The 56111-nt window shown below is 66.7% G+C and carries 58 protein-coding genes; 29 read left to right on the top strand and 29 right to left on the bottom strand.

The features are described 5' to 3' along the window. Positions 1–78 precede the first annotated feature (78 nt). From M1248_RS12290 to M1248_RS12280, 3 genes are read left to right on the top strand one after another with little or no spacing between them, the layout of a single operon-like run. Positions 79–2349 (top strand): MMPL family transporter, encoded by a 2271-nt coding sequence (locus M1248_RS12290; RefSeq protein WP_163730237.1) that lies wholly within the window; start codon positions 79–81, stop codon positions 2347–2349. Next, positions 2346–3026, top strand: coding sequence for a TetR/AcrR family transcriptional regulator (locus tag M1248_RS12285; protein WP_163730236.1), 681 nt, complete (start codon positions 2346–2348; stop codon positions 3024–3026). The genes M1248_RS12290 and M1248_RS12285 overlap by 4 nt, the downstream gene beginning before the upstream one ends. Next, positions 3007–3645: a class I SAM-dependent methyltransferase gene (locus M1248_RS12280; RefSeq protein ID WP_163730235.1), complete on the top strand. Its 639-nt coding sequence runs from the start codon at positions 3007–3009 to the stop codon at positions 3643–3645. The genes M1248_RS12285 and M1248_RS12280 overlap by 20 nt, the downstream gene beginning before the upstream one ends. Here M1248_RS12280 and M1248_RS12275 read toward each other — a convergent pair. Further along, positions 3642–4355 carry an NAD-dependent deacylase gene (locus M1248_RS12275; RefSeq protein WP_163730234.1) on the bottom strand — a complete coding sequence of 238 codons (714 nt, stop codon included), beginning with the start codon at positions 4353–4355 and terminating at the stop codon, positions 3642–3644. The two genes, M1248_RS12280 and M1248_RS12275, sit on opposite strands and share 4 nt — an antisense overlap. A gap of 35 nt (positions 4356–4390) precedes the next feature. Between M1248_RS12275 and M1248_RS12270 the strand changes: the two genes are divergently transcribed. Then, the gene (locus M1248_RS12270; protein WP_163730233.1) at positions 4391–4756 is read left to right on the top strand and encodes a GntR family transcriptional regulator; all 366 of its coding nucleotides are present in this window, start codon (positions 4391–4393) and stop codon (positions 4754–4756) included. On the opposite strand, the gene M1248_RS12265 is transcribed toward M1248_RS12270, so the two are convergent. From M1248_RS12265 to M1248_RS12255, 3 genes are read right to left on the bottom strand one after another with little or no spacing between them, the layout of a single operon-like run. Further along, positions 4753–5595, bottom strand: coding sequence for a class I SAM-dependent methyltransferase (locus M1248_RS12265; protein WP_317148489.1), 843 nt, complete (start codon positions 5593–5595; stop codon positions 4753–4755). The two genes, M1248_RS12270 and M1248_RS12265, sit on opposite strands and share 4 nt — an antisense overlap. A gap of 14 nt (positions 5596–5609) precedes the next feature. Beyond that, on the bottom strand, positions 5610–6131 hold the full coding sequence (locus M1248_RS12260) for a DUF1697 domain-containing protein (RefSeq protein ID WP_163730231.1): 522 nt from the start codon (positions 6129–6131) through the stop codon (positions 5610–5612). A 9-nt stretch (positions 6132–6140) separates the two neighbouring features. After that, the gene (locus tag M1248_RS12255) at positions 6141–6959 is read right to left on the bottom strand and encodes a class I SAM-dependent methyltransferase (RefSeq protein ID WP_232076137.1); all 819 of its coding nucleotides are present in this window, start codon (positions 6957–6959) and stop codon (positions 6141–6143) included. A gap of 60 nt (positions 6960–7019) precedes the next feature. Between M1248_RS12255 and M1248_RS12250 the strand changes: the two genes are divergently transcribed. Together M1248_RS12250 and M1248_RS12245 are read left to right on the top strand one after the other, a co-directional pair. Further along, positions 7020–7463, top strand: a complete 444-nt coding sequence (locus M1248_RS12250; protein WP_163730229.1) for a PPOX class F420-dependent oxidoreductase — start codon at positions 7020–7022, stop codon at positions 7461–7463. Positions 7464–7503: 40 nt separating this feature from the next. Continuing rightward, a complete protein-coding gene (locus M1248_RS12245; RefSeq protein ID WP_163730228.1) occupies positions 7504–7671 on the top strand; it encodes a DUF5302 domain-containing protein in 168 nt (55 codons plus the stop codon). On the opposite strand, the gene M1248_RS12240 is transcribed toward M1248_RS12245, so the two are convergent. From M1248_RS12240 to M1248_RS12205, 8 genes are all read right to left on the bottom strand, one after another. Continuing rightward, entirely contained in the window at positions 7668–8810 is a 1143-nt protein-coding gene (locus M1248_RS12240; protein WP_163737544.1) for an MFS transporter, read from the bottom strand. The two genes, M1248_RS12245 and M1248_RS12240, sit on opposite strands and share 4 nt — an antisense overlap. Before the next feature lie 160 nt (positions 8811–8970). Next, positions 8971–10617, bottom strand: a complete 1647-nt coding sequence (locus M1248_RS12235; protein WP_174262080.1) for a cation acetate symporter — start codon at positions 10615–10617, stop codon at positions 8971–8973. Next, the gene (locus M1248_RS12230; protein WP_163737538.1) at positions 10614–10949 is read right to left on the bottom strand and encodes a DUF485 domain-containing protein; all 336 of its coding nucleotides are present in this window, start codon (positions 10947–10949) and stop codon (positions 10614–10616) included. The genes M1248_RS12235 and M1248_RS12230 overlap by 4 nt, the downstream gene beginning before the upstream one ends. A 181-nt stretch (positions 10950–11130) precedes the next feature. Beyond that, positions 11131–12870 (bottom strand): cation acetate symporter, encoded by a 1740-nt coding sequence (locus M1248_RS12225; RefSeq protein WP_163730227.1) that lies wholly within the window; start codon positions 12868–12870, stop codon positions 11131–11133. Next, the gene (locus tag M1248_RS12220; protein WP_083123969.1) at positions 12867–13241 is read right to left on the bottom strand and encodes a hypothetical protein; all 375 of its coding nucleotides are present in this window, start codon (positions 13239–13241) and stop codon (positions 12867–12869) included. The genes M1248_RS12225 and M1248_RS12220 overlap by 4 nt, the downstream gene beginning before the upstream one ends. Next, complete coding sequence (locus tag M1248_RS12215) at positions 13234–13998, bottom strand: LytR/AlgR family response regulator transcription factor (RefSeq protein WP_163730226.1); 765 nt, start codon at positions 13996–13998, stop codon at positions 13234–13236. The genes M1248_RS12220 and M1248_RS12215 overlap by 8 nt, the downstream gene beginning before the upstream one ends. Continuing rightward, a complete protein-coding gene (locus M1248_RS12210) occupies positions 13995–15197 on the bottom strand; it encodes a sensor histidine kinase (protein ID WP_163730225.1) in 1203 nt (400 codons plus the stop codon). The genes M1248_RS12215 and M1248_RS12210 overlap by 4 nt, the downstream gene beginning before the upstream one ends. A 219-nt stretch (positions 15198–15416) precedes the next feature. Continuing rightward, positions 15417–16103 (bottom strand): ANTAR domain-containing protein, encoded by a 687-nt coding sequence (locus M1248_RS12205; protein ID WP_163730224.1) that lies wholly within the window; start codon positions 16101–16103, stop codon positions 15417–15419. A 144-nt stretch (positions 16104–16247) separates the two neighbouring features. Between M1248_RS12205 and M1248_RS12200 the strand changes: the two genes are divergently transcribed. Beyond that, complete coding sequence (locus M1248_RS12200) at positions 16248–16829, top strand: HhH-GPD-type base excision DNA repair protein (protein WP_163730223.1); 582 nt, start codon at positions 16248–16250, stop codon at positions 16827–16829. Here the strand turns inward: M1248_RS12200 and M1248_RS12195 are convergent. Beyond that, on the bottom strand, positions 16826–17212 hold the full coding sequence (locus M1248_RS12195) for a recombinase family protein (protein WP_163730222.1): 387 nt from the start codon (positions 17210–17212) through the stop codon (positions 16826–16828). The genes M1248_RS12200 and M1248_RS12195 overlap by 4 nt on opposite strands. Positions 17213–17321: 109 nt before the next feature. After that, positions 17322–17981 (bottom strand): nitroreductase family protein, encoded by a 660-nt coding sequence (locus M1248_RS12190; RefSeq protein WP_163730221.1) that lies wholly within the window; start codon positions 17979–17981, stop codon positions 17322–17324. A gap of 33 nt (positions 17982–18014) precedes the next feature. On the opposite strand from M1248_RS12190, the gene M1248_RS12185 reads away from it, so the two are divergent. Next, on the top strand, positions 18015–18161 hold the full coding sequence (locus tag M1248_RS12185) for a DUF1059 domain-containing protein (RefSeq protein ID WP_083123951.1): 147 nt from the start codon (positions 18015–18017) through the stop codon (positions 18159–18161). Between the two features lie 10 nt (positions 18162–18171). On the opposite strand, the gene M1248_RS12180 is transcribed toward M1248_RS12185, so the two are convergent. After that, positions 18172–19152, bottom strand: coding sequence for a hypothetical protein (locus M1248_RS12180; protein ID WP_163730220.1), 981 nt, complete (start codon positions 19150–19152; stop codon positions 18172–18174). Positions 19153–19206: 54 nt separating this feature from the next. Then, positions 19207–19752, bottom strand: coding sequence for a hypothetical protein (locus tag M1248_RS12175; RefSeq protein ID WP_317148488.1), 546 nt, complete (start codon positions 19750–19752; stop codon positions 19207–19209). A 139-nt stretch (positions 19753–19891) separates the two neighbouring features. On the opposite strand from M1248_RS12175, the gene M1248_RS12170 reads away from it, so the two are divergent. Further along, on the top strand, positions 19892–21121 hold the full coding sequence (locus M1248_RS12170; protein WP_317148659.1) for a mannosyltransferase: 1230 nt from the start codon (positions 19892–19894) through the stop codon (positions 21119–21121). Here the strand turns inward: M1248_RS12170 and M1248_RS12165 are convergent. Next, on the bottom strand, positions 21099–21383 hold the full coding sequence (locus tag M1248_RS12165) for a 4a-hydroxytetrahydrobiopterin dehydratase (protein ID WP_163730218.1): 285 nt from the start codon (positions 21381–21383) through the stop codon (positions 21099–21101). The genes M1248_RS12170 and M1248_RS12165 overlap by 23 nt on opposite strands. 26 nt (positions 21384–21409) lie before the next feature. On the opposite strand from M1248_RS12165, the gene M1248_RS12160 reads away from it, so the two are divergent. Together M1248_RS12160 and M1248_RS12155 are read left to right on the top strand one after the other, a co-directional pair. Further along, positions 21410–21811 carry a (deoxy)nucleoside triphosphate pyrophosphohydrolase gene (locus M1248_RS12160; RefSeq protein ID WP_163730217.1) on the top strand — a complete coding sequence of 134 codons (402 nt, stop codon included), beginning with the start codon at positions 21410–21412 and terminating at the stop codon, positions 21809–21811. 36 nt (positions 21812–21847) lie between these two features. Beyond that, positions 21848–22948 carry a hypothetical protein gene (locus tag M1248_RS12155; protein WP_317148487.1) on the top strand — a complete coding sequence of 367 codons (1101 nt, stop codon included), beginning with the start codon at positions 21848–21850 and terminating at the stop codon, positions 22946–22948. A 3-nt stretch (positions 22949–22951) separates the two neighbouring features. On the opposite strand, the gene M1248_RS12150 is transcribed toward M1248_RS12155, so the two are convergent. Together M1248_RS12150 and M1248_RS12145 are read right to left on the bottom strand one after the other, a co-directional pair. Continuing rightward, positions 22952–23218 (bottom strand): hypothetical protein, encoded by a 267-nt coding sequence (locus M1248_RS12150; protein WP_317148486.1) that lies wholly within the window; start codon positions 23216–23218, stop codon positions 22952–22954. 63 nt (positions 23219–23281) lie between these two features. Further along, positions 23282–23449, bottom strand: a complete 168-nt coding sequence (locus M1248_RS12145) for a hypothetical protein (protein WP_174262079.1) — start codon at positions 23447–23449, stop codon at positions 23282–23284. Positions 23450–23505: 56 nt separating this feature from the next. On the opposite strand from M1248_RS12145, the gene typA reads away from it, so the two are divergent. Both typA and M1248_RS12135 read left to right on the top strand, forming a co-directional pair. Beyond that, entirely contained in the window at positions 23506–25395 is a 1890-nt protein-coding gene (gene typA / locus M1248_RS12140) for a translational GTPase TypA (RefSeq protein ID WP_163730213.1), read from the top strand. Between the two features lie 85 nt (positions 25396–25480). Then, positions 25481–27349: an ABC transporter family substrate-binding protein gene (locus tag M1248_RS12135; protein ID WP_163737528.1), complete on the top strand. Its 1869-nt coding sequence runs from the start codon at positions 25481–25483 to the stop codon at positions 27347–27349. On the opposite strand, the gene M1248_RS12130 is transcribed toward M1248_RS12135, so the two are convergent. Further along, positions 27343–28581 (bottom strand): chloride channel protein, encoded by a 1239-nt coding sequence (locus tag M1248_RS12130; protein WP_317148485.1) that lies wholly within the window; start codon positions 28579–28581, stop codon positions 27343–27345. The genes M1248_RS12135 and M1248_RS12130 overlap by 7 nt on opposite strands. A 39-nt stretch (positions 28582–28620) precedes the next feature. Between M1248_RS12130 and mshB the strand changes: the two genes are divergently transcribed. Genes mshB through M1248_RS12115 form a run of 3 tightly spaced genes read left to right on the top strand, consistent with a single transcriptional unit; the run spans position 28621 to position 30039 of the window. Further along, positions 28621–29496 (top strand): N-acetyl-1-D-myo-inositol-2-amino-2-deoxy-alpha-D-glucopyranoside deacetylase, encoded by an 876-nt coding sequence (mshB, locus tag M1248_RS12125; RefSeq protein ID WP_317148484.1) that lies wholly within the window; start codon positions 28621–28623, stop codon positions 29494–29496. A 40-nt stretch (positions 29497–29536) separates the two neighbouring features. Then, on the top strand, positions 29537–29659 hold the full coding sequence (locus M1248_RS12120; RefSeq protein WP_286201668.1) for a hypothetical protein: 123 nt from the start codon (positions 29537–29539) through the stop codon (positions 29657–29659). After that, positions 29611–30039 (top strand): hypothetical protein, encoded by a 429-nt coding sequence (locus tag M1248_RS12115; protein WP_317148483.1) that lies wholly within the window; start codon positions 29611–29613, stop codon positions 30037–30039. Before M1248_RS12120 ends, M1248_RS12115 begins: the two co-directional genes overlap by 49 nt. A gap of 3 nt (positions 30040–30042) precedes the next feature. On the opposite strand, the gene M1248_RS12110 is transcribed toward M1248_RS12115, so the two are convergent. Beyond that, positions 30043–31218: a hypothetical protein gene (locus M1248_RS12110; protein ID WP_317148482.1), complete on the bottom strand. Its 1176-nt coding sequence runs from the start codon at positions 31216–31218 to the stop codon at positions 30043–30045. A gap of 214 nt (positions 31219–31432) precedes the next feature. Here M1248_RS12110 and M1248_RS12105 point away from each other — a divergent pair, with 214 nt between their 5' ends. From M1248_RS12105 to M1248_RS12095, 3 genes are all read left to right on the top strand, one after another. After that, a complete protein-coding gene (locus tag M1248_RS12105; RefSeq protein ID WP_317148481.1) occupies positions 31433–34012 on the top strand; it encodes a bifunctional FO biosynthesis protein CofGH in 2580 nt (859 codons plus the stop codon). Between the two features lie 132 nt (positions 34013–34144). After that, a complete protein-coding gene (locus M1248_RS12100; protein WP_163730208.1) occupies positions 34145–34606 on the top strand; it encodes a DUF2231 domain-containing protein in 462 nt (153 codons plus the stop codon). Between the two features lie 111 nt (positions 34607–34717). After that, entirely contained in the window at positions 34718–35278 is a 561-nt protein-coding gene (locus M1248_RS12095; protein ID WP_317148480.1) for a YceI family protein, read from the top strand. Between the two features lie 69 nt (positions 35279–35347). Here M1248_RS12095 and M1248_RS12090 read toward each other — a convergent pair whose 3' ends face one another. The 3 genes from M1248_RS12090 to M1248_RS12080 form a co-directional block, all read right to left on the bottom strand. Further along, the gene (locus M1248_RS12090) at positions 35348–36394 is read right to left on the bottom strand and encodes an LmeA family phospholipid-binding protein (protein WP_317148479.1); all 1047 of its coding nucleotides are present in this window, start codon (positions 36392–36394) and stop codon (positions 35348–35350) included. 107 nt (positions 36395–36501) lie between these two features. Next, a complete protein-coding gene (locus tag M1248_RS12085) occupies positions 36502–38535 on the bottom strand; it encodes an NADPH-dependent 2,4-dienoyl-CoA reductase (protein WP_317148478.1) in 2034 nt (677 codons plus the stop codon). After that, positions 38532–39101: a PadR family transcriptional regulator gene (locus tag M1248_RS12080; protein WP_317148477.1), complete on the bottom strand. Its 570-nt coding sequence runs from the start codon at positions 39099–39101 to the stop codon at positions 38532–38534. Before M1248_RS12080 ends, M1248_RS12085 begins: the two co-directional genes overlap by 4 nt. Before the next feature lie 312 nt (positions 39102–39413). Here M1248_RS12080 and fdxA point away from each other — a divergent pair, with 312 nt between their 5' ends. Together fdxA and dapC are read left to right on the top strand one after the other, a co-directional pair. Continuing rightward, entirely contained in the window at positions 39414–39737 is a 324-nt protein-coding gene (fdxA, locus tag M1248_RS12075) for a ferredoxin (protein ID WP_083123932.1), read from the top strand. Further along, positions 39737–40846 carry a succinyldiaminopimelate transaminase gene (gene dapC / locus M1248_RS12070; protein ID WP_317148658.1) on the top strand — a complete coding sequence of 370 codons (1110 nt, stop codon included), beginning with the start codon at positions 39737–39739 and terminating at the stop codon, positions 40844–40846. Before fdxA ends, dapC begins: the two co-directional genes overlap by 1 nt. Before the next feature lie 3 nt (positions 40847–40849). Here the strand turns inward: dapC and M1248_RS12065 are convergent, their stop codons facing one another. The 3 genes from M1248_RS12065 to M1248_RS12055 are packed head-to-tail and all read right to left on the bottom strand — an operon-like array spanning position 40850 to position 44174. Continuing rightward, the gene (locus M1248_RS12065; protein ID WP_163737518.1) at positions 40850–41470 is read right to left on the bottom strand and encodes a response regulator; all 621 of its coding nucleotides are present in this window, start codon (positions 41468–41470) and stop codon (positions 40850–40852) included. Positions 41471–41478: 8 nt separating this feature from the next. Next, positions 41479–42648, bottom strand: coding sequence for a sensor histidine kinase (locus M1248_RS12060; RefSeq protein ID WP_317148476.1), 1170 nt, complete (start codon positions 42646–42648; stop codon positions 41479–41481). Between the two features lie 14 nt (positions 42649–42662). Next, positions 42663–44174, bottom strand: coding sequence for a carotenoid oxygenase family protein (locus M1248_RS12055; RefSeq protein ID WP_163730202.1), 1512 nt, complete (start codon positions 44172–44174; stop codon positions 42663–42665). Positions 44175–44401: 227 nt separating this feature from the next. Here M1248_RS12055 and M1248_RS12050 point away from each other — a divergent pair, with 227 nt between their 5' ends. From M1248_RS12050 to M1248_RS12025, 6 genes are read left to right on the top strand one after another with little or no spacing between them, the layout of a single operon-like run. Further along, positions 44402–45514, top strand: coding sequence for a polyprenyl synthetase family protein (locus M1248_RS12050; protein WP_163737515.1), 1113 nt, complete (start codon positions 44402–44404; stop codon positions 45512–45514). Between the two features lie 2 nt (positions 45515–45516). Then, on the top strand, positions 45517–47025 hold the full coding sequence (gene crtI, locus M1248_RS12045; RefSeq protein WP_317148475.1) for a phytoene desaturase family protein: 1509 nt from the start codon (positions 45517–45519) through the stop codon (positions 47023–47025). Further along, positions 47022–47969, top strand: coding sequence for a phytoene/squalene synthase family protein (locus tag M1248_RS12040; protein ID WP_317148474.1), 948 nt, complete (start codon positions 47022–47024; stop codon positions 47967–47969). Before crtI ends, M1248_RS12040 begins: the two co-directional genes overlap by 4 nt. 37 nt (positions 47970–48006) lie before the next feature. Further along, on the top strand, positions 48007–48720 hold the full coding sequence (locus M1248_RS12035; protein ID WP_163730199.1) for a class I SAM-dependent methyltransferase: 714 nt from the start codon (positions 48007–48009) through the stop codon (positions 48718–48720). Beyond that, a complete protein-coding gene (locus M1248_RS12030; RefSeq protein WP_163730198.1) occupies positions 48717–50243 on the top strand; it encodes an FAD-dependent oxidoreductase in 1527 nt (508 codons plus the stop codon). The genes M1248_RS12035 and M1248_RS12030 overlap by 4 nt, the downstream gene beginning before the upstream one ends. Then, positions 50240–51244 (top strand): DUF5914 domain-containing protein, encoded by a 1005-nt coding sequence (locus M1248_RS12025; protein ID WP_317148473.1) that lies wholly within the window; start codon positions 50240–50242, stop codon positions 51242–51244. The genes M1248_RS12030 and M1248_RS12025 overlap by 4 nt, the downstream gene beginning before the upstream one ends. Here the strand turns inward: M1248_RS12025 and M1248_RS12020 are convergent, their stop codons facing one another. After that, complete coding sequence (locus tag M1248_RS12020) at positions 51245–52831, bottom strand: helix-turn-helix domain-containing protein (RefSeq protein ID WP_317148472.1); 1587 nt, start codon at positions 52829–52831, stop codon at positions 51245–51247. Positions 52832–52925: 94 nt separating this feature from the next. On the opposite strand from M1248_RS12020, the gene pruA reads away from it, so the two are divergent. Together pruA and M1248_RS12010 are read left to right on the top strand one after the other, a co-directional pair. Then, positions 52926–54554 carry an L-glutamate gamma-semialdehyde dehydrogenase gene (pruA, locus tag M1248_RS12015; protein ID WP_317148471.1) on the top strand — a complete coding sequence of 543 codons (1629 nt, stop codon included), beginning with the start codon at positions 52926–52928 and terminating at the stop codon, positions 54552–54554. 1 nt (position 54555) lies between these two features. Further along, positions 54556–55518 (top strand): proline dehydrogenase family protein, encoded by a 963-nt coding sequence (locus M1248_RS12010; RefSeq protein WP_317148470.1) that lies wholly within the window; start codon positions 54556–54558, stop codon positions 55516–55518. On the opposite strand, the gene M1248_RS12005 is transcribed toward M1248_RS12010, so the two are convergent. Next, positions 55512–55958 carry a hypothetical protein gene (locus tag M1248_RS12005; RefSeq protein ID WP_163737512.1) on the bottom strand — a complete coding sequence of 149 codons (447 nt, stop codon included), beginning with the start codon at positions 55956–55958 and terminating at the stop codon, positions 55512–55514. The two genes, M1248_RS12010 and M1248_RS12005, sit on opposite strands and share 7 nt — an antisense overlap. Between the last annotated feature and the right edge of the window lie 153 nt (positions 55959–56111).

Raw genomic sequence — 56111 nt, 5'->3', positions numbered from 1 at the left:
AAGGGCAAGGGACACCTTGCAGCTGTAACTTATCATTGATAAGTTATCGACGGTATCCAACTAGCGGGAGGTCGCGACGTGCTTGAACGCATCGCAGGGCTGGCGATCAGGGCACCACGGCGCATCGTGGCGATTGCGGCGCTCGTCATGCTGGCGTGCGGGATTTTCGGCATCCCCGTCGCCAAGAGCCTGTCCGCCGGGGGCATGCAGGATCCCACCTCGGAGTCGGCGCAGGCGACGCAACTGCTGGTCGACAAGTTCGGCCAGGGCGACATGGAACTCGTCATCAGCCTCACCGACGACAGCGCGAGCGCCCAGAGTCCGGCGACGCGCGCGGTAGCCGCGGACATCGTCACGCAGCTGGAGGAATCCCCCAGCGTTGCGCAAGTGACGTCCGCGTGGACCGCACCGCCGTCGGCCGTCCCCGCGCTCATCAGCAAGGACGGGAAGACGGGTCTGATCGTCGCCGGCATCACCGGCGGGGAGAGCGGCGCGCAGAAGCACGCCAAGGATCTCACCGACAGGCTGGTCCACGACCGCGACGGGGTGACGGTGCGCGCAGGCGGTGTGGCGATGACCTACGTCCAGATCAACGCGCAGAGCGAAAAAGACCTGCTGATGATGGAAGCCATCGCGATTCCGCTGAGCTTCATCGTGCTGGTCTGGGTGTTCGGGGGGCTACTGGCCGCGGCGCTGCCCCTGGCCGTCGGCGGGTTCGCGATCCTCGGATCGATGGCCGTGCTCCGTGCAACCACCTATGTCACCGATGTGTCCATCTTCGCCATGAACCTCACCATCGCCATGGGTTTGGCGCTCGCCATCGACTACACACTGCTCATCATCAGCCGATACCGCGACGAGCTCGCCGGCGGCGCCGATCGGGACCGAGCGCTGGTCCGCACCATGACGACCGCCGGTCGCACAGTGCTGTTCTCGGCGCTGACGGTCGCGCTGTCGATGGTCGCGATGGTGCTTTTCCCGATGTACTTCCTAAAGTCGTTCGCCTACGCGGGGATCGCCGTGGTGACTTTCGCGGCGGTGGCGGCGATCGTGGTGGCGCCCGCGGCGATAGTCCTGCTCGGGGACCGGCTCGATGCATTGGACACCCGTCGGCTGTTCCGCCGGCTCCTCGGCAGGCCTGATCCGGTGCGCAAGCCCGTCGAGCAGATGTTCTGGTACCGCAGCACGAAATTCGTCATGCGCCGCTCGATTCCGGTCGCTTTCATCATCGTCACCGTGCTGCTCTTGCTCGGTGCGCCCTTCCTGGGTATCAAGTGGGGCTTCCCAGACGATCGCGTGCTACCGCAATCTGCCTCGGCGCGCGAGGTCGGTGATGAGTTGCGAACTGACTTCGCGGTGGACTCGTCGACCAACGTCACCGTCGTGATACCCGACGCCGCGGGGGCGACCCCGGCCGAACTCGATCGGTATGCGAGCGCACTGTCCCAGGTGGTCGACGTGTCGTCGGTGTCTGCACCCGGTGGTTCGTTCATCGACGGCCGGCTGTCCGGGCCGCCCGCCGCGGCGACCGGCATGAAGGACGGCAGCGCCTTCTTCACCATCGGCAGTACGGCGCCACTGTTCTCCGACGCCTCCGAAGCTCAGCTCGACGCGGTGCACGCCGTCAGCACACCGGATGGAAAGCCGGTGCTCGTCACCGGTCTTGCCCAGATCAACCACGACAGCTCACAGGCGATCACGTCGCGGCTGCCGCTGGTTCTCGGTGTCATCGCGGTCATCACCTTCGTGCTGCTGTTCCTACTCACCGGCAGCGTGGTACTTCCGCTGAAGGCGTTGGTGCTCAACGTGTTATCGCTGACGGCCGCGTTCGGCGCGTTGGTGTGGATCTTCCAGGACGGCCACTTGGGTGCGCTGGGCACCACGCCCACCGGGACGCTGGTCGCGAACCTGCCGGTGTTGTTGTTCTGCCTCGCATTCGGGTTGTCGATGGACTACGAAGTGTTCCTGATATCGCGGATCCGCGAATACTGGCTGAGGTCCGGCAAGACACGTGCGGACAACGACGAAAGCGTCGCACTGGGCCTGGCCAAGACCGGCCGGGTGGTCACCGCGGCCGCATTGCTGATGTCGATCTCGTTCGCCGCGCTGATCGCCGCCGAGGTGTCGTTCATGAGGATGATGGGCGTCGGGATGACGCTGGCGATCATCGCCGATGCCACACTGGTTCGTATGGCGCTGGTGCCCGCATTCATGCACATGCTCGGCCGATGGAACTGGTGGTCGCCCAAGCCCCTGGTCAAGTTGCACGAACGGATCGGGATCAGCGAGTCCGCAGACGATCCGACGCCGGTCCCGGAAACGCCACCGACGGCCGTGCCCGCGCGATGAAACGGCGACGCGCGCCACGTGGGTCAGGTGAGCAACTTCGCGACGAGATTCTCGACGCGACCACCGATCTGCTGCTGGAGACCGGGCACGCCAAAGAGGTGTCCATCCGGTCGGTGTCCAAGCGCGTCGGAGTGACACCGCCATCGATCTATCTGCACTTCACCGACAAGGACGCACTGCTGGACGCGGTGTGCGCACGGTATTTCGAGAAGCTCGACGAGGAGATGCAGGCGGCCGCCGCCGGTGAGGCCGCAGCCATTGACGCGCTGCGCGCGCAAGGTCTGGCGTATGTGCGCTTCGCGGTGAAAACCCCTGAGCTTTACCGGATTGCCACCATGGGCGAGGGGCGGCCGGGCAGCGACGTGGACACGATGCTGAACACCTCGGCGTTCGTGCACATCTGCAACACGGTCGAGGCCCTGATGACCGAGGGCATCCTGCCCCAAGACGACCCGACCACCGTCGCGCTGGAACTGTGGACGACGGCGCACGGGGTGGCGGCGATGCTGATCTCGCGGCCATACCTGCCGTGGGGTGAGACCGAGGCGTTCGCCGACCGGGTACTCAGAGCCGTCGTCGTCGGAGAGATCGTGTCGGGGGCAATCGGGCCGATGACCGCGCCGCAGGATGCCATGGCCAAGTTGAAGGGACTGCTGGATGCAGAACAACGTCGATAACCCGTTCTTCGCCCGCTTGTGGAAGGTGATGTCCACCCACGAGACCGATGCGATCAAGCGACTGCGGCGGGAGAACCTCGCCGGCCTGTCGGGTCGCGTGCTGGAGGTGGGTGCGGGCACGGGGACGAACTTCGAGTTCTATCCCGACACCGTGACCGAGGTGGTCGCCGTCGAGCCCGAACGTACGCTTGCCGAGGTGGCGCAGCAGGCGGCCGCCGCGGCCCCGGTACCGGTCACGGTCAGCACCGACACGGTGGAGCAGTACATGGCAGCCGGGGGTGAACCGTTCGACGCCGTGGTGTGCTCGCTTGTGCTGTGCTCGGTCGAGGATCCCGAAAGTGTTCTGCGAGAGTTACATTCGTTGTTGAGGCCGGGAGGTGAGCTGCGGTATCTCGAGCACATCGCCAGCAGCGGGGCGCGCGCCGGTCTGCAGAAGTTCGCAGACGCCACGCTCTGGCCGCGGCTGCTCGGCAACTGCCATACCCATCGGCACACCGAGCAGAGCATCGCCGGCGCCGGGTTCACCGTGTCGAGGGCGCGCCGCGAATGGACGATGCCGAGGTGGGTGCCGTTGCCGGTCGCGGAATTCGCGATCGGCCGCGCGGTGAGAGCGGCCTAGCCGAGCAGCGCGGGCAGTCGCTGCAGCAGGCTCGGCAGCGCGCCCGCTGCGGTCTCTCGCAGCGACACCGTCGCAGCCGCCGACAATGGAGTGGGTTCGGGGTTGACCTCGATGACCACTTTGCCGTTGGCCAGAGCCATCTCCGGCAGCCCCGCCGCGGGATAGACGATCGACGAGGTGCCGACCACGATCACGATGTCGGCCCCCGCAACGGCCTCGACCGAGCGTTGCCACTCGACGTCGGGCAGCGCTTCCCCGAACCACACCACGTTGGGCCGGATCATGCCGCCGCAGACGCACCGCGGCGGGTCTACGGTCTCGGCCGGTTCGGGCATCGAGGGCAACTCGCCGGTGTACGCCGATCGACAGCGATCACAACGGAATTCGAACAGGCTGCCGTGCAGGTGGTAGACGTTCTTGCTGCCCGCCCGCTCGTGCAGATTGTCGACGTTCTGGGTGACGACGTGCACTTCGGCGTAGTCCTGCCAGGCCGCCACGGCCCGGTGGCCGTCGTTGGGGTCGACTGAGCCCATCATGTAATGCCGCCACAGGTACCACGCCCACACCCGCTCGGGGTTGGCCTGCCAGCCCTCTGAGCTCGAAATTTCGTAGGGATCCACCTTGGCCCACAGCCCGGTCTCGGCATCCCGGAACGTCGGCACACCGCTTTCGGCCGAGATGCCCGCACCGCTGAGGACCGTCACTTGCACATGACCAAACTAGCGGCTTAGGCGATACTGAGCACGTGACCAAGTTGGGGGATTGGGTTTGCATCGACCACCGCGCTTCGAGCCCCCTGTTTGACCAGCTCAGAACGCAGATCATCGAAGGCGTGCGCGACGGCAGGTTGCCGCCGGGCACCCGTTTGCCGACGGTGCGCGAACTGGCCGGTCAACTCGGCCTGGCCGTCAATACGGTGGCCCGCGCCTATCGCGAGCTGGAGTCGGCGGGCGTTCTCGAAACCCGGGGCCGCTTCGGCACTTTCGTCGCGCGCGTAGACCCCGCCGATGCCGCGATGGCCACCGCCGCCCACACCTACGTGACGGCGGCCAAGGCGCTGGGAATCGAAAAGGCCGATGCGCTCCGCTACATCGAAATCGCCTTCGGCTAGCCGAATTCCAGCAGCGTGTTCACGGGGCGCACGGGGTCGAACAGACGAACCCGCTGACCGATCGAGACGACGGCGTTGAAGGCTTTGCCGCGTCCGGGCGGCATCGGCAAATCGTGCACCGCGCGGATGCCGGGCACGTCGTTGACCAGGTTTGCCAGCTGCGACGGCGTCATACTGAACGGCATCGGCGGCACCCGGTAGCGCAGCGTGGGCCGAAGCATCCCGCGGGTGATCGCCTTGGCGAACCAGGCCGGCGCCAGATCGAACATCATCCGGCCTCCAGGAAAGCGTTGCGCGCATGCGGCGATCAAACCGAGGGCCTCGTCGGGCTGCAGGTACATCAGCAGCCCCTCGGCGGTGATGAACACACCGTCATCGACGGGCACATCGTCCATCCAGCTGAAGTCAAGGGCCGACTGTGCGCGCATCTCGATACGCTCCGACGCTGGGAGCAGTTTGCGGCGTAATTCGATCATCGGCGGTAGGTCGACAGTGAGCCAACGGAATTCATCACCGACGGCGCCATCGTTGAGGCGATAGAAGCTGGTCTGCAGGCCCTCGGCCAGTGCCACCACGGTGGCCCGCGGGTGGTCGGTGAGGTAGCGACGCGCCTGGATGTCGAAGCCCAGCGCGCGCACCGCCATGTCCTGCCGCCGGCTCAGGCCGAACTTGGCCCAGTCGAAATCGATGGAATCCACCAGCAGGATCGCCATTGGGTCGTCGATGATCGAATCCGGCCTGCGCGCCTCGTTGGCGCGGACCTGCAGTGTCATCAGCGCCGTTTCGGAGACACCGGTCAAGACGGCGCCGTCGGCCTTCGCGGTCGATTCGGAAGTCACACGGCCGAATGTACCTATCGCAGAACTTTCTCGACTGTGCGCAGGTTGCGAGTGGTGGTCGACGACTTGTAGCGCTTCTTACCCATGGTCTTGCCGATCGTGGTGTCCAGGGTCGCCTTGCTGGGAACCTGCCAGTAGATGACCCCCTCGCCGCGCGCGATCTTCTCGTCGGGACCCGCGTCCTCGCCGAGGGCCGCGAGTTCGTCGAGGATGTCGGAATCGGTCACGAACGTGACGTAGGAGTGGTAGCCGTCGACCTCACGCTCGAAAGGGAACTTCTCGGAGATCTCTTGCACTGTTTTCAGATCGTAGGCCAGCACCCACGCGTCGTAGCCGAACGCGTCGCGCAGCGCCTTCTCGGCCTTCTTTCTGACCGCGGCCACCCCGGAACGGCTGTCCAGCAACACGTTTCCACTCGCGAGGATGGTCTTCACATTGGTGAATCCGGCGTCCTCGAATGCCTTGGCCACCTCGGCCATCTTGAGGTTCACTCCGCCGACGTTCACCCCGCGGAGAAATCCGGCATATCTGGTCATAGGCCGAGATTAGAACTGCAGCAGCGTGTAGCTCGGGCGATTGCGCCGGTAGAAGCCGAAGCGATCCAGGAATGGCCAGGCCGCCAGCTTCCACGCGAGGCCCCGCCCCGTGGGCTGTGCCCTGTCATGCGCGGCGCGCACACCCGGAATGCGGCCGGCCAGTGCGAGCGCCTCGTCTGGGGACAGGGAGAACGGCATCGGCGGGGTGGTGTAGCGGTCGGACAGCTTGAGCCCTTTGAGTGTGCGCCGGGAAAGCCAGTGCGGGATCGAGTCGAACATCATTTGACCGCCGGGGAACCGGGCCGCGCAGGCGCGGATGAGGCCCAGCGCGTCGTCCGGCTCGAGATACATCAGCAGCCCCTCGGCGGTGATGAACACCCCGTGCGAGTCGTCGATGCGGTCCATCCAGCTCAGGTCCAGCGCCGACTGGGGCAGTGGCACGATCCGCTCGTCGGTGGGCAGCAGCTTCTCCCGAAGCGCCATGACGGGCGGAAGATCCACTGAGTACCAGGTCAATTGGTCGGCAACGCCAGCGCGTTGCAGCCGCCAGAAGCTGGTCTGCAGACCTTCGGCGAGCGCCACCACCGACGCTTTTGGATGCGTGCGCAGATAGTCGCTCGCGGCGGCGTCGAAGGCGACCGCCCGTAACCCATGCGACTGGTTGGGTTTGCCGAACTTGCGGTAGTCATAGGAGATCGCGTCGATCAGCGTGACCGCCCACGGGTCGCGGATCACCCCGTCGGAGCGCTTGGCTTCGGTGCCGCGGTTGTGCAGGGTCCACAGCGTGGTGGCCGAAACCCCGTCGAGAACTTCTCCACTGACCGTCATGATCTGCTTCATGCTAGATATGTCGCAATCCACGCAGGGATTCCGACGTAGGCTCGCACAATGGGACGTCATGTTCTCGACGACAAGCTGTTGGCGTTGATCGGTGGGAACTCACTGGGTGTCCTGGCCACGATCAAACGCGATGGCCGTCCGCAGTTGTCGAACGTGTCCTACCACTTCGACCCGCGCAGTCTGACGATCCAGGTGTCGATCACCGAACCGCGCGCGAAAACCCGCAATCTGCGGCGCGACCCGCGCGCCTCGATCCATGTCAGCTCCGACGACGGGTGGTCCTATGCCGTCGCCGAGGGCGACGCGACCCTCACCCCGCCGGCCGCTTCACCCGACGATGAGACCGTCGAGGCGCTGATTGCCTTGTACCGCAGTATCGCCGGTGAGCATCCCGACTGGGACGACTACCGGCGGGCGATGGTCGACGACAGGCGGGTCGTCATGACACTGCCGGTCTCGCACGTCTACGGCATGCCGCCCGGCAAGCGGTAAACCAGACGACGGGTGCGGTGGGGCGGGATAGGCTGCGGACATGCCTGATGCACCGGAAGACGACACCAAACGCAAGTTCCGGGAAGCTCTGGAGCGGAAAAAGGCCAAGTCAGCCGGTGGTTCCGACCACAAAGACAAGGGCGCGAAGCAACCGCGGGCCCATGGGCCCCTCGAGAGTCGCCGCGAGTTCCGGCGCAAGAGCGGCTAGCTCACGACGTCGACGCTGGCCCGCCGGGACTCTCGGGCCTCCTGGGCCAGGATCGCGGCCAGACAGACGCCGGCCAGGATGGCGACGGCGACGGCGAAACTCACCCCGGCGGTGCGCAGTCCCCAGGCCTCAGCGGCCAGACCCTCGCCGACGACCGGCAAGGAGATGGCCACGTACGCGACGACGAAATAAGTGGAGCTCACCTCGGCCCGGCGCGCCGCCGGTGTGCGTTCGACGACGGCTGCCAGCCCCCGGCTGAACGTCATACCGTGTCCGACGCCTGCGACGAGGCCGGCCGCGACCAGTCCCGTCAGCGAGGACAAATAGAGCGCGACAACGACAATCGCCATCGCTACGACCAGCACTGCGCAGCCGATCGCGACCGCGCGCTGCGGCGCGACGCCCCTGGCGCCGATTTGCGCGACCGCCGATGCGGCGAAGATCGAAGCCGCGACGAGCCCGGCCAGCGCGTCGTTGTCGATGCCGACGACGTCGGCCACGAAGGACGGCGCGACGGCCATGAAGAGGCCGGTGACCGAGAATCCCGCGAACGCGGCAAGTCCGGCGATGACGAACACCGAACGCACCTCCGCTGGAACGGAGAGCCGCTGGAAACCGATGCTTCCCACGCGCTGAGAAGTCTCGGGGACGACCAGCACCGCGATGCCCGCGAGCAGTGCGAGCGCCATATGCAGGATGAAGCTCAGCTGCAATGGGTGCGGTGCGTATTGCACCAGCACGCCGGCGACCACCGGTCCGGCGCCCAGACCGCCGACATTGGCGATCGTCGCGACGGCGGCGGCTCTGGTGTGCCAGTTGGGTGGGGCGGCTTCGATGACGGCGGCGGTCGCCGTCCCCGTGAAGACACCCGCCGACAAACCGGACAGCACCCGGCCGACCAAGAGCAGCGACACGTCGTCCGCGCAGAGGAACACCGCCGCACTGGTAAGCGCGAAGATCACTCCCGCCAGCAGCACGGGCCGTCTGCCGATGGCATCGGACCAGCGGCCGAACACCAGGAGTGCGATAAGCACACCGCCCGCGTAGGTCGCGTACACCACCGTGGTCGTCAGCACCGAGAAGTGCATCTGCTCGGCGTAGAGCGAGTACATCGGCGTCGGCAGCGTGGTGCCGACCATGATCGCGGCGAACGCGTACGCCAGCAGCGGGAAAGCGAAGCGTTGCGGGCTCACGGGTGAAGTCAACCCCGATCGCGGGTCAACTAATCCCGCGACGTTGCGAATTCGGCGCGCTAACCGACCGTTGAGGGACCGCTAGCGCGCCGAAATCGCGGCCTGATCAGTGGGCGACGGCCTTCTCGGCGCCGACGCCCGTCAGGCACCGCACCTCGAACTCCGCGTTGATCTCCGGGTCGCCGCGATCCGGCGAACTCAGGGTGCCGACGATGCCGAGGATGAACGCCAGCGGAATCGACACGATGCCGGGGTTCGCCAACGGGAACCAGGCGAAGTCGACGTTTGGCAGCATCGCGGTCTTCGCGCCGGACACCGCAGGCGAGAAGATGATCAGCACAATCGTCGAGATGAGTCCGCCGTACATGCTCCACAGCGCGCCGCGCGTATTGAACCGCGGCCAGTACAGCGAGTAGATGATCGTCGGCAGGTTCGCCGCCGCGGCCACCGCGAACGCCAGCGCCACCAGGAACGCGATGTTCTGCTCCGCGGCGAGGATGCCGAGGCCGATCGACAGAATGCCGATCACCACCACTGTGATGCGGGAGACCCGAACCTGCTCGCTCTCGCTCACCTCATGGCTCTTCATCACGCTCGCGTAGATGTCGTGTGCGAATGACGTTGCGGCCGTGATGGTCAGGCCGGCGACCACCGCGAGGATCGTCGCGAACGCGACGGCCGAGATGATGCCGAGCAGCACCACGCCGCCGAGTTGGAAGGCCAACAGCGGTGCGGCGGCGTTCTGCCCGCCGGGCGCCTCCAGGATCGCGTCGGGTCCGACGAGGGCCGCGGCCCCGTAACCCAGTGCGAGGGTGAACAGGTAGAACGCGCCGATGAGCACGATCGCCCACACCACCGAGCGGCGCGCCTCCTTGGCGGTCGGCACGGTGTAGAAGCGCATCAGCACATGGGGAAGACCGGCCGTGCCGAGCACCAGCGCCAGCGCCAGCGAGATGAAGTTGATCTGCGACGTCAGCGAGGCACCGTATTGGGCGCCCGGTGCCAGCACGTCGCGACCGGCGACGGCTTCGCTCGTGGAGCCCGAGACCGCGGACTGGGCGGCGCCGAGCATCTCGGAGAAGTTCAGGCCGAACTTGGCCAGCACCCAAACCGTCATCATGGCCGCACCGCCGATCAGCAGGACCGCCTTGATGATCTGCACCCAGGTCGTGCCCTTCATGCCACCGATGAGCACGTACGCGATCATCAGCAGACCCACGACGGCAATGACCAGCGCCTGACCGATGTCACTGGTGATGTTGAGCAACAGGGCCACCAGACCGCCCGCACCCGCCATCTGGGCGAGCAGGTAGAACAGGCACACGGCCAACGTGGTCGTCGCGGCTGCCATCCGGACCGGGCGCTGCTTGAGCCGGAAGCTCAGCACGTCAGCCATCGTGAATTTGCCTGCGTTGCGCAGCAACTCGGCGACCAACAGCAGAGCGACCAGCCATGCCACCAGGAAGCCGATGGAGTACAGGAAGCCGTCGTAACCGTAGACGGCGATAGCTCCCGCGATTCCGAGGAAGCTGGCGGCGGACAGGTAATCACCGGAAATCGCGATGCCGTTCTGCGGGCCGGTGAAAGACCTTCCCGCGGTGAAGAATTCGGCGGCGGTGGCGTTCTTCTTGCTCGCGCGGATGACGATGAACAGCGTGATCGCTACGAAGAGACCGAAGATGCCGATATTTGCAACGGGACTGCCGACGGTCGTGCCCTCGGCGGCGAGGATGGTCAGGGTGTCGTGGTTCATGCCACACCGCCCTCGAGCTCGTCGCGGATCGCCTTGGCGCGCGGGTCGAGTTCCCGGTTGGCGAACCGGACATAGATCGCGGTGATGACGAAGGTCGATACGAACTGGCCGAGCCCGACGATGATGCCAACGTTGATGTTTCCCCACACCTTGATGGCCATGAAGTCATTGGCGAAAGCGCCGAGGATCACGTACGCGGTGTACCAGAGCAGGAAAAGCGCGCTCATCGGGAACACGAAGCGGCGCAATCGGCTTCGAAGTTCCTGAAACTCCGGGCTGGCCTGAACGGCCAGATACTGCTCACCGCTGATGGCGGTGTCTGTTGTCGGCATCGTGTGCTCCTGAACGTCGAATGTGAACCGGCTCAACTGGAGAAACTAGATGAGATGCAGGTCACATACCCAGTGCATACGACGTTGACACGGCGAAACCCGTCGACGATGCGGTAAGCGGTCGGTCGGCGACGACGAACGGTGGCGGCTCAACCGCACCGTCTGGTCTTCGCGCGAGCGCTCATCCCCGGGGCACGCGCTCGACACCCATGCCAAGCCGTTCCGGTACATGCATCCGGGCGAAGATCTGTGCGACATCAGCGGGTGGATCGGTGCGTCCGAACCGGCTGACCAGGATCATTGTTGCGAATGCCAGCGGAACGGTGACCGCGGCGGGGTAGCCGATCATCACCGCGGGCCAGCCGCCCAGAACGTCGTCGTCGATCCCACCCGCCACCGCCACCGTGACCGCGGTGCCCGACAGCACGCCGCCGACCACCAGACCGCACGCGGCACCCCACGCGGTCAGGCCCCGCCACCAGATGCCGAGCACCAGCAGCGGACACAGCGTCGACGCGGCGACGGCGAACGCCAGGCCGACGCTGCGGGACAACTCCAGCTCGCCGGTCGTGGCCAGTGACAGCGGGATCGGGATCAGCCCGCCCACCATCGCGGCCACCCGGAAGTCCCGCACCCGGCCGCGCATCACGTCGGTGGCCAACGCGCCCGCGATGCTGACCAGCAGCCCCGACGACGTCGCAAGGAACGCCGCGATGGCACCGGCGGCGACGAGAGCGGCAAGTAACTGCCCCGCCGCCCCGCCGATAGCGGTCGACGGCGCGAGAAGGACCGCGGCGTCGGCGTTGCCGGTGATCAGGATCCGCGGAACGTAGAGGCGTGAGAACACCCCGAGCAGCGTCGGAAACAGATAGAACAGCGACAGCAGAGCTATGACCGCCAGCGCTGTACGCCGGGCCGCGCGACCGTCGGGATTGGTGTAGAACCGCACGAGCACATGCGGTAAACCCATGGTGCCCAAAAACGTTGCGACGATGATCGACAGCACCTGATAGAGCGGATGGTCACCGCCGAGCCCGCCGCCGGACGCGATCCACTCGGTGCCGCTGCTGGGTGTGCCTGCCACCACAGGTGTCGCCGCGCCCGCGGCAAGAATCAGCGTGGTGCCCGCGTCGAGGGTGTGATCGCCGGGCGCCGGGATCGGCTGGGCGTCAACGGGTGTGCCGTCGAGCATGCCCGTCACCGTGATGCCCGCTGGATCGGGGACTCGAACCACCACATCGGTTTCGATCGCGACCGTGGTGTCCGCGGTGACCGTCGGGGGCATCGGGCCGCCGAGGTCGCCGCGGTCGGCGACGAACAGGCCGAGCAGCGCGAGCGCGGGTATCGCGATCGCGGTCAGTTTCAACCAGTATTGGAACGCCTGGACAAACGTGATCGACCGCATACCGCCGGCCACAACGTTCGAGATGACGATGGCGCCCACCACCACTGGGCCCACCCAAACCGGTAGACCCAGAAGGGCTTTCAACGCGAGGCCGGCACCTTGATACTGCGGCACCAGGTAGTAGATGCACACCACCACGACGACGATCATGGCGACCTTGCGCAGCCTCGCCGAGCCCAGTCGGAACTCGGCGAAGTCGGGCACCGTATAGGCGCCGGTGCGACGCAGCGGCGCGGCGACGAACAGCAGCAGGCCGAGATATCCCGCGGTGAAGCCGACCGGATACCACAGCGCGTCGGCGCCGTATTTGGCGATCAGCCCGGCGACGCCGAGGAACGATGCGGCCGAGAGGTATTCGCCGGAGATCGCGGCGGCGTTCCATTGCGGGCCGACGGTGCGTGAGGCGACCAGGAAGTCGGATGTGGTGCGGGAGAACCGCACTCCGTAGATGCCGATGGCGACGGTCGCGATGACCGCCGCGAGTAGGGCGGCCGCCGTCAGGGGCGAGCCGGTCATGGTTCGCTGTCGACGACGCCGACGAAGTCGCGCTCGGCCTGTTCGGCCAGGCGCACGTAGAGCCGTCCGACGCCGTAGAAGAAGGGATACACCAGGACCGCGAGCACGAGCCAGTTGAGCCGGATGCCGGCGACGCTGATGGCCGCGAGATCCGGAAACGCCGCATTGAGCAATGGAATTGCGACGACGGCACACACGACCACGGCGGCCAGGCGCAGCGCCAGCCCGAGCTGGGCGCGAACGAGGCCGCGCACCAACGCGTCGCCGACCTGCGTCTGTTCCTGCACCTCGACACGGGTGCGCACCATGCGGGCACCGCGCCGCTGGGACAGCACGACGCGTTCGCGTTGGGGCCGTTCGCCACTAGTCATCGGGTTTGAGATTCCGCATCGGGTCGCGGACGACGCGGTCGCGCAGTTCGCGGGCCTGTCGCCGGCTGACGGGCAGCTCGACCGCCGGTGACGCACCGTTGGCGCGCAGGCGTACCAGCACGCCGCCGTCGCTGTTGCGCAGCCCGGTGACCAGTCGTAGCGCCACCAGATAGGAACGGTGCACTCGGTGGAAACCCTTGTCGCGCCAACGACTTTCGAGGGTGCTCAGCGGAATGCGAACCAGGTGGGACCCCGATACCGAGTGCAGCCGTGCGTAGTCCCCCTCGGCCTCCACCCAACCGATGGTGTCCCGTGGGACCAGGTGCGTGACGCCGCCCAGTTCGGCGGGAATCACGTCGTCGTCAGGCAGAGCGGTGGGTTCGGTGACCCGCGCCGTCAGCACGCGTCGCACCGCCTCGTCGAGGCGGTCCTGACGGATCGGCTTGAGCAGGTAATCCAGCGCGCCGACGTCGAATGCCGCGACGGCCTTGTCGTCGTGGGCCGTGACGAACACGATGGACGGCCGGTGCGAGAAATTGGCGAGCACACCGGCGAGCTCGATGCCGGACAGTCCGGGCATGTTGATGTCGAGGAAGATCGCGTCGACGTTGCAGCGGTTGAGTTCACGCAAAGCCGACGTGGCGTCCCCGGCGCGCAGCACTTTGCCGATGTCGCCGTGCTGGTCGAGGAGATAGGCGAGCTCGTCGAGCGCAGGTGCCTCGTCGTCGACCGCGAGCACCGTAAGGGGCTTGTTCATACGCGCACGCCCGCGCGGAATTTGGGAACTCGCATCACGACCTTTGTGCCCGCGTCGATTGCTGTTTCGACCACCAGACCGTAGTCGTTGCCGAACGCCGCGCGCAGGCGGTGATCGACATTGGTCAGCCCGACGTGTGCCGAGTCCTTCTTCTCGTCGGCCGGGGCCCCCTCGGTGCTCAGGACGTCGCCGTGTCCGGCGCGCAATATGTCGGGGTCCATGCCGACGCCGTTGTCCTCGATCGTGATGACACAGTCCGATCCTTCGTCGCGGGCGATGATCTCGATCTCGCCACCGCCCTGCCCGGCGAAGCCGTGCCGGACCGCGTTCTCGACCAGCGGCTGCAGCGCGAGAAACGGTACGACGACGTTGAGCACCTCCGGCGCGACCTGAAGCCTGACCTTGAGCGCGTCACCGAATCGTGCACGCTCCAGCGTGAGATAGCGGTCGATGTTGCGCAGCTCGTCGGCGAGCGTCGTGTACTGCCCCGCGGCCCGGAACGAATAGCGGGTGAAATCGGCGAACTCGAGGATGAGCTCGCGGGCGCGGTCGGGGTCGGTCCGCACGAACGACGCGATCGTGTTGAGCGCGTTGTAGATGAAGTGCGGGCTGATCTGCGCGCGCAGGGCGAGCACCTCGGCGCGGTCGAGCCGGGCGCGGGAGGCGTCGAGTTCGGCGAGCTCGATCTGGCTCGTCGCGTACCGGGCAACCTCACCGACGGCGCCGAGCAGGCCCGGCGCGGGGGCGCGGGCGGTCACGACGACGAGGACGCCGAGTGCGTCGCCACTCTCGGCGAGCATCGGCTGCGCGACGACCGTCGACGTCCGTGCGTGGGTGAGCACCCGTCGTCCACCGGCGATCGACTCGTGCGCCGCGCGCTCGCACGCGTCGAACACATCGGGCGTCCACAGTGTGCCCTCGGCGGGATCCTGCGCGAGCAGTCGGCCGTCGGCGGAAAAGATGGCGACACCCTCGGTGCCGGTGAGCCCGCGCAGGAACGGGGCGGCGGTGTCGGCGGATTCGGTGTCCAGGCCCTGGCGCAGGGCCCGGGCGGCCAGTGACGCGGTGTGTAGGGCGGCGTGGACGGCGCGCTCGGTGGGGGTCGCGACGACCCGGCGCGTGCGCACCGTGATGACCGCGGCGGCCACCGCGGCAAGGAGCAGCACCGCCGCCAGGATTATTGCGAGCTCGCCGGACATCTCACCTCATCGGATCGAGGTCACTTTAAACCGACGAGGTGGCGAAACTGCAGCTGATTCTGTTCCCGCGTAACGGTGATAACCGGGCCGCTGTTTGCTCAACGTGGGCTGCCTGCGGCTCACCTCACGGAAAGACGGCGCGACCCTCGCCGATGTCGTCTCCGCTGGTATGTGGGGTGCCCGGGCTGGAGGTGTCTAAACGTCTCGGGGGGCGCCCCCTCAGAAGTTATCGATTATCTGCTGAGCGATGGATCGCACGGGAGTGTTGTCGTTCTGGGACAGATGTTTGAGCATTTCGAAGGCGCGGTCGGCATCAACCCGGTAGTGATTCATGAGTATTCCTTTGGCCTGTCCGATGAGATCCCGGCTTGCCAGCGCAGTCTCGAACTGCTCCTCGCGAACGGCGGTCATCATTGCGACCGTGGCCATGGTCGCCAGAAGCGCGCCCATTGTCTTGCCTGAGTCGTCAAACGAGTCCGGCTTTTGGCTGAACAGGTTCAGTGCTCCAGTGGCCTGGTGTTGGGGAATGAGCCGGTACGACAAGATGCCGTGAACCCCGGCAGCCACTGCGGCGGAAGCGAATTCCGGCCACCGGCGTTCTTCGCGCATGTCGGTGCTGCTGATGATCACCACCGCGTCCTGTGCGGCGTCCAGGCAGGGGCCTTTCTGGTGGCGCAGCTGGATCGAATCGAGTTCGACGGCCAGCGGCGCAGTGGGCGCGACTGACCGCGCTTCGTCCTCGTACATGACCAACATGTCGGCGAAGTCCACCCCCTCGATCAGCTCCACGGCACTAGTCGTGATGCTGAGCAAGGCCTGCTCCAGGGCGGTGTCCTTCGCATGACCACGGATTAGCTGAACCATCGCAGCGCGAACCTTCTCGTCAACACTGTTGGCGCTGCTCATAGGACTTCTTTCCGGAGGGAGTTGGATCGACAGCCGCGCGCCCTCTGGTCTCAGTATGCGCCATGCCAGGCCCTGGGATTCCCCGCCGATCAATTACTCAGCTCGGCCACCTCCGCGTCTCGGCGGTCGTCGTAGGCTGCTGAGATGACTTCGAAGCTCTGCCTGGTTCAAGATCCCGCGGCCGACGAGTTGCTGGAGTCGAATCCATTCGCGTTGCTGGTGGGCATGCTGCTCGATCAGCAGTATCCGATGGAGGCGGCGTTCGCGGGACCGAAGAAGATCGCCGACCGCATCGGTGGCGTGGACGCTCGCGAGATCGCCGATTACGACCCCGACGAGTTCGCCGCGCTGTGTTCGAAAACCCCTGCGATACATCGCTTCCCGGGCTCGATGGCCAAGCGGATTCAGGCGTTGGCGCAACTCATCGTCGACGACTACGGCGGTGACGCGTCCGCGCTGTGGACGTCCGGCGATCCGGACGGGGCCGAGGTGCTTCGTCGCATCAAGGCGCTGCCCGGGTTCGGCGAGCAGAAGGCCAAGATCTTCCTCGCACTGCTCGGCAAGCAATACGGCGTAACGCCCGACGGGTGGCGCAAGGCCGCCGGAGATTACGGCAAGGCCGGCTCGTTCCTGTCGGTGGCCGACGTGGTCGATCCCGGCTCGCTGGAAAAGGTGCGGAACTACAAGAAGCAGGCCAAGGCAGCCGCGAAGGCCGCCAAGGGTTAGCTCGGCTCGCGGTGGGGTTGCAGGTCGAGTTCGGCCAGGCTGCGCAGGATCCCCGCGACGACACGACCGGTCGACGTGCCGGTGTCCAGACCCTCACGCAACGCCCGCAGTCGCAGTCCGCGATCGGTCAGGTCGGCGATGGTTCGGGTGACCTCGGTGGTCGAGCGGCCGAGGCGGTCGAGCGCGACGACGATGACCGTGTCACCGGAGCGGGCGTAGCTCAGCATCGCGTACAGCCCGGCGCGGGCCCGGTCGGCCGTTTCGGACACCCTGTCGGTGAACACCCGCCTGGGGTCCACGCCCTCGGCGCTGAGCGCGGCGAGCTGAGCCTCGAGGTTCTGCCCGACGGCGCTCGCGGCGGCGTAACCCAAAATGCAGGTCATGCATTCAAGGTCCCACGGCACTCACGAGTGGGGAAGAGGCGCGGCGCCTTCGAGGCTGGCTAACTGCCGAACTGTTATCGAATGTCGACCTAGCGGCCGAAACCGCGCGCTAAGCGCGGAACGGCTCACCGTCGAAGCGCTCGCGGGTCGCGATCTCGGCAACCGGCTTACGGGTTAGCTTGCGGACCTGCTTCACCGGTTTGCCGATCGGCAGCAGCGCGGCGATCGCGTAGTCCTCGGGGATACCGAGCAGGTCCTTGGCTCGGGGTTCCTCGGCCACGGTCACGGTCGCCAGCACGCCGCCAAAGCCCTCGTCACGCGCGGCGAGCAGGATGTTCCACACGAACGGATACACCGACGCGCCCGCGATCAGACCGATGCGGTCGAGGTACTGGTCGAACGCCGCGCACACATTCAGGTCCACGCACACCACAAGGACGGCACCGCAGTAGACGAACGGTAGGTAGGGGCCCGCCTCGGTGGCGGCGACTTCCTCCGCCGTGACCTTCATGGGCTTCACCGGATTCCACGGGAACTCACCGTTCCTGACCTGAGCCGTATAGCGGCGCGCACCCGTCACGCTGAGGTCGGCCAGCGCCTTCCGGGTCTCGTGGTCGCGGATCACGATGACATGGGTGCCTTGGCGGTTGCCGCCGGTGGGGGCGAACCGCGCGTTGTCGAGGATGCGCTCGAGCACCTCGTCGGGCACCGGGTCGTCGGTGAATCGACGGACAGCACCGGTTGTTCGCATGACGTCGGAAAGCTCCATGCCCAACATCATCGGCTGTGGGAAGCTACACGTATGAAGACACACCTGAATTGCCCGTGTGGCGAGGCGATCCGCGGTGAGAACGAGGACGATCTCGTCGAGAAGGCTCAGGCTCACTTGTCAGAGGTGCATCCCGGCCGCGATTACGACCGAGACGCCATCCTCTTCATGGCTTACTGAGCCGCCCGCGTCAGGGAACGACCGTCGAACCGATGGTCGGCATGAACTGGCATTGCTTCTCGGTCGTGGTGACCTGACCGAAGATCGTCGAGATGATGCTGCCCGAACCGGTGTCGGCGATCGCCGTCAGCGTGGTCGGCCCCTGGGGGTTGATGTCTGATCGTGGCACCAGTGTGGCTCCACCGGACTTGCCGGTCGTCAGGTTCACCCAGGTGACGTTCAGCGGCAGCTTCTGCTCCGCGGCCGGACCCGGGGTGCCGATCGCGGTGAACACGTAGGCCGTCTGGCCCGGTCCCGGTCCCGGCGTCGGGATCTTCGCGGGACCCGCCACCGAAATCGCTGTGGCGAGCACGTTTCCACCATCTTTGAGGCATCCGTTGCTGATCGACGGATACAGGAAGTCCTGCGTTGTCGGGGCGTCCGGACCGAACTCGGGGCCGCCGGGTGCGGCGGCGGGTGCGGCGGCAGCGGGATCCGGGCCTGGCGCAGGCGCCGGGGCGGGGACCGGAACTGCGACCTCCGGTGCGGGACCGGGGGCAGGCGCAGCGGCTTCGGGCGCGGGCAGTACCGCGGCGGCCTCAGGGGCAGGCATTTCCTCCGGCGCGGGACCGACGGCATGGGCGGGGTTGACCCCCGCGGGCAGGTGCGCCACCGTGCCCGGCGCCGCGCCGGGGGCCGGGGTGTGGGCGACGAACTGGTTGACGGCCGACGCGACATTGCGTGAGTCGGGCGGTGCGGTGGCGTCGCCGGCGAACACCGCGGCGGCGGCCATCAACGTCGACGCCGCGCTCGTGGGATCGGCGGCGGCCTGCTGAATGATCGGTCCGAGACTCTGCACCGCAGGGAGACCAGGGGCCTGCAGCGCGTCGATGGGTTGTGCCGGAGCGGGTGCCGGCTGTGCGCCGGCCACACCGGTCACGCCGCCGAACAGCAGCGTGACCGATGAGCCGAACGCAACGGCAGCGGTGGCGAACATCGTCCTTGTTGACATGACTCCCCCTGAGAGTGGTTGTGGTGGTCTTCTCGGTCGACGTCGCCGCTGCCGTCAGGGCAGTGCCGACAACGGCAGCATCAGCGGTGCGGCACCGGCGGCGGGAAGCGCCGCGGGAGCGGCGGCCGCAGGAGCGGCCAGCGCGGGTGCGGCAGCCGTCGACGCCGCAGGCAGCAGCCCGGCCAACGGCGTTCCGGCGGGCAACAGCGATGCGAGACCGGTCAGCGGTGCCGCGGCTTCCGTCAGCAGGTTGGCCGGGTTGGCCGCAGGGGCAGCCGCCGTGGCGACCGGCGCTGCGGCGGGCAGTGCCGGAGCCTGCGGCAGGGTGACCGACGCGGTCGCGGTCTGCGGCGCCGCGGCGGGCGCGGCCGGGGTGGAGGCGGTGTTCAGCATCGACGTGAAGCCCTGCATGAGTTGCGTCGCTGCGGCCGGATTGGATGCGAGCTGCTGGATGAACGGCAGGCCCGGAACGCCGGGGGTGGGTGCAGGGGCAGGTGCTGCGGGCTGAGCGGAAGCGGTTCCGCTCAAGGCCAGTGCAGCCGTGACGGCTCCCGCGGCCGCAATCATCGTGGTCGCGAAGAGTTTTCTGGTGCTGTGCATGGTTCTCCCATTCAGGTTGGTCGGCACGCCTCGACCCGAAGCTACGGAGTTACTGGTGTTACTCAAGTGACACGTGTGGCATTTATTCAACCGTTACGGATGCGAGGGCTAACGGTTACCGGTCGATAGAGTCGTACGGATAGACACGCCGACCACCGCCTCGACCGCGTCGCGATTGCCTGCCCGACTGGCCGCCGCGGCGCCGATTCTGTTGGTGATCAGCATCGTCGTGCGCCTGGCGTGGACATACCTGGTGCCCAACGGGGCCAACTTCGTCGATCTGCACGTGTATGTCGGCGGCGCGGGCATGCTCGACCATCCGGGGACGCTCTACGACTACGTCTACGCCGACCAGACGCCGGACTTCCCGCTGCCGTTCACCTATCCGCCGTTCGCGGCCATCGTGTTCTACCCGCTGCACCTGCTGCCGTTCGGACTCGTCGCCTTCGCCTGGCAACTCGGGCTTTTCGCGGCGTTGTATGGAGTCGTACGGATGAGTCAGCGGCTGCTGGCCGCCGGAGCCGCCCCGGCGGCGACATCGGGCGCCGGAGGCGACCATCGAACGGCGATGCTGTGGACGGCCGTCGGCATCTGGATCGAACCCCTGCGCAGCACGTTCGACTACGGCCAGATCAACGTGCTGCTGGTGCTCGCGGTGCTGTACGCGGTGTACAGCACGCGATGGTGGGTGTCGGGGCTACTGGTCGGCCTCGCGGCCGGGGTGAAGCTGACACCCGCGGTGGCGGGGCTGTACTTCCTCGGCGCCCGCCGGTGGGCCGCTGTCGTGTTCTCGGCGGTCGTCTTCTTCGCGACGGTGGGGATTTCGTGGCTGATCATCGGCGGCGAAACCCGTTACTACTTCACCGAATTGCTCGGCGACGCGTCCCGGGTGGGACCAATCGGGACGTCGTTCAACCAGTCATGGCGCGGCGGGATATCCCGGATACTCGGACACGACGCGGGTTACGGGCCGTTGGTGCTGGCCGGCATCGCGGTGACGGCCGTACTGGCGGTGCTGGCATGGCGCGCGATCGGCGGGGCGTCCGACCGACTCGGGGCGATTGTCGTCGTACAGCTGTTCGGCCTCCTGCTGTCGCCGATCTCATGGACGCATCACTGGGTGTGGCTCATCCCGTTGATGATCTGGCTGCTGCACGGTCCATTGCGGGACCGGCTCGGCGCGAAGGTGCTGGGGTGGGGCTGGCTGGTGCTGACCCTGATCGGGGTGCCGTGGCTGCTGAGCTTTGCGCAGCCGACGATCTGGGTCATCTCCCGTCCGTGGTACCTGGCCTGGGCGGGGCTGATCTACATCGTCGCCACGCTGGTAACGCTGGCGTGGATCGCCGCTACTGGCCGACGATCGCGTTGATCTCCTTCGCCATCTCGACGTCCTTGTCGGTGATACCGCCCTCGGAGTGTGTCACCAACACAAAAGTGACTGTCCGCCAACGGATGTCGATGTCGGGATGATGATCTTTCTCTTCGGCCTTCTCGCCGACGCGCCGCACCGCGTCGATACCGTCCAGAAAGGCTCCGAATTTGATCGACCGGCGCAGGGCGCCGTCGGCGCGTTCCCAGCCGTCGAGATCGGGCAGTGCGGCGTCCACTTGGTCGTCCGTCAATACAGCCATGCTTGTTAGGTATACCGTCAGCCGCAGTGTCAAACCAGAAGCCGAATCAGATCGTCGTCGCCGGAGCTCTAATCGCGGCTAACGCACTGCTGGTCGCTCAACGTGACAGGCCGCCGGCCCTGGCCGGCCTATGGGAACTGCCCGGCGGCAAGGTGGCCGCGGGTGAGACGGACGAGGCCGCGCTCGTCCGTGAACTCAAGGAGGAACTGGGCGTCGATGTGACTGTGGGCGCCCGCCTCGGAGTCGACGTCGCGCTCACTCCGGCGACCGCGCTGCGCGCCTACCGGGTCACCCAGACCGGTGGCGCCTTGCATCCGAACGACCACCGCGCGCTGCGCTGGATCACCGTCGACGAACTCGACGACCTGGACTGGGTGCCCGCCGACCGAACGTGGCTTGCCGAACTGCGCGCCGCGCTGACGAGTTGATCCGCAGCTCGTCGACGCACATTATTCTTCCGGTCCATGCGCGTGCTGCGTTTCATCTGGCAAGGGGTGCTGGCCTTTGACCGGGCCGGCAGCCGGATACCGCAACTCACCCAGATCTGGCTCATCGAGTTCTTCTTCGCGGTGCCGCTGATGTTCTTCATCGGCAAGGTCATCGACATCCGCGGTGCATTCGGTGTGCCGGGAACCGGTGAGTCGTCCCCCGCAAGCGGGTGGTACCCCCAGCCCGGCGTCTTCTGGGGCGCGCTCGTGGTCTCGCTTGTCTTCGGGTTCTTCTTCTTTCGCAGTTTGGTTCGGCCGCGCGTGGTGCGCGGGTCGTGGACCCCGATGGTCAGTGCCGACATCGGCGACGTCACCGTCTACGGCGGAAATCGCCAGTGGACGACGAGCTACGACTATCTGACCAGCCACCCGTCGTACGCGCTTCTCCTGCTCATCACCGCCCCGATCCCGGCCACGATGGTGTTGATGACCCTCAACCACGGGGACAGCACGTTCTACTGGCGGGTGTCGGGAATCGTCGGGCTGATCATCCTCGCGCTGATGGCGCTGGCACGCGTATTGGCTTGGTATGTCTTTCGATTCGGCCGCAGACAACTCGACAACCAGGCCCAGTCCAAGGGTGTGTCCGAGCGTCGATTGGGGTGGGAGATCGCCTGGAAGCCCGTGCTGATGTTGATGGTCATGATGTACGCGATCGTCTGCATCCCGTTGGGAATCATGTTCTGGCAGCAGGACCGTGAGATCGCCGCACTTCCCGTGGTCACGGTCAACGACTCCGTCGACGCCGGCAAGTACTTTCGCGTGGAGGGGGCGCTCGCTTCTGAACCGGTCTACTGGGCGCCGCGGGGGACCGGCCGTGGCGGCAACAACTACTCCGGCGCGGGGGTCCTTGTCGAATTACCCTCCGGCGGTGAGGCATTGGTTCTCGCCGAATCATTGTCGGTGCCTGACTTCAAAGGCGCCATGGACGACGTGAAGAACGGTGAGATCCAGACCCAGGGCAAGGTGATCGATTCCATCACCGAGGACCAGGGGGAGTACTACGGATTCGACGCAAACGACTTCGGCGATCCGCCGTCCGACGGACGCGTGATGCTGCTGCTGTCGTACCCCTAGCGCTCAGTAACGCAGCGAGTCGGTGAGCACCCGCACCCGCGCATTCGGGTGAGTCACCGCATGCAGCGGATGTAGCAGCAACGGGTGGCGGCAATGCGGGCAGGACGCCTGTGGCTCTCTCGTCGACGCTGTGGTCAGGTGATGGCACGCGGAGCAATGCACCACGTGAAATCTGCCGATCCAGTTGAGCAAGCCGAGGTAGATCGCCAGCGTCGCGGCCGAAGCCACCACGAAGATCAGCGCAATGGTCGCAACCTCGTAAACCGTCACATCGGCACCTCCAAACCGCACCTGAACACGCCTGACGGATGCCTTTAAAGGTACTCCGGGGGCTCAGTTCTTGCGGGCGCGCTGGTAGATCTTTTCGAGCTCCTTGCCGCGGGTGCCCATTAGTTCGGCCTTACGCACTTTGTGCAGTACCAGCGGGCATTTCTTGCACCTGGGCTTGCTGCGGCAGCACTTTTTCTTCGGTTTTATGTCGAGCAGCTTGCTGGCCTTCACGTGAGCTGTCTCTCTCGTTTTCGCGATTGACTACCCGCACTGCGACACTTACCGGCGTGGATTTCAGGAATGTCGCCATTGTTGCGCACGTCGATCATGGGAAGACGACCCTGGTCGATGCGATGCTGCGGCAATCCGGCGCCCTGACCCACCGCGGTGACGATGCCATCGAGCGGTTGATGGACTCCGGCGACCTGGAGAAGGAAAAGGGCATCACCATCCTGGCGAAGAACACCGCCGTCCACCGTCGCCACCCCGACGGCAGCATGACCGTCATCAACGTCATCGACACCCCCGGGCACGCGGATTTCGGTGGGGAGGTCGAACGTGGGCTGTCCATGGTCGACGGGGTCTTGCTGCTGGTCGACGCGTCCGAGGGCCCCCTACCGCAGACCCGCTTCGTGCTGCGCAAGGCGCTGGCCGCGCATCTGCCGGTGATCCTGGTGGTCAACAAGACCGATCGGCCCGATGCCCGCATCGCCGAAGTGGTGTCCGACAGCCACGATCTGCTGCTCGACGTCGCCTCCGACCTCGACGAGGAGGCCCAGAAGGCCGCCGAGGACGCGCTCGGGCTGCCCACGCTGTACGCCTCGGGCCGTGCCGGTATCGCCAGCACCGTCGAACCCGCCAACGGCGAGAACCCCGACGGCGAGAACCTGGACCCGCTGTTCGACGTGCTTCTCGAACACATCCCGCCGCCCAAGGGCGACCCGGAGGCCCCCCTGCAGGCCCTGGTGACCAACCTCGACGCGTCGGCGTTTCTCGGTCGCCTCGCGCTGATCCGCATCTACAAGGGGCGGATTCGCAAGGGGCAGCAGGTCGCCTGGATGCGTGAGGTCGACGGTCATCCCGTCATCACGAACGCGAAGATCACCGAGCTTCTGGTGACCGAGGGCGTGGAACGTACCTCCACCGACGAGGCCATCGCGGGCGACATCGTCGCGGTGGCGGGCATCCCGGAGATCATGATCGGCGACACGCTGGCCGACACCGAGCACGCACACGCGCTGCCGCGCATCACCGTCGACGAGCCCGCGATCTCGGTGACCATCGGCACCAACACCTCACCGCTGGCGGGCAAGGTCTCCGGGCACAAGCTCACCGCGCGCATGGTGAAGTCACGACTGGACACCGAACTCGTCGGCAACGTGTCGATCAAGGTCGTCGACATCGACCGGCCCGACGCGTGGGAGGTGCAGGGCCGAGGTGAACTCGCACTGGCCGTGCTCGTCGAGCAGATGCGCCGCGAAGGCTTCGAGCTGACCGTGGGCAAGCCGCAGGTGGTCACCCGCACCATCGACGGCAAGTTGCACGAGCCGTTCGAGGCGATGACGATCGACTGTCCCGACGAGTTCGTCGGAGCGATCACCCAGTTGATGGCGGCTCGCAAGGGCCGCATGGAAGAGATGACCAACCACGCCGCGGGGTGGGTGCGGATGGACTTCATCGTGCCGAGCCGCGGCCTGATCGGCTTCCGCACCGACTTCCTGACGTTGACCCGCGGCACCGGGATCGCGAACGCCGTATTCGACGGCTACCGCCCGTGGGCGGGTGAGATCCGCGCCCGCCACACCGGATCGTTGGTGTCGGACCGGTCGGGCTCGATCACGCCGTTCGCGATGATTCAGCTGGCCGACCGCGGCCAATTCTTCGTCGAACCGGGCCAGGACACCTACGAGGGCCAGGTGGTCGGGATCAACCCGCGCGCCGAGGATCTCGACGTGAACGTGACGCGCGAGAAGAAGCTGACCAACATGCGGTCGTCGACGGCCGATGTCATGGAGACGCTGGCCCGTCCGCTCGAGTTGACGCTTGAACAGGCGATGGAGTTCTGCGCCGAGGACGAGTGCGTCGAGGTCACGCCCGAGGTGGTTCGCGTTCGCAAGGTCGAACTGGATGCCACCTTGCGTGCCCGCGCGAAGTCCCGCGCCAAAGCCCGGGGCTAGCGCTGGCCGAGACGGCCGAGCGGCTGCCGATACCCTGAACACCGTGCCGAGGCCAGTACGCGTCATAGTCGCGATATCCGCGCTGATGACGCTCATCTCCGGCTGCACCGTGAGCCCGCCGCCGGCTCCGCAGAGCACCGACACCACAGAGACGACGGCTCCGCCTCCGCCGAAGGCGTCGCAGATCATCATGGCCATCGACTGGATCGGTCCGGGCTTCAATCCGCACCTGCTGGCCGACCAGTCACCGGTGAACGCCGCCATCAGTTCACTGGTACTGCCCAGCTCGTTCCGGCCGGTGCCGGATCCCAACACCCCGACCGGATCGCGATGGGAACTCGACACCACGCTGCTGGAGTCGGCGGAAGTCACCAGTCGGGATCCGTTCACCGTCACCTACACGATCCGGCCCGAGGCGTCATGGACCGACAACGCCCCGATCGGCGCCGACGATTTCTGGTACCTGTGGCAGCAGATGGTGAGCCAGCCCGGGGTCGTCGACCCCGCAGGCTATGACCTCATCACCGGCGTGCAGTCGATCGAGGGTGGCAAGACCGCGGTGGTGACCTTCTCGCAGCCCTATCCGGCCTGGCGCGAGTTGTTCAACAACATCCTGCCCGCCCACATCGTCAAGGACATCCCGGGCGGATTCGCGGCGGGCCTGGCTCGCGCGCTGCCGGTCACCGGCGGTCAGTTCCGGGTCGAGAACATCGACCCTCAGCGCGACGAGATCCTGCTGGCACGCAATGACCGCTTCTGGAGCGCGCCCGCCAAACCCGATCTGATCCTGTTGAGGCGCGGCGGGGACGCGGCCGCCCTCGCCGATTCGATCCGCAATGGAGACACACAGGTGGCCCAGGTCCACGGCGGTGCGGCCACCTTCGCGCAACTCTCGGCGATTCCGGACGTCCGGACGGCGCGGATCGTCACGCCGCGCGTCATGCAGTTGTCGCTGCGGGCACAACAGCCCGCGCTCGCGGATTCCCAAGTGCGCAAGGCGATTTTCGGGTTGCTGGACGTCGACCTGCTCGCCGCGGTGGGGGCCGGTGACGACAACACTGTGACGCTGGCGCAGGCGCAGGTGCGATCGCCGTCCGATCCCGGCTACGTGCCGACCGCGCCGCCCGCGATCTCGAAAGAGGATGCGCTGGAACTGCTCGTCGACGCCGGCTACGTGGTGGAGCCGGTCGAATCGCCGACACCGGCGACACCCGGTACGCCCGCTCCGGACAACGACCGCGGCCGCATCATCAAGGACGGGGTGCCGCTGTCGTTGGTGCTCGGTGTCGCCGCCAACGATCCGACCTCGGTCGCGGTCGCCAACACCGCCGCCGACCAACTGCGCAACGTGGGCATCGAAGCATCCGTATCGGCGCTCGACCCGGTGGCGCTCTATGGCGACGCGCTGACGAACAACCGCGTCGACGCCGTCGTCGGCTGGCATCAGGCCGGCGGTGACCTCGCCACGGCGCTGGCATCGCGCTACGGCTGCCGCGCGCTCGAGGCCACCGCGATCGCGACGACCGAGCCGGAAACGTCTGCGCCGCAGACATCAACCCCGGAGACCCCAGAGACCCCGGAGACCACCTCGACCACAACCGCGACCGCGCCGACGACCGCGCGGCCGGCCCCGTCCACAACGGCGACGTCGACCACCCCGGAAAGTCCCGCGCCGGAAAACAGCGAGTTGGTCCAGGCGCCAAGCAATATCACCGGTATCTGCGATCGCAGCCTGCAGCCGAAGATCGACGCCGCACTCGACGGCAGCGAGCCCATCGACGCCGTCATCACCGCGGTGGAACCGCGACTGTGGAACATGTCGACGGTGCTGCCGATTCTGCAGGACACCACGATCGTCGCGGCCGGGCCGAGCGTGCAGAACGTCAAGTTGTCCGGCGCCGTGCCGATCGGCATCGTCGGCGACGCCGGTACGTGGGTGAAAACCCGTCAGTGAGAGGGTAATTGGTCCTCGCGGCGTTCGCGCATCAAACGCAGGCCGTGCGCGGCATATGCCGCGATCGCGAACACGGCGAGAAACCAGTACGGCGGGTGCGCCAGTTCCCACACGAACAACGCCGCAAAGAGCGGGGAGCGCTGGGTGATCGCCAGGACCCCGGCCGCACATGTAAGCGCCAGCGCCGACACGTGGATATCGATGTCCGCCAGCTGATTGAGCACAAGTGCGACCACCGACCCGGTGGCCGCGCCGGTGGCCAAGGCGGGGGTGAGCAGGCCGCCGACGGCCCCGGCGCGCAGAAACCCTGCTGTCAGAAGCGGTTTCAACAGCAGGATGACGCAGGCGGCGCCGAGGGTCATCCCGCTGTCGACAGCCACCGTCAGAATGCTTCGCCCGTTGCCGGGTAGTTCTGGGTACCAGATCGAGCAGATGCCGGTCAGCAGACCGGCCGCCGCGATCGCGGGGATCAGGATCCAGGACTTGTACTGCACCTTGGGGCGCGCGGCGTCCATCATCCGGTTGAACGCCAGACCGATGGCTCCGGCCAGCGGTGCGACGGCCAGCGCGAGGAACGCGAACAGATAGGACGTCGACGCGTCCGGCCAATCCAGCGGGTGTTCGAGATGGGTGACGGGCGCGGCGACCGCGACCGCGAGGCTCGAGGTGATCAGCGCTGTGCCCAGCACCCGCGGATGCCAGCTGCCCAGCAGGATCTGCGCGGCGAACAAGGCCCCGCCCAGCGGCACGCTGTAGACCGCACCCAGTCCGGCGCCCGCCGCGCAGGCGAGCAGAATCTCACGGTCGCGCGCCGTGAGCGACAGCCGCGTGGTGCCGAAATCGCCTAGTGCAGCGGACAGTTGACGGGGTGCGCCTTCGCGCCCCAGCGACGCCCCCGCGCCGACGAGCAGCACTTGGAGGAACGCGTCGATGGACATCGCGACCCGGGGGATGGGCCGGTGCTCCTTGATGGTTCCGGCGAGCGGGGGAACGGCGGTGCGCCGTCGTAGCATCCACCACCCGAAGCCGGCGAGCGCACCGCCGACCATCGGACCGACCGCGCGCCGCACCGGACTACTGCCGCCGACACCGGACAGCAGCGTGCCGAAGGAGTAGTGGTACGTCAGATGTTCGATCGCGTGCAGCAGCAGCGTGGTCGCCGCGCCCGCCACCCCGGCGAGCAGTCCGACGATGATGATCGCGCATACGAACTCGAGGGTGCGGCGCGACACCAAGTGAATCTAGCCCCAATCATCGTGCAAGCTGTGCCAATGGAGAGTCCACGGCTGCTGTTCGTCCACGCGCATCCCGACGACGAGACGTTGACGACGGGCGCGACGATCGCGCACTACGTCGCCCGGGGTGCGCGGGTGCGGGTGGTCACGTGCACCCTGGGCGAGGAGGGCGAGGTGATCGGCGACCAGTGGGCGCACCTGGCCGTCGACAAGGCCGACCAACTCGGCGGGTTTCGCATCGGTGAGCTGACGGCGGCACTGCAGGCGCTCGGTGTCCACGAGCCCGTCTTCCTCGGCGGCGCCGGCCGCTGGCGAGACTCGGGGATGGAAGGGACGCCGTCACGACGTCATCGACGCTTCATCGACGCCGATCCCGCGGAGGCGGTGGGCGCGCTGGTCGCGATCATTCGTGAGCTGCGCCCGCACGTCGTCGTCACCTACGACCCGAACGGCGGCTACGGGCACCCCGACCACATCCACACCCACGAAGTGACGATGGCGGCGGTTGTGGCGTCGGCTGGCTCCGAATATCCGGGCGAGCCGTGGATCGTGCCGAAGGTGTACTGGACCGTGCTCTCGACGACGGCGATCGCCGAGGGTCTGAACGCGCTCGAAGATGTGCCAGACGAATGGATCCGGGTGTCCATCGACGACGTGTCGTTCGGTCATCCCGACGAGGCGATCGACGCGGTCATCGACGTCCCGGATCAGCTGCCTGCCAAGGTGGCAGCCCTGCGGGCGCACGCCACCCAGGTCACCGTCGCGCCCAACGACCGCTCGCTGGCGCTGTCGAACAACATCGCTCTGCCGGTCGGCGCCGTCGAGCACTACATCCTGGTGTCGGGCGAGGCGGGCGCCCGCGACCGTCGCGGGTGGGAAACCGATCTGCTTGCGGGTCTGAACCTCGAATAGCGGGGGCTCAACGGGGTAAGCTCCCCGTCAACTGGTGCGCGTGGAAGGGACGACAATGGACCCCGATCTGGATCCGAACCTGCAGCACTGGCAGGACCGGCTCGACAACTTTCAGTGGGTCATCGGTTCGATCGCCAGCGTGATCGACAGCATCCCGACCTGACCTCGCCCGCTCCCAGCGCTGACTATCAGCGCGTCGCTGTTCTGACGCTGCTCGCCATCGACGGTGTCCTCTGCGCGATCCTCGCGTCGTTCTTTCTCCCGTTCTACCTCGGCACGTGGCCGTTTCCGATCAGCGCGCTGATCGGTGGCCTGATGAATGCCGCACTGGTGTGGGCCGCGCTGCATTGGACCTCGTCGCCGAGAACGGCGGCGGTGCCGCTGTTCACCTGGCTGCTGACCGTTGCGCTGCTGTCGCTGGGCGGACCCGGCGACGACATCGTCTACGGCGGCGCCGGGGTCATGGCCTACGGGACCCTGCTGCTGATCGCACTCGGCACGCTGCCCCCCGCAGCGGTGCTGTGGCGTCACATGAACGCCTGAGTGTCACTTTGCGTCGGCGGTGTCTCCGGCGCCTGGGTCACCCGGGCTGCCCGCGCCGTCATCATTTGATGACGGCGCCTTGGTCACCTTCGGTGCCAGTGACTGTGCAAGTTCGGCCAGCTTCGTGGTCAGGCTGCCGGTACGCGACCCGGTCGTGCTCGGGCCGTGGAACGACCGTCCACCCGGCGCGGTGACGAGGGAGTGGCGGATCTGACCTTGCGCGCGGACCGTTCCGGGCGAATTGGTCGGCTCAGTCGCGCCCTCGGTCTGATTCTCGAGTTGATCGGTTGCCGGACCGGGGTTGGTCTCCCCGGTGGCGACGATCGCTTCGATCTGCTCTTCCCCGCCAGTGCCCAGGCCTCCGTCGAGTTCGCCGGCACCTTCCTCGTGCGTTAGCTCGTCACCTTGGGTGAGCTCTTCCCCTCCGCCCAAGAATTCCTCGTGCGTGGGCAGTTCACCGAGGTTTTCGGTTCCCGCCTGCTCTGCAGTCTGGCCAAAGAGTGACGTCGTCCTCAACTCGGCATCCGCATCTTCCGCGGCTAGGGGGCCGATGGGGGGAATCGGGGGTAGCGGTGGCAGCCAGAAAGCCAATTGATCGTTCGCCAGGTAGATGAACGAGTTGATGGTGTCGATTCCGACGTTGACCAATCCCTGCCCAAAGCTGATGTTCCCCCCGAGCCAGTCGGCGATGTTGAACGTGATGCTTCGTACGATGCGTTCGCCGAAATCGTAGAAAATCGAGATCTGGGGGGCCAGCCATCCCACGTAGGGAACCCAGCCAACGGCGTAGGCAGCGACGTCGAATCCCCACTCCACCCACGGTTCGATGGCGTTGTAGACGTTCTTGATAGTGCTGTCGATCGAATTGCCGACGATGACCGGCGGGAAGTTGGGCTCCGGGAATTCGGCACCGAGGCTCGGCGGCACGATGATTCGTTCGAGCCATTCGATGAGGAGATTCGGCAGGTCGACAGATGCGACTGACGGCCCGAGTAGCGCCTCTGACGATTTGCGCTGGTATGTGAGCCAGGGGGGTTGCAGTGGCTCCACCGCCGCCGCCAGCCGGACCGCCCGATCCGGCGCGGGCGCGTCGGAGGGATGCACCGGAGCGATCACGGCCGCGCTTACTGCGAGCATGCTCACCCCCGCCGCCATTGCCGAGCGTGCAGAGTGTTTCATGTTGTCCTCCCGGAAAGCCCCGACTCCGATAACCTACGCCACTGTTTGCTCGTGCGTAAATGGACCGCACCTTTTGCTTTGCTGACGTCGCCCACCCGGCGGTGGCGCACCGACTGCGTCAATTGGCGGACTAATGTGACCGATATGTCAGGCGCCCATGTTTCAGAATGTGAGACGCGCGGATGATCTTCGACGGACGCGGGGTTACACGGGAGTGGCTCTGAACCCCCAGCATGGCGCCGATCTGCCCAGCCCGGTGATCCCACCGAAGTCAGGCACACCCAGCCCTGCAGGCCTGCGGCGCGTACTGCGCCGCGCCCGCGACGGCGTGGCACTCAATGTCGAGGAAGCAGCGATCGCGATGACCGCGCGTGGGGATGACCTCGCGGATCTGTGCGCCAGTGCGGCCCGCGTGCGTGATGCCGGCCTCGAAGCGGCCGGCCGACGCGGTCCGACCGGACGGCTGCCGGTGAGTTACTCGCGCAAGGTGTTCATCCCCGTCACTCATCTGTGCCGAGACACCTGCCACTACTGCACATTCGTCACGGTCCCCGGCAAGCTGCGGGCACAGGGCCTCGGCATGTACATGGAGCCCGACGAGATCCTCGAGGTCGCCCGTCGCGGTGCCGAAATGGGTTGCAAGGAAGCGCTGTTCACGCTCGGTGACCGGCCTGAGGCGCGTTGGGACGAGGCCCGGCAGTGGCTCGACGAGCGCGGCTATGACTCGACGCTGGACTACGTCCGGGCGATGGCCATCCGGGTGCTGGAGGAAACCGGGCTGCTGCCGCACCTGAATCCCGGCGTGATGAGCTGGTCGGAGTTGAGCCGGCTCAAGCCGGTGGCCCCGTCGATGGGCATGATGCTGGAGACCACCTCGCGGCGCCTGTTCGAGACCAAGGGACTGGCCCACTACGGCAGCCCGGACAAGGATCCGGAAGTCAGGCTGCGCACGCTGGCCGACGCCGGCCGTCTGTCGATCCCCTTCACGACCGGAATGCTCGTCGGGATCGGCGAAACGCTGGAAGAGCGTGCCGAAACCATCCATGCGATCCGGCGATCGCACAAGGAGTTCGGACACGTTCAGGAAGTGATCGTGCAGAACTTCCGGGCCAAGGACCACACCGCGATGGCGGCGACGCCGGATGCCGGCTTCGAGGACTTCGTCGCGACGATCGCGGTGACGCGCCTGGTGATGGGACCCAAGGTCCGCATCCAGGCGCCACCGAACCTGGTGTCGCGCCAGGAATGCCTGGCGCTGATCGGCGCCGGAGTCGACGACTGGGGCGGGGTGTCGCCGCTGACCCCCGACCACGTCAACCCCGAGCGGCCCTGGCCCGCGCTCGACGAGCTGTCCGCGGTCACGGCAGAGGCCGGTTACGACTTGGTGCAGCGTTTGACTGCTCAGCCGCAATACGTGCAGGCCGGTGCCGCGTGGATCGACCCGCGGGTACGTGGGCATGTCGACGCGCTGGCCGACCCCGAGACCGGTCTGGCCTTGGACGTCAACCCCACCGGACGGCCATGGCAGGAACCCGACGAGGCCTGGGAGTCTCTCGGTCGCACCGACCTTCACTCGGCCATCGACGATGCCGGCCGCCTCACCGAGACGCGCAGCGATCTGGGAAGTGCGTTCGGCGACTGGGAGTCGATCCGCGAGAAGGTGCACGAACTGGCCGCCCAGGCTCCTGAACGCATCGACACCGACGTGCTTTCGGCGCTGCGCTCCGCCGAGCGCGATCCGGCCGCACTCTCCGACGACGCATACCTGGCCCTCGCAATGGCGGACGGCCCGGCGCTGGATGCTGTTGCCGCACTGGCGGACTCATTGCGGCGCGATGTCGTCGGCGACGACGTGACCTTCGTCGTCAACCGCAACATCAACTTCACCAACATCTGCTACACCGGCTGCCGGTTCTGCGCGTTCGCCCAGCGCAAGGGTGACGCGGACGCGTTCTCGCTTTCGGTCGACGAGGTCGCCGACCGTGCATGGGAGGCGCACGTCGCGGGTGCGACCGAGGTGTGTATGCAGGGCGGTATCGATCCGGAGTTGCCCGTCACGGGCTACGCCGATCTGGTGCGCGCGGTCAAGGCACGCGTGCCGTCGATGCATGTGCATGCGTTCTCGCCGATGGAGATCGCCAACGGAGTCACCAAGAGCGGCACCAGCATTCGGGACTGGCTCACCGAGCTTCGTGAGGCGGGACTGGGTTCCATCCCGGGCACCGCCGCCGAGATCCTCGACGACGAGGTCCGCTGGGTGCTGACCAAGGGCAAGCTGCCGACGTCGATGTGGATCGAGGTCGTCAGCACCGCGCACGAAGTCGGGCTGCGGTCGAGTTCGACGATGATGTACGGCCACGTCGATTCACCGCGACACTGGGTCGGCCACCTTCGCGTGCTGCGTGAGATCCAGGACCGCACCGGCGGATTCACCGAATTCGTACCGCTTCCATTCGTTCATCAGAGTTCCCCGCTTTACCTTGCGGGTGGCGCGCGGCCGGGGCCGACGCACCGCGACAACCGCGCCGTGCATGCGCTGGCGCGAATCATGCTGCACGGCAGGATCGACAACATCCAGACCAGCTGGGTCAAGCTCGGTGTCGAGCGCACGCAGGTGATGCTCAATGGTGGTGCCAACGATCTGGGCGGGACGTTGATGGAGGAGACCATCTCGCGGATGGCCGGTTCGGAGTTCGGCTCGGCCAAGAGCGTCGAGGAGCTCACCTCGATCGCCGAGGGCATCGGCCGGCCGGCGCGACAGCGCTCCACGACATACACGCCTCTGGCTGCCTAGCCTTACCTAACAAGAAGTGCCTGAAACGCACTGCTGCGCCTGGCTTTACGGAAACTCGACGCAAAAAAGAACGCTCCCGCGACTGCAACGCGTATACCTTGAGTGTCGCAATCCTCAACCGTTGGAGCGGCCATGGACACGATCTCCGGAATCCCCGCGCACGCCCTGTTGGTACACGGCATCGTGGTACTCGCGCCCTTGACCGCCTTGCTCGTGATCCTGTGTGCAATCTGGCCCGCGGCACGTCGTCGGCTGGTGTGGCTGGTGTTGGCTCTCGCCGTGGTGACGGCAGTGCTCACACCGTTGACCACATCAGCTGGTGAATGGCTTCTGGAGCACGGGGGCCCGCCGCGGCCGATTCTGCAGGAGCATGCCGAGCGCGGAGAGTGGATGATCTACTTCTCGGTCGCCATGCTGATCGTTGCGGTGGCGCTGGCGGCGCTGCATTGGATGGAAGGCCGGTCGGACAAACCGCGGAAGGCCGCGGCGGCGATGCTGGCCGTCGTGGCCCTGCTGGTGGGCGTGTCGTCCATCATCACCGTCGTTCGGATCGGCGACAGCGGCGCGCAGGCGGTCTGGGGCGATCGGGGCTGACCTGGCGTATTCGCCGTGGATGGTGGCCTGAAATAAAACCGGACTGGGGTCCGTTTATCTGCTACGAAGGCGCCGGGGAGGCCGGCGCTCCGTAGAGGAAGAGATTCACGAATGACCACTGCCACCGGCGCCACCGGAACCGCCCAGCTCGCCACGGGTACCTGGGCCATCGACCCCGTGCACTCCACCATCGGCTTCTCCGTACGTCACCTGATGGTGAGCAAGGTTCGGGGCACCTTCGACACCTTCAGCGGCGCGATCGTCGTCGCCGAGGACGGCACGCCGTCCGTGACCGCGGAAATCGCTGTCGACTCCATCAACACCCGCAACGAGCAGCGCGACGCACACGTCCGGTCCGCCGACTTCTTCAACGCCGAGCAGTATCCGACCGCCACCTTCACCTCGACCGGCGTCCGGTCTGACGGTGACTCCTACCTGGTCGACGGCGACTTCACCCTCAAGGGTGTGACCAAGCCGGTCACCCTGGAACTGGAGTTCAACGGCGTCAACCCCGGCATGGGACACGGCGAGGTCGCCGGGTTCGAGGCGTCGGTGGTGTTGAACCGCAAGGACTTCGGCATCGACATCGACATGCCGCTGGACACCGGGGGCACCGTCGTCGGCGACAAGATCACCGTCACCCTGGAGATCGAGGCACTCAAGCAGGCGTAACACCCGCCGCACAACGAACTAGCGCGTCTGCAGGACGAGATCCTGCAGACGCGCTAGCTGCGTTTCGGTCTACATGTCCAAGCAGCTGCTCCCCCCGTCGCTGGCCGGGATGTCGATGTTCTTGGCCGAGAACTCGGCAACCACACCGTTGTTCGTGACTGCGAGCGAATCCACCCGGAGGTTGTACTTGTTGTCGGTGAGTTCGCCCGTCATCTCGTCGAGCTTGGACTGCAGGTCTTCCTGAGGGAGGTCTAGATCTCCGCCGAGTGTGAAACCGTCGGGCTGGATTTCCAGCTTGATTCCGCCGTCGGCGGTCGTCTCCGGCTTGACGGCGATGCTGCTGTCGAACATCCCTTCCAGGGTGACGATTCCGGTCGACGGGTCGGTCTTGACGTTCGTCACGACCTCGTCGGTCGAGATCCAGTCCGACAGGAAGCTCAAGAAGCTGCCCTCGAGGTATTCGTCGATGGCCTCTTTCATGGCGGTGTTGGCAGACTGCCGAATGCCTTCGGACGTCCAGTCGATGGTCGCGTTGATCGCGCCGATGGTGCCCCGGTCGTTCGCGCCGCCGTTGAGGTCGAGGTCGTCGACCGCGATGTCCGCGGTGACCCCGTCAACGCCGCGGATGGGTCCGTCGGTGGCGATCGTGAACCCGGAGTACTTGTCGTCGAAGTACTGCATGAGAACCGGCGGCGAGGTCTCGAAGGTCACATCGACGGAGTCCTCGGACCCCTCGATGAAGCATGCGGCGGCCGATTCGACCTTGTCGACCGCGACTGAACGTGCGTAGAACTCGGCGCCGAGCACTCCCGCGGCGGCGGTCGCGAGAACTATCACGAGGATGAGGACGACCGCGAGCGGACCACGGCCGCGCTTGCGTTTCGCAGGCGGCTGGGCCGGGGGAGCCGGCGGTTGAACCGGGGGCAAAGGCGGCTGCACCGGCGGGACCGGACGGGAGAGCTGCGGAGCCGGCCGCATGGGATAGCCCTGAGCCTGAGTGGGTGCGGAATAGAACTGCGGAGCCGGCCGCATCGGATGGCCCTGAGTGGGCGCGGAATGGAATTGCGCTCCGCGCGTCGGGCCGAGCGTGTTGGCGGCGTACCGGGGGTAGGTCATGTCCTGGTCCTTCTGAGTCAGTCGCGACGACGAGGCGGTCGTGGTGATTGACGGAAAGACTGAGCGAGTGCGCTTGGAGAATCCTTAACGGCCGAGCGATGGCCCGGTCAGAGCCGGGCCGCCAGCTCGGTTCCCTGTTTGATGGCCCGCTTGGCGTCGAGTTCGGCGGCCTCGGCCGCACCGCCGATGACGTGCGGACGGACGCCCCTGGAGCGCAGCGCGTCCTCGAGATCGCGCACCGGCTCCTGGCCGGCGCAGATCACCACGTTGTCGACGTCGAGCACCCTTGGGTTCGCCCGCTCGGAGCCGAAGCTGATGTGCAGGCCGTCGTCGTCGATGCGCTCGTAGTTCACACCGGACAGCTGCTGTACGCCCTTGGCCTTCAGCGCGGCCCTGTGCACCCAGCCCGACGTCTTACCCAGTCCCTTGCCCTGCGGACCTTTCGTGCGCTGCAGCAGGTACACCTCGCGGGCGGCCGGCGCGGGGATCGGTGTCGTCAGCGCACCGCGGGTCTCTTGCGGGTCGGCCACGCCCCATTCGGCCTTCCACTCCTTGAGAATGATCGACGGCGATCTGTATTCGTCTGCCGGCCCCGCCGGCGTGGTCACCAGAAACTCGCTCACGTCGAACCCGATTCCACCCGCGCCGACGACGGCCACGCTCTTGCCGACCGGCCTGCCGGTGATGGCGTCGGCGTAGGACAGCACCATGGGATGGTCGATGCCGGGGATGTCGGGCATCCGCGGCGAAACCCCGGTCGCCAGCACCACCTCGTCGAACCCGGCCAGTTCGTCAGCGCTCGCCCGGGTCCGTAGCCGGACGTCGACGCCGTGCTTGTCGAGCATGCGGGTGTAGTAGCGCAGCGTCTCGCTGAACTCTTCCTTGCCGGGAATCCTTCTCGCCAAGTCGAATTGGCCGCCGACGGCGTCACCCGCCTCGAACAGCGTCACCCGGTGGCCGCGCTGCGCCGCGCTGACGGCGGTGGCCAGGCCCGCGGGCCCGGCGCCGACCACCGCGACGCGCTTGGCGAGTCGCGTCGGGCTCAGCACCAGCGTCGTCTCGTGACCGGCCCGGGGGTTCAGCAGACACGAGACCGTCTTGTGCACGAACGCGTGGTCCAGGCAGGCCTGGTTGCACGCGATGCAGGTGTTGATCTCGTCGGCGGCATCGGCCTGCGCCTTGCGTACCCAGTCCGGGTCCGACAACAGCGGACGCGCCATCGAGATCAACTGGACATGTCCCTCGGTGAGAATCTGCTCGGCGGCTTGGGGCATGTTGATTCGGTTCGACGCCACCACCGGAATGCCGATGTGCTCGGCCACCGCATTGCTGATGTCGACGAACGCGCTGTTGGGGACTGAAGTGACGATCGTCGGCACCCGCGCCTCGTGCCAGCCGATGCCGGTGTTGATGATCGTCGCGCCCGCTGCCTCGACTTCAGTTGCCAGCGCGACGATTTCGTCCCAGCTCTGACCGTCCTCGACGTAGTCGGCCATCGACATCCGATAGCAGATGATGAAGTCCTCGCCGACGGCAGCGCGGGTGCGGCGGACGATCTCGTCGGGGAAGCGCCTGCGATTTTCCGGTGTTCCGCCCCATTTGTCCTTGCGCTTGTTGGTGCGCGGCGCCAGGAACTGGTTGAGCAGATAACCCTCGCTGCCCATGATCTCGACACCGTCATACCCGGCGTCGCGGGCCAGCAGCGCACATTTCACGAAGTCGTCGATGGTGCCCTCGACGTCGCGCAGGGCGCGCGGCCTGAACGGGTTGATCGGCGCCTTGATCGACGACGCGCTGACCGAAAACGGGTGGTAGGCATAACGTCCCGCATGCAGGATCTGGAGCAGGATCTTGCCGCCCTCGTCGCGTACGGCTGACGTGATCCTGCGGTGCCTGCGGGCGTCCGACGAGGTGAGGAGCTGGGCCGCGAACGGCAGCAGCCAGCCCGTGCGGTTCGGCGCGTAGCCACCGGTGATGATCAGCCCGACGCCGCCACGGGCGCGTTCGGCGAAATACGCGGCCAGCCGGTCGGTGTCGCGTGCGCGATCCTCGAGGCCGGTGTGCATCGACCCCATGACGACGCGATTGCGCAGGGTGGTGAAGCCGAGATCCAACGGCGACAACAGGATCGGATACGTCACCGGCCCGCCCCCGAGGACCTCTCGAGGGCCGCGGCCACTTCGTCGAGCCAGTCGATGGCGCTCTCCTCGGCCCGGATGCCGCCGCGTAGCACGAGGTGCTGGTGCAGGGCGGCACCGCTCAACACGCTGGGGTCGGGGAACTGCTGTTTCTCGAACCCCCGATAGATGTCGAGCAGCTCGGCACGCTCGGAACGCAACGAACCGACCTGGATGCGCAGCGCGTCGACGTCCCCGTATTCGGCGCCGCGCACCTTGACGGCCAGATCGCGGGTTCGGTTGTCGGCCACCGTGCTGCCGCGTCCGGACAACGGTTCGGCGATCCAGCGGGCGAGTTCGCCGCGGCCCGCCTCGGACACCGTGTACACCTTCTTGTCCGGCCTGCCTCGTTGGGAGACGGGAGTGACGACCACCCAGCCGTCGTTCTCCATCGTCCGCAGCGTGCGGTAGATCTGCTGGTGGGTCGCCGCCCAGAAGTACCCGATGGACCGGTCGAACCGGCGCGCAAGTTCGTATCCCGAACCGGACTGCTCGCATAGGGCGACGAGGATCGCGTGGGGCAGGGCCACCCGCGCAGCCTAGGTCGGCGGTCGATTCATATGCAACTTGTTGCATCGTGCTCCGACACTCAGCCGCACCGGCGTCAGGGGCCGATGCTGAGCGCCCGATCAGCGGGTTGACATGATGGCGTGTGGTGGCTGGTCTAGTTGTATCTGCGACGTCTAGTATCAGTAACCACGCGCAACCCATAACCGGGTGGCGCGTGAAGTTAGGGCACACTGAGACGACCGTCCAGGTATGGATTCCGCATACTTGCTCAGAACTCATGGGCCTTGACCCAAGATGGCAGCCCCATTGGACAGGAGATCGAGGAGCAACCTGTGACGTACACGATTGCCGAACCCTGCGTTGACTTGAAAGACAAGGCATGTATCGAGGAGTGCCCTGTCGACTGCATCTATGAGGGCGCACGCATGCTGTACATCCACCCGGACGAGTGCGTGGACTGCGGTGCCTGCGAACCTGTCTGCCCGGTGGAGGCCATCTACTACGAGGACGATGTGCCGGACCAGTGGTCCAGCTACACGCAGATCAACGCCGACTTCTTCGCTGAGCTCGGATCTCCGGGCGGTGCGTCCAAGGTCGGGCAGACCGACAACGACCCCCAGGCGGTCAAGGATCTGCCGCCGCAGGAAAAGGACTGATAACGGCTCGCTCGCAGCGCGTATCGGCGTCCTTGCCGCTGTTCCCGTGGGACACCCTGGCCGACGTCACCGCGCTGGCCCGGTCACACCCTGACGGCATCGTCGACCTCTCGGTAGGCACACCCGTCGACGACGTGGCTCCGGTGATCCGTGACGCACTGGCCGCGGCCGGTTCCGCCCCCGGCTACCCGACGACCGCAGGCACACCCGCGTTGCGGGCGTCGGCGGTGGCGGCGCTGCAACGCCGATACGGCATCACCGGTCTCGCCGAGCATGCCGTGCTGCCGGTGATCGGAACCAAGGAGCTCATCGCGTGGCTGCCGACGTTGCTCGGCCTGTCACCTGATGACTTGGTCGTGGTGCCCGAATTGGCCTACCCGACCTACGAGGTCGCGGCACGGCTGGCTGGAACACCGTTCGTACGCGCGGATTCACTGACGCAGCTGGGTCCGCAGTCGCCCGCACTGGTGTACCTGAACTCGCCGAGCAACCCCACGGGCAAGGTGCTGGGCGTCGACCACCTGCGCAAGGTCGTCGGCTGGGCTCGGGAGCGCGGCGTCCTCGTCGCCTCCGACGAGTGCTACTTGGGACTGGGCTGGGAGGACCAGCCGCTCTCGGTACTGCATCCCGACGTCTGCGACGGTGACCACACCGGGCTGTTGGCGATCCATTCGCTGTCGAAGACGTCGTCGCTTGCGGGATACCGCGCCGGTTTCGTCGCCGGTGACCCGTCGGTGGTGGCCGAACTGCTGGCCGTGCGCAAGCACGCGGGCATGATGATGCCGACTCCGGTGCAGGCCGCGATGCGTGCCGCACTCGACGACGACGAACACGAACGGGAGCAGCGCGCGCGCTACGAGCGGCGCAGGACCGTACTCATGCCGGCGCTGCAGGGGGCCGGCCTGACCGTCGACAATTCGGAAGCGGGACTGTACATCTGGGCCACGCGCGGCGAGCCGTGCCGCGACACCGTCGCCTGGCTGGCCCAGCGAGGCATTTTGGTGGCGCCCGGTGAGTTCTACGGGCCCGGGGGAGCGCGGTACGTCCGGGTCGCGTTGACCGCTTCCGATGAGCGCATAGCCGCTGCGGTACAACGACTTACGGGATAGCGATCAGTCGAGCAGACCCATCGACATCGCGGTGGTCACCGCCGCCGTGCGGTCGGAAACGCCGAGCTTGTTGAACGTCCGAAGCAGATGGGTTTTCACCGTGGCTTCGCTGATGTGCAGTGCACGCCCGATATCAGCGTTGGTCATACCGGTCGCCACCAGCCCGAGAACCTCGACCTCGCGGGTCGACAACGCTGCCGAAACAGGTTGGCGCACAAAGCGGACCAGCCGGTCGGCAACCGTCGGCGCCAGCACCGTCTTACCTCGCGCCGCGTCGCGAACGGCCTCGGCGAGTTCGGATCGCGTCGCATCCTTCAGCAGATAGCCCGCCGCACCCGCTTCCACCGCGCGCAGGATGTCGGTGTCGGACTCGTACGTGGTGACGACGACGATGCGTGTCCCCGGCAGCGCCGCGAGGATTCGCTCGGTGGCCGTGACGCCGTCGACGTCCGGCATCCGCAGATCCATGAGAATGACGTCAGGTTGCAGGGATTCGGCCATCACAACCGCCTCCGCGCCCGACCCCGCCTCGCCCACGACGACGAGGTCGGCCTCGGCGTCGATCATGCCCCGCAAACCCTCCCGGACCACCGGATGGTCGTCGACGAGCAGCACCTTCGTGATGGCGGCCGTCATGTCGGCACCTCGACCGTCAACGTCGTCCCGCCGCCGGGACCGGTGGACAGGGTCATCGCACCTCCGACCTGCGCCACCCGGGTTCGCATTCCGCGCAGCCCGAAGCCCTCTGGGTGCCTGCTGTCCATTCCAATACCGTTGTCTGTCACCGTAAGCCGGACTCCTGAGGTCGACGGTGCCAGGTCGACGGTGACCGCGCTGGCCTGCGCGTGTTTGCGAATGTTCGCGAACGCCTCCTGCGTGGCACGCAGCAGCACCACATCGGCGGCCATGCTCTGGGTGGGCAGATCGTCGGCGATGCGGGCGGTGACCGCGGCGTCGGTCTCGGCGGCGAGTCGATCGCACTGTCGTTGGATGGCGGCGGGCAGCGTTTCCTCCAGCGGACTCGGCGTCAGTTCGGCCACCATCGCCCGCGCTTCGGCGAGGTTCTCCCGTGCAGTGGCGCCGATCAATTCGACGTGCCTCTTCGCCGCGGCGGTATCGGTTTCCAGCTCCGGTTCGACGGCCTGGGCGAGCATGACGATGCTGGTGAACCCCTGAGCTAGCGTGTCGTGGATCTCGCGGGCCAGTCGTTCCCGTTCCGCCGCAGTGCCCGCCGCCCGAGACAAACGGGCGCTCTCGGCGCGAGTGGCCGCCAGTTCGGAGACCAGGGTGGCCAGCTGTCTGCGTTGCCGCATCGACGTGATGATCACAGTCCCGATCACCGGCGCGATGATCACCCCGATGAGGGTGAACGCAATGGCGATACCGAGATTCGGCGAAGGAATTCCTTCCCTGACGATGACCAGGATCAGTGGGATCAGGTTGATCGCCGTGGTGATCACCAAGGCGACGCGCAGCGTCAGTGTCGCGAACACGATTGGATAGATCGTCGGCACCGCTGCCACCGCGACCGGAGAGGCCCACAGCGCCAGCGTCCACAGCGCGACCACAACTCCGACGAAACATGCTGCAGCCAAGCTGTTCTCAGGAAGCGCAAAGATCTTGCGGCCCAATGTCACCACGCAGAGCACCATGCCTGCGATCGCGGCGATCGCGACGGGTGTGTCGCCCGGAAAGCGATGATCGAGCACGACCACCGCGAACATGGCCGCCGCGCAGACGCCGACGACATAGACCATCCACAGCCAATGCCATTCGGCGCCCCGCGGGGCGTCCACACTCATACCGCGATTTTCCCCTAGCTTCGCTGCGGGCCCGATCCCTGGGTCGGTGCCCAGTTGCCGTGAAATCCGTGCGGTACGCGGGCCGGAAGGTGCACCGTAGCGACCGTTTCCAGCGTCTGCGCGTCGAGGAGCACAAGCTCACTGCGGTCGGTGGCCGGGTCGTAGACGAACCCCATGACGACCCCGTCGTCCTCGGCAGCGTCCGCGCTGGATGGCACGAAGACGAACTCGCCGGGTTCACGACCCGCGCCGAAGGTCGCCTTCTGGGTGCGTTTGGTCTCCAGGTCGTGCTTCAGGATCGAGTCCGCTTCGGTGATTCCTGCGGAGCCTCCGACATAGCCGACCGCGTAGCCGAACCTGTTCGGGCGACCGACGCGCCGCTCGTCGACCCGCGGGAACTCCTGGACGGTGTCGTCGAGGCGTTCTTCACGAACTCTGCCTGCGGCCAGATCGACGGTCCACCGGTCCAGAGTCTGCGTGCCGGGTACCAAGCTGTTGCCGGTCGTGAAGACCGACGAATGCCGAACGATGTCGAGCACAATGCTGTCGCCTTCCGGCGAAGACACGTCGTAGGCGTTCAGTGGATGGAAGACGTAGCAGGGCTGCACTTCGAACCAACGGATGTCGGCAGCGGTGCCCTCGCGAGGCATCACCCCGACGCGGGCCTGCCGTTCCGGGGCCCAGCGATAGGGCATGCCGCCCGAGGGCGCCCCGCCCCCCTGGCCGGATTTGCGCATGGCCCGTCGCAGGACGAAATCCGGCAGCGCGTGACGCTCCACGACATGGGTCAGCAGACCCGTGGCAGCCTTCGCCGTCGGAGTCTGTGCTTGGCCGCGCAGCTCCAGCGCGACCGGCAAGTCATAGAGCACGACATATTTTTCGGTGAGCGAGAAGTCGTGCATCATCGTCTGCGCCTTCAAACGGATGTCGACCGTACGACGCACCTTCCCGTCGACACCCGTCACGGTGTACCTCACGATGTTCCCGCGCACCGGGCTGTATGAAACGGCGTGCAGCTCACCGGTCACCGGGTCCCGCTTGGGGTGGGCGGAGTATCCGCCGAACAGCGTGCCGCAGAAGTCGGAGGGGCCGACGGTCTCCAGCTCGTCGGTCAGCTCGTACGGACGTCCGCCGGCCTCGACGATGGCCAGGGTCCTGCCGCCTTGTTCGAGGATGTTGGTGTTCGCCGCGAAGTCGAAGCCGCCCGCGGTCGGACCTCCGCGCCAGGTCTCGCCCAGCCGGCGCGCCACGGCCGCAGAGCGCACCCACCGGTTGCGGTACCACTGCGCCTGGCCGTCGCGCAGACGTAGTCCGTGCGCCATGCCGTCGCCGAGGAACCAGTGGTAGCGGGCGGGATCCGGATCGCCGAGAGGGTTGGGTCCGATGCGGAGATAGCGACCGTCGAGATACTCCGGGATGGTTCCGGTGACCTCTAGGTCGAGGGCGGTGATTTCCTCCCTGACCGGCGCGTAGTTGCCGTTGAGATAGGGATTGTCCGTGCTGCGGGTCCGGGCTGCGGTCGTCATGTACCGATCGTGCTCCGTTGGCGAGCGGTGCGCGACCACCTTGGGGCTGATTGCTGTGTCCGTCGAACGGTTGACAGTGATGACGTTTGCGTGACTAATCGATGCAAGAGCGATGCAATTTAGCGCGAAGCGGGTATCTATGTTCATAGGTTGGGGTCGCCAGCCCTGGGTAAGTTGGACCGCACACGGCGCGGAAGGAGTGGTGCGTGTCAGCGATCGGCTCACGCATGCTTGACGAGGTGGTGTCACGGGCGGCCAACGGGTCGCGGCCGGCTGCCGACCTGGGCGGCGAGCACTGGCGCAGTGCGTTGCGCCGTGCTGTGCAGGGGATCGTCGCCGAGTTCGTCGACACCCGGTGCGCACCCGAGCTTCAGGCTGCCGGGGTCGACATCGCGGCCGACGTGTTGCGCGATTTCCTCGACGGAGGCAAGTGCGTGCGGTCGACGTTCATGTACCTGGGCTGGTTGTGCGGCGCCGACCACGATCCTGCGGCGCTGCGAGCAGCCGCCGGCCTCGAGCTGCTGCACGCGTTCGCCCTCTTGCAGGACGATGTCATGGATAGCTCCACCCTGCGTCGGGGCCGAGACGCCGGCCACATCGCATTCGCGCAGTGGTATCGGCGGCGGGCGTTGCGCGGATCGCCGGATCGTTTCGGAGAATCCGCCGCGGTGCTGCTTGGGGATCTGTGCCTGGTCTGGGCGGCCCAGATGATGCGGGAGAGTCGCGTCCCGACCGCCGCCCTCGAGCGGGTCTGGCCTCGCTATGACGCGATGCGCACCGAACTCGCGATAGGACAATTCGCCGACCTGATCAACGACTCGAGCAGGTTCCCGACCCTGGACCGCGTGCTGTCGGTGTCGCGCCGCAAGTCCGGCAACTACACCGTGCGGCGACCACTTGAAATGGGCGCGGCCATGGCGGGCTGCGACGAGTCGGTGATGGCGATGCTCGGCGGCTACGGTGACGCCATCGGTGAGGCCTTCCAGATGCGTGACGATCTACTCGGCATCTTCGGATCGCCTTCGATCACGGGAAAGCCCAGCGGCAGCGACCTTTTGGAGGGCAAGGCGACAACCGTCGTAGCGGCCGCCTACCACCTGGCGGACAGGGTGCTGCGCAGGCAACTGCGCGGCCTGATGCGCGCGGACGCCCTCGACGTCGACGACATCAACCGCTGGCGTGAACTGATCGTCGCCACCGGCGCCGTCGATTGGATCGAGAAACTGATCGACTCGCGGCTCACGCATGCCCTGACGCTCGTCGACGGTGCCGACGTGCGCCCAGAGGTCCGAGTGGCCTTGGCGGACATGGCCACGGCATGCACTGCACGGACGGCGTGATCGTGAAAACCATTGGAGGCAACGCCCAGCGGGTGGTCGTGGTCGGTGCGGGCCTTGCGGGGCTGTCGGCGGCTCTGCATCTCGCAGGGCGTGGCCGGGAGGTCACGGTGATCGAACGGGCGCCACATCCCGGGGGACGGGTGGGGCGCCTCGACATCGACGGATACCGCCTCGATACGGGCCCGACCGTGCTGACGATGCCTGACCTCATCGACGACGCATTCGCTGCCGTCGGCGAATCGCTGTCCGATCGCCTCGACCTCATGCGGGTCGATCCGGCTTACCACGCGTCGTTCGCCGACGGCAGCTCCTTGAACGTGCACAGCGACCGAGAGGCGATGGCCGCCGAGATCGAGCGGTTCGCGGGCCGCGGGCAGGCCGACGGCTACGTGCAGCTACGTGACTGGCTGACCCGGCTCTATGACGTCGAGTTCGACGGTTTCATCGCATCGAACTTCGACTCACCGCTGTCACTGCTCACGCCTGCGCTGGCGCGGTTGACGGCCATCGGCGGCTTTCGTCGGTGGGATCGCATGGTGCGCAAGTTCATCAGCGACGAACGGCTGCGGCGGGTGTTCACCTTTCAAGCGCTGTACGCCGGGGTCCCGCCGCAGCGGGCACTGGCCGTATACGCCGTGATCGCCTACATGGACACCATCTCCGGAGTCTTCTTCCCGCGCGGCGGCATGCGCGCCCTGCCTGATGCGCTGGCCGCGGCCGCCGCCGGTGCAGGAGTCCAATTCCGTTACAGCGCCGCAGTTTCCGCACTGGAGCGCAGTGGGTCAGAGGTGACGGCCGTGCACACCAGCACCGGTGAGCGTGTCCCGGCAGACGCGGTCGTGCTGACCACGGAGCTACCGGAGACCTATCGCCTCCTCGGCCGTGAACCGCGCAGGCTGCTTCGGCTTCGGCCCGCACCATCGGCCGTCGTCGCGCACGTCGGTTGCCAGGCGGTCGATCCCGACGTCGGCCACCACACCATTCTGTTCGGCCAGGCCTGGCAGCAGACATTCCGGGACATCATCGACGACGGACGGGTGATGGGCGACCCGTCGCTGCTTGTCACCAGGCCCACGGCGGGTGACGCGGGGCTGGCGCCCGCCGGTCGCGATCTGCTGTACATCCTGGCTCCCGCGCCGAATACCGCTGTGGGCAATGTCGATTGGGCCGCAACGGGTCCGGCATACACCGACAGCATCTTGCGGGCCGTCCAGAACCGGATGCCGTCGCTCGGCCACGGCGCCGAACTGCTGCACGTCGTCGACCCTGCGGACTGGGCGCGCCAGGGCATGCTGGCGGGCACGCCGTTCGCGCTGGCCCACACCTTCGGGCAGACCGGTCCGTTCCGGCCGGCGAACACCGTGCGCGGTATCGACAACGCCGTCCTCGCCGGATCCTCGACAGTGCCGGGGGTAGGTGTTCCCACAGCGTTGATGTCGGGCCGCCTGGCCGCCGACAGAATCACCGGCGCCGTGACCAGGCGACGCCAACTACGGGTGGTGCAATCATGATCAGCTCAGAACTCCATGCCGCCGGTGTCCACGACCCCGTGTTGCGGGACGCCTACCGACGCTGCCGCACCTTGAACTCGCAGCACGGTCGCACGTTCTTCCTTGCCACGAGGTTGCTCACCCCGCAGCAGCGTCCCGCCGTGCACGCGCTCTACGGATTCGCTCGGCGAGCCGATGACATCCTGGACGACTTCGACCCGTCGCTGTCCAGCGCGGAGCGTTCGGATGAATTGCAGCGGTTGGCGACACGGTTGTTCAACCGCATGACGACCGGCGCCACCGATGATGGTGATCCGTCGTTGGCGGCGGTGGTCGACACCGCGCGCAGATATGGCATCCCGTGGGAACACTTCGACGACTTCCTGTCCTCGATGCGAATGGATCTGACGACCACCGACTACCCCGATCGCGCTGCACTCGACCGATACATGTACGGCTCCGCCGAAGTGATCGGACTTCAAATGCTGCCCGTCCTGGGTACCGTCTGCGAATCCACCGAGGCTGCACCGTACGCCGCAGCACTCGGAAAGGCGTTCCAGCTCACCAACTTCCTGCGCGATGTCGATGAAGACCTGCAGCGCGGACGGATCTATCTACCCGCCGACGAACTGGCCGTCCACGACGTGGACCGCGACGTTCTGAACTGGTGTCACGACCATCGCCAGACCGACCCGCGAGTGCGGCGCGCTCTGGAGGAACAGCACGCGGAGACCAGACGCATCTACCGGTTCGCCGAGCAGGGCATTGCCCTGCTTCATCCTCGATCGAGACCGTGCATTTCGGCTGCGCTCACGTTGTACTCTGAAATCCTCGACCGCATCGAAGAACTCGACTTCGCGGTATTCGATCAACGCGCCACCGTCGGCACGGGCCGCCGACTCCAGGTCGCTGGTCGCGGGTTCATCGAAGCGTGGGTCGCCCGAGTGCGCCATTCAGGGACGTGACGGTGGACCGTTGGGCGCTGGTCACCAAGGAGACGCTGTGAGTCTGTCCTCCAACGAGATTCCCGGTGCGTTTGACGCCGGGGCGCCTGCCTACGACAAGCTCGTCGGCGCCAATCCTGGCTACCACGATCACCTGCGACTCTCGGCGCAGCGTATGCGGATCGCCGACGATGGCCGTGGGTTACGCCTGCTCGACGCCGGATGCGGCACCGGGGCGTCGACCGCGGCGCTACTGGCCGTCGCGCCCGAAGCCGAGATCGTCGCGGTCGACGCCTCGGAGGGGATGCTGACACAGGCGCGGGCGAAAGCGTGGCCGTCGTCGGTCAGCTTCGTGCAGTCTCGGATCGAGGACCTTGCCGACGCCGGCGTCGGCGGACCGTTCGACGGCATCCTGGCGGCTTACCTGATCCGCAACGTCACCGACAGAGACGGGCAGCTACGCAGGTTTCGTGAACTCCTGCGACCGGGCGGAACGCTTGCAGTGCACGAATACTCGGTCCGCGATTCCAAGTTCGCCACGGCGGTGTGGAACGCGGTGTGTACCGCGATCATCATTCCCAGCGGTCGCTTGCGCAGTGGTGATGCCTCGCTCTACACCTACCTCCGGCGCAGTGTGAACACCTTCGACGGCGTGGAAGCCTTCCGGCACAGGATGCAGGCGAACGGCTTCGAGTCCGTCCGCAGCGAGACGATGCCCGGTTGGCAGCGCAACATCGTGCACACTTTCCTGGGGCAGGCCCCACGACGATGACCGATTCGCGCGCTCAGACCCATCCCGCGCCATCTGGCGTGGCGAACGCATCTGAACTGGCAGAGCGCCCTCGCGTCGTCGTGGTCGGCGCAGGCATCGCGGGCCTTGCTGCGGCCACGGGATTGGCCGAGCGCGGCGTCGCGGTGGACCTCATCGAGCGCCAGGGCTACCTGGGCGGCCGGGTCGGCGGATGGACCGAGCGACTTTCCGATGACTCTGAGGTCGCGATGAATCGCGGCTTCCACGCGTTCTTCCGGCAGTATTACAACCTGCGAAACCTGCTGCGGCGCATCGATCCTGCGCTCGCGATGCTCAAGCCGGTGGATGACTACCCGCTTGTCGACGCCGAAGGCCGCACCGACACTTTTCGGGGTTTGCCGCTGACGCCACCGCTCAACGCGATGCTGTTCGCTCTGCGCAGTCCCACGTTCCGGCTACGAGACCTCGTCCGGCTCGACGCGCGAGCGGCCGCCCCGCTGGCGGCGGTGTCGGTACCGGACATCTATGACCGCCTCGACCACGTGGATGCTGACTCCTTCCTGCGCGACATCAACTTTCCCACAGCAGCGCGGCATCTGGCGTTCGAGGTCTTCTCCAGAAGCTTCTTCGCGGAGCCGACTGACCTGTCGGCAGCCGAACTGGCAGCGATGTTCCACATCTACTTCCTCGGCTCCCGCGAGGGGCTGATCTTCGACGTGGCCGATGCCAATTTCGATGTGGCGCTGTGGAACCCGCTGGGCGCCTACCTCGAGTCGCTTGGTGTTCGCGTACACCGCGAGACGTCGGTGAGCGAGGTGCGACACGGGCAGAGTTGGACGGTCGGTCTCGACGGCGGAGCGGAACTACACGCCGACGGTGTCGTTCTGGCTACCGATGTCGCCGGCCTGCAACGCATCGTCGAGAACTCTGCCGGTATCGGCGACGATGACTGGCGCAAGAGCGTGGCAAAACTCGGTCAAGCGCCGCCGTTCATCGTGCATCGGTTGTGGCTGGACAAGAAGGTGAATTCCGACCGAGCGCCGTTCATCGGAACAGGCGGCAGGCCACCGCTGGACAACGTCAGCGTGCTCGAGCGCTACGAACGCGAGGCGGCGGACTGGTCACGCGAGCATGGCGGATCGGTGGTGGAACTGCACTCATACGCGGTGAAGGCGCCTGACGATACTCTGCGTGACCGGCTGCTGGGTCGCCTCCACGAGCTGTATCCGGAGACCCGCGGTGCTCGGGTCGTCGCCGAAAAGGTGCTCTGGCACAACGACTGTCCGCGCTTCGCGCCAGGCGACTTCGCCGACCGGCCGGTCGTGACGACTCCCGATGACGGACTGGTGCTTGCCGGTGACGGTATCCGCATCGATCTGCCTGTCGCGCTGATGGAACGCGCCGCGACGACGGGATGGTCGGCGGCGAACCAACTTCTCGATCGCTTCGGCATTCGAGGTCACTCACTGCAGACGGTCCCGAACCACGGGCGGATGGCGCTGTTGAGTCGAGTCGCCGAACGGGTAAGGCCCAAGCCAGAATGAGCAGGATCGCGAAACTTCGGTCGCGGCTGTCCAAGACGGTCCCGTTCGACCTGCTGCCCGCGCTGTCTTGGCCCGCACAGCGACCGACCTACCGTGACGCCGTGCCGGCGGTGATCGACGCGGCACTGCGGCGTTCGCAACAGCGGCCGAGCGGCAACTGGTACGTCCTCGGCGCCAGTGACGCGATCAAGAACCGGCCATACGGCACGTCGGTGGCGGGACAGGAACTGGTTGCCTGGCGTGGCGCGGACGGTGCTCTGAAGGTGGGACCCGGCGCGTGCCCCCATCTGGGAGCAGACCTCGCGACAGGGACGGTCGACTGTGGTGCGCTGATATGTCCATGGCATGGGCTGCGACTGGAGGGCGGACGGGAGTTCGGTTGGCGGCCATATCCTTGCCACGACGATGGAGTGTTGGCGTGGGTGCGGCTCGACAGCATCGGAGGAGAAACACCGACCGAAATGCCCGTGTTGCCGGTACGCCCCGACGGCGAGCAGATGCACGCTGTGACACGGCTCGTCGGAACGTGCGAGCCCAGCGACATCATCGCCAACCGGATGGATCCGTGGCACGGGTCGTGGTTTCACCCGTACTCGTTCAGCCGTCTGGAAGTGCTGTCGGCTCCGCCCGCCGACGATGACCTGTCCGAGGAAATGGACCGCTTCCTCGTCGCAGTCACCTTTCGCATCGGCAGACTGGGGGTGCCGGTCGTCGCCGAATTCACCAGCCCAGAGCCGCGGACGATCGTGATGCGCATTGTCGACGGGGAGGGAACGGGCAGCGTCGTGGAAACCCATGCCACACCGGTGGGTTCGGGCCCCGACGGATCTCCGCGCACCGCGGTGATCGAGGCCGTGATCGCCCATTCGGACCGATCGGGCTTCGCCTACGCGACGCGCGCAGCGCCGTTGATCAAGCCGTTCATGCGGCATGCGGCCGCGAGGCTGTGGCGTGACGACCTGGCTTACGCCGAACGAATCTTCAAGCTGCGCAGCCTTTGATCAGTTCGTGTCGGCGGTGGCGCGCAGTCCGAGCGAGAACAGCAACCGCACGTCGGGGTCGTCCAGCGTGGTGGACAGCAACGTCTCGATGCGCCGAACCCGGTACCGCACTGTGTTGGGGTGCACGTGTAGGTGCTTGGCGACGGTGGCCACGTCGCCGAAGCCGTCGAGGTAGGCCCGCAGTGTCTCGGCCAGCATCGGATCCTCGTCACGCAGGAGTCGCACCCGCGGGTCGACGAGCCGCGACCGTCCGGCGACGTGCGACACGATCTCGTCGAGGAGCACGGTGGTGTGCGCCTCGTCCAGCGAGGTGATTTGTCCGATCGCGCCGGGATGGCGATCGGCGCTGTCGAAGACGCGGTCGATCTCGACGCGGGCGGCCGCCGCACCTGCCAGTCCGCCTAGCGGGGCCGCGACGACGGCACGAAGCGTGAGGCCGAGTTCGCGATGCATCGCGGTCACGACTCCACGTACCCACGACATCACCGACGACGGTGGACCGATCTTGGGTAGGAGCACGTAGACCCGGCCACCGGCCGAGACCGTCTGGGCATCGGCACGAAAAGCGCCGGCGCTCAACGCGATGACTCCGGTTGGCGCAGACGGCCCGCCCTGGAAGCCGACGAGCGCCGCCCGGCCGTCGACGGTGATTCCCAGTTCCCGCGCTATCGCAGCGATGTCGACATCGTCGCCGGCCAGCCCGAGTAGTTCCTGCACCTGCACCGCGTGGGTCGACGGCGTCGCTGCCAGTCGCGTCATGATCCGCGCCGCCAGCACCGCACCGCCGCGCAGAATCTCCTCGGCGTCGTCGGCCAGCGGCGCGGAGCCCTGCTGCAGCCAGATCGTGCCTGCGAAGGTCGGCGGGCGACGCGTATCGGTACTGGGCAGGTGAATGCCGACCGCCAACCGCGGGCGCAGACCCAACTCGGGGCGCTCGGCGACGCGCACGACATCGCCGCCCGCCCGCAGCGCGTCGAATATGCCCCACTGCGCGATCCACTCCAGGTGCTCGGGCGGACCGGCGCGGCCCAGGATCGTCAGGCGGCGCAACTCGTCCGCGTCGTCACTGGACGCCGAGTACGCGAGCACGTGTGATTGTTCGTCCTCGATGCTGACCATGCCGCGGGTGCCGTCGGCGATCGATTGCGCGAGGCCGAACAGGTCGGTGCCCGAGTCGCGGTCGTCCCGGTCGCCGTGATGGTCGAAGGCGTGGGTGACGAGACGGTAGAGCGACTCCCACCTCGCTCGCGGGTCGACGGCCACGACCGCGGTACCGAGTGCGACGGCCCTCCTTACCGCGGCGTCGGTGGGTTCCTTGACGAAGATGGCCGTCGGCACCGTTCCCGAACCCGCGAACTGCTGCTCGAGCCACCGCACGGCCTCGGCGTCGGCGACGCCGAGCAGGAAGAAGAGATCGGCGGAACCGGCACCGACCGCCAAACCCAACCGGACGTCGTCGGCGTCGACGAGCGCCACCGAACCGACCGGCATGTCGAGGCCGCGGGGGGCTTCGACGAGCGTCACCATCGTGCGGTCCAAGGCCAGCAGCAGCTTGCCGAGCCCGAGGCCGGAAGACAGTGCCGTCATCGCGACCTCCTTTGTGTGATCACACTATAGATCCAACACCGCTTTGTCCGATCAGCCATCGGTTGAAAACGGTCCGAGCGGGGATCCTTACTGGATGGACGCCATCAGCGACGTGCCCGCCCCGGCCAATGAACCGGTTCTCGACTACGCCCCGGGTTCAGGGGAGCGCTCCCGGCTCACCGAAGCCCTTTCGGCGCTTGCCGCCGACCCGATCGACCTGCCCCATGTGATCGGCGGCGCCCACCGCATGGGTGGCGGGGAGCGCGCCGATGTGGTGCAGCCCCACCGTCACAGCGCACGGCTGGGTACCTTCACCAACGCCGAGCACGCCGATGCGACCGCCGCCATCGACGCCGCGATCGCCGCCAAGCCCGGCTGGGAGGCCACGCCGTTCGACGAGCGCGCCGCGGTCTTCCTGCGCGCCGCCGAACTGCTCGCCGGACCGTGGCGCGAGAAGTTGTGCGCAGCGACCATGCTGGGCCAGTCCAAGACCGCGTACCAGGCCGAGATCGACGCCGCGTGTGAACTGATCGACTTCTGGCGATTCAACGTCGGGTTCGCTCGCGAGATCTACGCCGAACAGCCGATCAGCGCGCGGGGCGTGTGGAACCGGACCGACTACCGGCCGCTCGAGGGATTCGTCTACGCCATCACCCCGTTCAACTTCACCGCGATCGCGGGCAATCTGCCCAGCGCGCCCGCGCTGATGGGCAACACCGTGGTGTGGAAGCCGTCGCCCACGCAGACCTTCGCGGCATACCTGACCATGCAGTTGCTCGAGGCGGCCGGCCTGCCGCCGGGCGTCATCAATCTGGTGACGGGTGACGGCCTCGCGGTTTCCGATGTGGCACTTGCCGATCCGCGACTGGCCGGCATCCACTTCACGGGGTCGACGGCGACGTTCCAGCATCTGTGGCGTGAGGTCGGCACCCATATCGACCGCTACCACACCTATCCGCGGTTGGTCGGGGAGACCGGCGGCAAGGATTTCGTGCTGGCGCATTCCTCGGCTCGGCCCGACGTGTTGCGCACTGCGTTGATCCGTGGCGCGTTCGACTACCAGGGTCAGAAGTGCTCGGCGGCGTCACGGGCGTTCATCCCCCGATCGGTGTGGCAACAGATGGGTGACGACTTCCTCTCCGCCACTGAAGCATTGACGTACGGCGACGTCACCGACCTGACCAATTTCGGCGGTGCCCTCATCGACGAGCGAGCATTCGCGAAGAACGTCACCGCGATCGAGCGTGCCAAGAGCGCCGCGAACGTCACCGTCGCCGTCGGCGGCGAATACGACGACAGCGAAGGCTATTTCGTCAAACCGACGGTGCTGCTGTCCGATGATCCGGGCGACGAATCGTTTTCCACCGAGTACTTCGGTCCGATCCTCTCGGTACACGTGTATCCGGACGGCGACTACGAACGTGTCATCGACGTCGTCGACGACGGCGCGCGCTACGCGCTGACCGGAGCGGTGATCGCCGATGACCGTGCGGCGGTGCTGACGGCGGAGCGACGGTTGCGTCATGCCGCGGGCAACTTCTACGTCAACGACAAACCGACCGGTGCGGTCGTCGGGCAGCAGCCGTTCGGTGGCTCACGGGCATCGGGAACCAATGACAAGGCCGGCTCGCCGCTGAATCTGTTGCGCTGGACGTCGGCCCGGTCGATCAAGGAGACGTTCGTCCCCCCGACGAACCACACCTATCCCCATATGGAGGCGTGACGTGGGTGTCTTCGAGCGGGTCGCGCGCCCGGCGATCATGGCCGCCAGCCGGTCGGACGGATTGCGCCGCACAGCGGAGCGCCTGCCCGTCACCCGGCAGGTGGTGCACCGCTTCGTACCCGGCGAGACGGTGGCGCATGCGCTGGACTCCGTTGCGCAGTTGCGGAATTCGGAGCGCCTGGTGTCGATCGACTATCTCGGCGAGGACGTCACCGACGTCGACGCGGCGAACACCACCGTCGACGCCTACCTGGCATTGCTCGACGCGCTGGACCGTCGCGACGAGCCCGCGGCGGCGGTGCGGCCGCTCGAAGTGTCACTGAAGCTGTCGGCGCTGGGGCAGGCGTTGCCCCGCGACGGCGAGAAGATCGCGCTGGAGAACGCCCACACCATCTGCGAGCGGGCGCAGCGTGCCGGTGCGTGGGTGACCGTCGACGCCGAGGACCACTCGACCACGGACTCGACGCTGTCCATCGTCCGCGACCTGCGCGCCGAGTTCAGTTGGCTGGGCACGGTTTTGCAGGCGTACCTGCGGCGCACCGAGACCGACTGCAGGGAGTTCGCCGCCTCCGGCGCGCGCATTCGGCTGTGCAAGGGCGCGTACGACGAGCCCGCATCGGTGGCGTACCGCGATGGTGACGACGTCACCGCGTCCTATCTCACATGCCTGCGAGTGCTGATGGCGGGCAACGGCTATCCGATGGTCGCCTCACACGATCCTGCGATCATCGAGGCGGTTCCCGTCCTGACGCGCGAGTTCAACAGGGGCGTCGACGATTTCGAATATCAGATGCTGTACGGAATCCGCGACGCCGAGCAGTGCAGGCTGGCCGCCGAGGGCAATCACGTCCGGGTCTATGTGCCGTTCGGCACGCAGTGGTACGGCTACTTCGTGCGGCGACTGGCCGAGCGGCCCGCCAACCTGACCTTCTTTCTGCGTGCCCTGGCCGAACGCCGTCACTGAGCGGGATACGCCGCGACGTTCATGATGACGCTGCCGTCACACGGTCCACCGTCGATATCGGTGCGCCAGACTCCGCGTAGCGTCCCGTCGGCTTGCGGGGTGTAGTACGCGACCGAATGCGCCGGGTTCCACTGCTTCGGCACGCCTTCGCCCAGATAACAGTCCCACTGCCAGTCGTAGACGTGCACCCATCGGATGCCGTCCCACGTGTAGCGGGGCGGTAACGGCAGCGTCGGATTCGCGGGCTTGGGGCCGCCGACGACGGTCGACACGCAGGTGCCCGTCGAACAGTCGGTGGAAAACAGGTACACATCGCTGAAGTCGGGCTCGTGCTGCCGGGCGGCCATGCTCGTGCCTGTCTTCGAGGCCGCGTACCGCAGCAGCGAGAACGTGCCGTTCCAGATCTGGCCCGTGGCATGCGCGTGCGGGGCGGTCACCAGGCTGCCCAGGACGACGGCGACGAACACGGCGGTGAGAGTTCGCCTGGACACGATCGTGACGGTATCCGTGCACGCCCGACGGACGTCGACGGCGCGCCGCGCTAGACATCCCAGGGCCGTAAGTTGTCAAGCAGCTGCGGGCGTGCGGTGTGT

Origin of the sequence: Mycobacterium sp. 29Ha (genome assembly GCF_032883055.1) — a bacterium.
Classification (GTDB): Bacteria; Actinomycetota; Actinomycetes; order Mycobacteriales; family Mycobacteriaceae; genus Mycobacterium; species Mycobacterium gallinarum.
The sequence above is the reverse complement of the archived record's forward strand: the minus strand, read 5'-3'. Positions and strand labels throughout refer to the sequence as shown.

Excerpts from the sequence above, each read along its gene's own strand:
- M1248_RS12205 (WP_163730224.1), bottom strand. The coding sequence starts at position 16,103 with ATGAGCAGCGCCAACAGTGTTGACGAGAAGGTTCGCGCTGCGATGGTT.
- M1248_RS12090 (WP_317148479.1), bottom strand. The coding sequence starts at position 36,394 with ATGACCTACCCCCGGTACGCCGCCAACACGCTCGGCCCGACGCGCGGA.
- M1248_RS12200 (WP_163730223.1), top strand. The coding sequence starts at position 16,248 with ATGACTTCGAAGCTCTGCCTGGTTCAAGATCCCGCGGCCGACGAGTTG.
- M1248_RS12215 (WP_163730226.1), bottom strand. The coding sequence starts at position 13,998 with ATGAACAAGCCCCTTACGGTGCTCGCGGTCGACGACGAGGCACCTGCG.
- M1248_RS12240 (WP_163737544.1), bottom strand. The coding sequence starts at position 8,810 with ATGGTCGGCACCACGCTGCCGACGCCGATGTACTCGCTCTACGCCGAG.
- M1248_RS12025 (WP_317148473.1), top strand. The coding sequence starts at position 50,240 with ATGAGCAGGATCGCGAAACTTCGGTCGCGGCTGTCCAAGACGGTCCCG.
- M1248_RS12285 (WP_163730236.1), top strand. The coding sequence starts at position 2,346 with ATGAAACGGCGACGCGCGCCACGTGGGTCAGGTGAGCAACTTCGCGAC.
- M1248_RS12280 (WP_163730235.1), top strand. The coding sequence starts at position 3,007 with ATGCAGAACAACGTCGATAACCCGTTCTTCGCCCGCTTGTGGAAGGTG.
- M1248_RS12055 (WP_163730202.1), bottom strand. The coding sequence starts at position 44,174 with ATGACGACCGCAGCCCGGACCCGCAGCACGGACAATCCCTATCTCAAC.
- M1248_RS12110 (WP_317148482.1), bottom strand. The coding sequence starts at position 31,218 with ATGAAACACTCTGCACGCTCGGCAATGGCGGCGGGGGTGAGCATGCTC.
- M1248_RS12235 (WP_174262080.1), bottom strand. The coding sequence starts at position 10,617 with ATGAACCACGACACCCTGACCATCCTCGCCGCCGAGGGCACGACCGTC.
- M1248_RS12230 (WP_163737538.1), bottom strand. The coding sequence starts at position 10,949 with ATGCCGACAACAGACACCGCCATCAGCGGTGAGCAGTATCTGGCCGTT.
- M1248_RS12020 (WP_317148472.1), bottom strand. The coding sequence starts at position 52,831 with ATGACGGCACTGTCTTCCGGCCTCGGGCTCGGCAAGCTGCTGCTGGCC.
- M1248_RS12190 (WP_163730221.1), bottom strand. The coding sequence starts at position 17,981 with ATGGAGCTTTCCGACGTCATGCGAACAACCGGTGCTGTCCGTCGATTC.
- M1248_RS12195 (WP_163730222.1), bottom strand. The coding sequence starts at position 17,212 with ATGACCTGCATTTTGGGTTACGCCGCCGCGAGCGCCGTCGGGCAGAAC.
- M1248_RS12100 (WP_163730208.1), top strand. The coding sequence starts at position 34,145 with ATGGACACGATCTCCGGAATCCCCGCGCACGCCCTGTTGGTACACGGC.
- mshB (WP_317148484.1), top strand. The coding sequence starts at position 28,621 with ATGGAGAGTCCACGGCTGCTGTTCGTCCACGCGCATCCCGACGACGAG.
- M1248_RS12060 (WP_317148476.1), bottom strand. The coding sequence starts at position 42,648 with ATGAGTGTGGACGCCCCGCGGGGCGCCGAATGGCATTGGCTGTGGATG.
- M1248_RS12155 (WP_317148487.1), top strand. The coding sequence starts at position 21,848 with ATGCGCGTGCTGCGTTTCATCTGGCAAGGGGTGCTGGCCTTTGACCGG.
- M1248_RS12175 (WP_317148488.1), bottom strand. The coding sequence starts at position 19,752 with ATGCACAGCACCAGAAAACTCTTCGCGACCACGATGATTGCGGCCGCG.
- M1248_RS12095 (WP_317148480.1), top strand. The coding sequence starts at position 34,718 with ATGACCACTGCCACCGGCGCCACCGGAACCGCCCAGCTCGCCACGGGT.
- M1248_RS12050 (WP_163737515.1), top strand. The coding sequence starts at position 44,402 with ATGCTTGACGAGGTGGTGTCACGGGCGGCCAACGGGTCGCGGCCGGCT.
- M1248_RS12165 (WP_163730218.1), bottom strand. The coding sequence starts at position 21,383 with ATGGCTGTATTGACGGACGACCAAGTGGACGCCGCACTGCCCGATCTC.
- M1248_RS12260 (WP_163730231.1), bottom strand. The coding sequence starts at position 6,131 with ATGACCAGATATGCCGGATTTCTCCGCGGGGTGAACGTCGGCGGAGTG.
- pruA (WP_317148471.1), top strand. The coding sequence starts at position 52,926 with ATGGACGCCATCAGCGACGTGCCCGCCCCGGCCAATGAACCGGTTCTC.
- M1248_RS12245 (WP_163730228.1), top strand. The coding sequence starts at position 7,504 with ATGCCTGATGCACCGGAAGACGACACCAAACGCAAGTTCCGGGAAGCT.
- M1248_RS12135 (WP_163737528.1), top strand. The coding sequence starts at position 25,481 with ATGACGCTCATCTCCGGCTGCACCGTGAGCCCGCCGCCGGCTCCGCAG.
- M1248_RS12185 (WP_083123951.1), top strand. The coding sequence starts at position 18,015 with ATGAAGACACACCTGAATTGCCCGTGTGGCGAGGCGATCCGCGGTGAG.
- M1248_RS12030 (WP_163730198.1), top strand. The coding sequence starts at position 48,717 with ATGACCGATTCGCGCGCTCAGACCCATCCCGCGCCATCTGGCGTGGCG.
- M1248_RS12210 (WP_163730225.1), bottom strand. The coding sequence starts at position 15,197 with ATGTCCGGCGAGCTCGCAATAATCCTGGCGGCGGTGCTGCTCCTTGCC.
- M1248_RS12180 (WP_163730220.1), bottom strand. The coding sequence starts at position 19,152 with ATGTCAACAAGGACGATGTTCGCCACCGCTGCCGTTGCGTTCGGCTCA.
- M1248_RS12040 (WP_317148474.1), top strand. The coding sequence starts at position 47,022 with ATGATCAGCTCAGAACTCCATGCCGCCGGTGTCCACGACCCCGTGTTG.
- M1248_RS12250 (WP_163730229.1), top strand. The coding sequence starts at position 7,020 with ATGGGACGTCATGTTCTCGACGACAAGCTGTTGGCGTTGATCGGTGGG.
- M1248_RS12220 (WP_083123969.1), bottom strand. The coding sequence starts at position 13,241 with ATGACTAGTGGCGAACGGCCCCAACGCGAACGCGTCGTGCTGTCCCAG.
- M1248_RS12225 (WP_163730227.1), bottom strand. The coding sequence starts at position 12,870 with ATGACCGGCTCGCCCCTGACGGCGGCCGCCCTACTCGCGGCGGTCATC.
- M1248_RS12255 (WP_232076137.1), bottom strand. The coding sequence starts at position 6,959 with ATGACGGTCAGTGGAGAAGTTCTCGACGGGGTTTCGGCCACCACGCTG.